Consider the following 57,277-nt stretch of genomic DNA (forward strand, 5'->3'; position numbering starts at 1 on the left):
GACAAACGACCACCCGTGATGACGCGGTGGATCGTATCCTGGACGCCGCCTACGAACTCTTCTCCCGCCGCGGGATCCGCGCGGTGGGGGTCGATCAGCTCATCGAGCGTTCAGGAGTAGCGAAGGCCACCTTCTACCGCCACTTCCCCTCGAAGGACGATCTGGTGCTTGCCTTCCTGGCGCTTCGCGACCAGATCTGGACCGTGGACTTGATCATCTCCGACGCCCGGAACCGGGGAAACACCCCCGAGGAGCAGTTGCTCGCGATCTTCGACGTCTTCGGCGACTGGTTCCAGCGGGAGGATTTTGAGGCGTGCTCGTTCATCAACGTCCTGCTTGAAATGGGGCGTGAACATCCCCTGGGCAAAGCCAGCATCGGCTACCTTGCCAGGATCAGGGGGCACATCCAGGAGTTGGCAGAAGAAGCCGGACTGGAACGCACCGAGGAGTTCGCGCGCTCCTGGCACATCCTGATGAAGGGATCCATCATCTCGGCCACCGAAGGCGACGTCCTGGCGTCGAAGCGAGCCCAACAGATGGCCTCCTGGCTGATCGAACAGCACCGAGGCCCGGAGCGCCCGGTAACCGCCTGAGACGTCCCGAGTCCTGCGCGGCCTGTCAGGTCTTCGCTGTCCGGCCGCGACCGCCGGGAGAAGCGAGATGCCGCGCCTTCCCGCCCCACTTGGCCCATTCGCGGGGCTGGACCGAAGGCCGCCCAAGGTGATACCCCTGTCCAAGGGTGACGCCCAGGCCCGTAAGAGTGTCCAGCTCGTCCTTGGTTTCGATGCGCTGGGCAGTCAAGACCGCCCCGATCTCCCGTGCGAACGCGACCTCCGCTGCGACGAGTTCCTGCCGGAGGGAATCCAGGTTCAGGCCTGCAGTCAGATTCCGCTCCAGCTTGATCATCTCCGGCTTGAGCCGAAGAATATGGCTGGCCCCGGCGAAGAAGGAACCCGTGTTCTCGATGCACAAGCGCACGCCGGCACTGCGCAGCGGAGCCACGGCCGCGTCGAGCGAATCAGCCTGATCCTGGGGGAACTTCCCGGAAACTTCAAGGATCACCCGCCCGGGCGCCAGCGGGGATTGCTCGAAAAGCCCAGGAAGACGCGGGTCCAGGCAGACCTCGTCGGAAAGCTTCAGCGCCACGAAAAGGTGGGGCGGCAGCTTCAGCGCGGCCTCAAGCCCCGATTCCAACGCCGCGAATTCCAGATCCGTCCGGAGCCCCGAGTCCTCGGCCTCGGCGAACCAGAAATCCGCAGGGTCTCCGCTGTCGCTGACGAATCGGGTCAAAGCCTCGGCGCCGACAGCCGTGCCGGTGCTGAGGTCGAAAACGGGCTGGAAGGCGGTCATCAGCATGTGGTCCCTGAGAACGGCTTCGAGCCGCGGGCTGCCTGGGTGCTGAGACTCGGGCTCGCCCTGCGGGGCCGGATCGCCGGGTTGGTCCTGCTCGCCGGGCTCGCTTTGTTCGCGCTGCTGCCCGCCTTGCTGGTCCGGCTGTTCCGACCTGAGCTCAGACAAGTGCTCCAGCAACGCCTCTTCCGGATGCCCGGGGTGGGCGGCAATGTGCTGGCGAAGTTGCTCACGCACAGCGTCCGTCGCCTGCGAAGAGTCCGACAAGACTTCATCGATGATTTCCAGGACCTGGCGGCGCAGCCCACTCAGCTGCTTGAGCGGCCGCTCGACAGTCTTCCCGCTGGCCCGCAACCCGGCGTCGGTCAATGCAAAATGAGACGGTTTTCGCGGCGACATGAAATCATTCCTTTGCCTTTAGCTCCCCCCCGAGCCCGGGACCTGCAAACAAGGGGAATACTACAGGCGAACAATCCAGCAGGCGTGCATTGGAATGAAATCTCAATTGGAAGGAAAGGCGCTCCCGATCCTCCCAGCTCCACGTGGGTAGAATCGAGGCCTGAACACTGCCGGAACGCATCAGACGGAGAAACAATGTCAGCATGGCTCGAAGTCGGCCCTAACAACTACGTGTTGGAGACCGAAGGGTGCCTGCTCAACACGGGCCTCGTTGTAGGAACCGAACGAGCCATGGTGATCGACACCGGTTGCGGCCCCCGCCAGGGCAAGCAGATCCTCGCCGCCGTCCGCGAAAAGACCCAGCTGCCGCTCGTCGTCGTGAACACCCACGCCCACTACGACCACTACTTCGGCAACGCCGTTTTTGCCGACGACGGCGTCACGGAGTTTTGGGGGCACGTCAACTGTGCGGCGACAATCGACGACGACGGCGACCACCAGCGCCGCTTCGTCGCCGCCACGGAACCTGAGATGGCCGCGGGCCAGGGCGACGCCGTCGAGATCGTCATTCCCAACGCGATCGTCAAGGACCAGCCTGTGCTGGTTGACCTCGGCGGCCTCACCGCGACGCTGTTCTACCTCGGCCGTGGCCACACCGACGGCGACCTCCTGGTCGGCACGCCCAGCACCCTTTACGCCGGTGACCTCGTGGAACAAGGTGCGCATCCCTCGTTCGAGGACTCCTACCCGGAGGATTGGGCCGACGCACTGCGGCACATCTCCGCTTTGCGCCACCGCTACGAGTTCCTCATCCCCGGCCACGGCAAGCCGTGCAGCGACCAGTTCGTGAAGACCATGGCCAACACCATGTCCACAGCGGTCCGGCAGGCCAGGCAGTCGATCCGGGACACGCCGTCGGACGCTACCAAAGCGATCCCGGTGCTTCCCTACGGACCCGAGCAATCACGCTGGTTCATCAAGCGGCTCCAGGAGACGCAAGCGCAGCACTAAGCGGTGTGCTTGAAGGCGTGACCGGCCTCCCGGGCTGCGTAATAGATGATCACGGCTCCCGCCAGGGGATCGGCCCACCACCAGCCGAACAGGGCATTCAGTGCTAGCCCGGCCAGCACCGCGCCGGCCAGGTAGGCGTCCACGAGGGTCACTTTTCCTTCCGCGCTGAGCACCGGATTGCCCATGCGGTGCCCCGTGCGGATTTTGCCCCACGCCAGGGCGAGCATGACCACGAAGGTCAGCGCCGTCCAGGCGATCCCCGGAACTGAGGTGGCCGGGCGGACTCCCGTGGCAAACACGACGGCCACCTGGATGAGCAAGTAGGCGCCTAGCACTGCGAAGGCTATCCCGATCAGTCGCATCGCAGGGGCTTCGCGCTCCTTGTGGGAACCTTTGAGCTGCCACACCACCACGATCGAAGCGAAGATCTCGATCAGGGAATCCAGGCCGAAACCCGCCAGTGCCGGGGAACCGGCCTGGATGGCGGCGGCTGCCAGGACGCCGAGGCCCACCACGTTCCAGCCCAGGGTCGCGTATTCCAGCCGCAACCCGCGGCGCAACAAGATCACGCGGTCCTTGGTTCCTTGCTGAGGCAGGGGAGTGGTCATCAGTGCGTTCCGGTTTCGTGGACGGCGTGGCCGGCGGGTTCGAGCTGGAAGGTGGAGTGTTCGACGTCGAAATGCCCGGTGAGGCAGCTTTGCAGTTCATCAAGGATCAGCGGGGCATGTCCGTCGTGGAAGCAGCTCTCGTCCAGGACAACGTGCGCGGAGAGAGCAGGCAGGTCCGAGGTCACTGTCCAGACGTGCAGATCGTGGACATCGTGCACATGCCCGGTTTCGAGCAGGTGTTTCCTGACCTGGTCCAGGTCCACACCTTCGGGTGCGCCTTCCAGGAGGATCCTCCCGGAGTCCCGCAGCAACCCCCACGCGGCGTGCAGCATCAGGGCCACCACGATGAGGGAAGCGATCGCGTCTGCACGGGTAAAACCGGTGGTCAGGACGACGAGCCCGGCGATCGCCGTCGCAATGAATCCGTAGAGGTCGGTCAGGAGGTGCTGGAAGGATCCTTCCACGTTCAGGCGGGACCGGTTGGCTTTGGCCAGCACCCACACCGCCACGAGGTTCACGATCACCCCGAAGATCGCGACGACCAGGACCGGACCGCCCTCGACCGGTGGCGGATCAACGAGGCGGTGGATGGCCTCCACGGCCACGAGGGCGCTGATGACCAGCAAAGTGATTCCGTTGGCCGCGGCGGAGAGGATCTCCGCGCGCTTGAACCCGAACGTCCAGATTCCCCGCGCCGGACGGGCCGCGAGGCTGATCGCCCACAGCGAGGCGGCGATCGCCCCGGCGTCGGTAAGCATGTGCCCGGCGTCCGACAGCAGCGCCAGGGACCCGGAGACGACCGCGACAATCACCTCGACGACCATGAACCCGACAATCAACGCCAACGCGATCACCAGATAGCGCCGGTCCGCGTCCGCCGCTATCGCGTGGCTGTGGCCGTGGTGCTTGGCTGTGTTGCCTGGGGAGTCGTGGGTGTGGTTGGTGCTCATTGGGCACTGTCCTTCTTGGAACGAGCCGTGCGCTCGGGGTGAACGGCGACGGTGTGGCCGGTGTGGGTCAGGCCCAGGTCCAGCAGCATCCGGACGTGGGCATCGTCCAGCCGGTAATAAGCCATCCGGCCGCGCCTCGAAACGGAAACCACCCGGTGGGCGCGCAACAGCCGCAACGCGTGGCTGACCGCGCTCTCGCTCATCGCCGTCGTCGCCGCGAGGTCGCACACGCACAGTTCCCCGCCTTCCAGCAGGGACGTCAACAGACGCAAGCGTCCCGGATCGCCCAATAGCGAGAACACATCAGCAAGCTCGGCAATGTCATGATCCGAGGGCAGGGACGCGCGGACGAGTTCGACCTTGTCCGGGTCGACAAGTTTCACGCCGCATTCATCGACGGCTTCACGGGCAGCCACGGGACCTCCAACGTATGAACAAGTATTCAGATGTCATTATAGGCGAAGGGGCCACAAATCCCGGCCAGAGGCTGCCGTCTGGGAACTTCGTGGGAGTTATCCCGTTTGTTGCCCGAGCGAAACAATTGCGGCGTACTGTTCCCGGTATGGGGAACAAGATGATTGGGCTGTCGGCTCGCGAATCGAAGCGGGAAATTCGGAAGCAGCGCCTTCACGTGCTCGCGTACGTGGGGCTGGGAATCCTCGCTCTGGCGACCGTGGTGGTCGTCGTCATCGCCCTGCGACGCTAGGAACCATAACGCCAATCCGCCACGGCCGTGTCCCGCTTTGCGGTCACCCGGCCGAGGGGTGCGTTCGACCAGGCCCGCAGTCACCATTTGCTGCACCAGGTTGCTGACCGTGTTGGTGGCAATCCCTTCCCCATGCCCCCGGACTCGATGATCCGGTAAAACTCCATCACGAATTGGCAGTAGATGCCCGCAGGGAGCGGGCTGCCAGTTCGCGCGTAAGTTCAGGTTCAGGAACTCGGCGCGGTGGGGGATGGAGTGGAGATCTGGGCTGGGGTCAATTTTGCCCAGGGGGAGTCCGGGGCGCCCTGGACTGCGGCTTCCGGGCTGTCGCCTTGAGTCCACCACTTGGCCTCGAACGCGGATCCTTCAAAGAGAATGCGGTCGCCCTTGTGATAAACGGTTTCCGGCACCCAGGCCGGGAAGGTTCCCGCAGGCACCGTTGCTTTGGGGCTGGGCCTGTCTCCCGGGAGCACCGGACCCACGAGTTTCCACGGGGTGGCACCGCCCTGCAGGACCGGGTTGTCCGGGACATCGGCGCGGGTCCACCACTTTGCCTCATAGACGCTGCCGTGCCACACCACCCTGTCCGCAGCGGCGTAGGCGGCATAGGCGCTCCACACCGGATACGGGCTTGTTGCCGGATCATCGGTGATGGAAGCCGTGGCACCGCTCGAAGGAGTAGCCGTGGACGATGGAACCGCAGTGGACGTAGGCAGCGCCACATCATTGGCAAGGGTGGCCGAAAACAGTTGGGAGCCTTGGACTACTCCGCTGCAGCTGTCAGAAACCTTGCTCAAATCGGGGTAGTTGGGGCTGCACGTCCTGTCCCTGTTCATGGACCACATCGACAACCTGCCGAGGCCCTTGTCCTTGACGAAGCTGTTCATGGTGGCGGCGTCATTGAGGGTGAAAATTTCGCCGGCGATGTCGTTCTGCCCGACCATGACGGTCAAGCCGAGCTTACGCCACAGGGTTTCGCTGCCGAAGTCAGTTCCGGCGTCGCGGTAAAGGGCGGCAAGCTGTCCGTGGGCAGCATCCGCAGCTGATTCAGCGGCGCGGGACATGCTCCAGGCCGCCGGTTTGCTGGCGCCGAAGTCCATCGTCATGATGTTCACGCCCTCGAGTTCCACCCCGCCAGCGAGGGTATGAGCCACGATCCCTTGGCCTTGGCTCGTGAGGCCGTTCGGGTCGGCCGCGAGGGTAAGCCATACGGCGAGGGGCTTGCCGCTGGACGTGCGTTCCTTCTGAAGGGCGGCAATGGCTTGCGCCCGTCGGTCGGCGGCGGCCGTGTCACCCAAGGCGACGCCTTCGACGTCGAGATCTATCGTCGCGACGTCGTAGCGGTCAACAATCTGCCGGTAGGCGTCGGTCAGGGCTTTCGTGTCTTTGCAGGAAACCGCGAGTTCGCTGTTGTTCATTCCGCCGAAGGAAACCGCTGTGGCCCCTCCAAGCTGGCGGAGCCGGGCGATCCTCCGGTCCAGGTCGAGATCGGAGGCTGCCTGGTCCGGGCTGTAAGCGGCACCCCAGGACGGTGCGCAGTCCCGCTTCGGATCGGCGACGACGAAGGACAGCACCACGGCTTTCGCGCTGGGTACCGCCGGGTCCTCGAAGGCGAACCGCGGCGTCGCCGTCACGTCCACGTAGCCGGAGAACACCGAAGGCATGGAGGCCGCGGCACTGACATCCTGAACGTTGCGGAGGCCGAGGTAGCCCGCCGTGACCGCCGCGATCACGATGACGCAAAGGATGCCCAGCCGCAGGACGGACAGCCGGCGGCCGGGAAAGCGCTTCGACACAGAAATACCCCCAGAGGATTCGAATAGGACGTCGCGGATGTCCGGGAAAGACCTCACTCGAGTGGCAGCTCCGCAGCTTGGCGTAGCATTTCCACGAGTCTTATCCCAACTCCACGTCGTTCGCCTATCATAGGGGCGCACTGTAGTGCGGGCCGTCACATTACGCCTGCATTGTGCCGCGTGCCCACTGGGGGCACACGGACCGCGAATGGGGATTCATGTCGGATCAGATCGTGCTGCTTCGGCCCGATGAGCAGGGAACGGCGGACGGGCAGTCCGCAAAAGTCCGAAAGCGTCAATGGGGCGCAGAAAAACGATCTGAACCGCTCTCGATCGTCCATCCGGCACCATCGCGGCGGAAAATAGTCCTCGGCCGGATCGGCGTCCTCACCACCATCCTTGCCTGGCTCGGCTACGTGGTCACGACGGTGCTCAAGCAGTTGGTGGACAACCCCGGCGCCGGCTTCCGCTTCGGCGCCGAAACCTTCTCCTACTTGGTGGTGGTGTCCTTCCTGACGTTCTCGGCGTTGATGTACCTCACCGCCCGCCAAGCCGCCCTGACACGCTTTCGCGCCCACCGCCGCGTACCCCGTGGGGAACTGGACCGGCACTTCTTCGACTACTCCGACGGCATCACCGTGCTGATCCCGTCCTACGCAGAAGAACCGGAAGTAGTCCGCGGCACCATGTGGTCCGCGGTCCTGCAGGAATTCCCGGACCTGAGCGTCGTGCTGCTGCTCGACGACCCGCCCTTCCCGGAAGACCCCGAGGTGCTGGGGCGCCTGGAAGCCACCCGCGCGCTCGCCGGTCAGATCACGGAAACCCTCAAGGAACCAGCGGCGAGGGTCAACGACGCCTACGCGAGGTACCGCCGTCGTCGTGATCAAGAACCCGGCCTGGAAGCGGGGCCAGACGCCAGCACCGAAGTGGAGCGGCTCATCGCCGAATACCAGTACGCTGCCGAGTGGCTCGAAGCAATGGCCGAGACCGAGTCCGTCGAGGACCACGTGGATGAATTCTTCGTGGACCTGGTCCTCATGGGCCTTGCCCGGGAACTACGACTGGTGATTCTGGCCCTTACCTCCGCCAGGGCACAGCAGGCCTCGCCCAGCCCGGAACGCATCGCCGAACTCTACGCACGGCTCACCTGGATCTTCAACGCGAGGGTGTCCACGTTCGAGCGGAAGCGCTTCGCCAGCCTCTCCCACGAGGCCAACAAGGCCATGAACCTGAACGCCTACCTCTCGCTTATGGGCGGGACCTGGCATCCGGAACACACGGCCGACGGTACCGTCCTGCGGCCCGGGGGAATGGACGACGGCGATGCGCTCTCGATCCCCGACACGACGTACGTCCTGACCCTGGACGCGGACTCGATGCTCCTGCGCGACTACTGCCTCCGCCTGGTCCACCTCCTCGAATCCCCGGGCAACGAGCAGGTGGCCGTGACCCAGACGCCCTATTCCTCCTTCCGGGGAGCGCCTACCCGTATCGAACGCATCGCCGGCGCCACCACGGATATCCAGCACATCCAGCACCAGGGGATGACCCAATACGGCGCCACGTTCTGGGTGGGAGCGAACGCCGTGATCCGCAAACGCGCGCTGGAAGACATCGTCGAGATCTCCACGGTGGGTGGCTTTGAAGTCAGGACCTACATCCAGGACCGCACCGTCATCGAGGACACCGAGTCCAGCGTGGACCTCGGCAAGCATGGCTGGACCCTGGTGAACTACCCCGAGAGGCTCAGCTACAGCGCCACCCCGCCCGACTTCGGATCGCTCGTGGTGCAAAGGCGGCGCTGGGCCAACGGTGGCCTGTTGATCCTGCCGAAACTCTGGGAGCAGATCCGCAAGCGCCGAGGCCAAGCCAGGCCGGTCCTCTTCCGCGAAATCCTCCTGCGGGTCAACTACATGGCCTCGATCACCTGGGCGAGCTTCGGGCTGCTGTTCCTCCTCGCGTACCCCTACGACAGCCGCCTCCTCAGCCCCTTGGTCTTCCTTGCCGCGTTGCCCTATTTCCTGGCCATGGGGAGCGACCTGCGGGACTGCGGGCACCGGTTCAGCGACATCTTCCGGATCTATGGTTTCAACCTGGTTCTCCTGCCGGTCAATCTTGCCGGCGTCCTGAAGTCCCTCCAGCAGGCCCTCACGGGGGACAAGATTCCGTTCGTCCGCACCCCTAAGGTCAAGGACCGTACCGCGGCTCCGGCCCTCTACGTCCTGGCCCCCTACTTGATCGTCGCGTTCTCCTTGTTGACGGTTTGGCGCAACTGGGAACTGGGAAACTGGGGCAACGCGGCATTCGCTGCCTTCAACGCCGTCATGGCCGCCGGCGCGATCCGGGCCTACATCGGGCTGGCCAACTCCGGAGTGGACATGTACCTTGGCGTGTTGAACTGGCTGTACGTCGCGCCCAAGAAGGCGAAAGCGCTGCCGCCGGCCATCATTCCCAAAACCCCGGAACAGGTCGACTGGGAGTCGCTGCTCTACCACGGAGACCGCCGCCTGAACCGCGACCTCCGCGGCAAGAACGACCGCCGGAAACGGGCCGGATCGGTGTAGGGCTACGCTGGCATAGGACGCCGGTTTCCGGCTCCAACGCATCGGAAGGGGCACAATGAATCCACTTGCAGTGGTATTGGGATCCACCGGCTATATCGGCGGACGGCTCGTCCCGCGTCTGCTTGACGCCGGTTACGACGTCCGCGTCCTGGTGCGGCACGCGAACAAGCTCAAGGATGTCCCCTGGGCAGCCCGCGTGGACGTGATGATCGGCGACCTGGAGGACGTGGACTCCCTGCGCGAGGCCTTTGCCGGAGCCGGCGCTATCTACTACCTGGTGCACTCGATGGGTCCATCGGGCCAGCGGTCCTTTGAAGAGACCGAAAGGCTCTGCGCTAGCAACGTTGCGCGGGCAGCGGCCGACGCCGGTGCCGGACGGATCATCTACCTGGGCGGGCTGCACCCGGAAGGAACGCTCAGCCGGCACCTCCGATCCCGCAAGGAAGTGGGCGACATTTTCCTCGCGGAACCGCAGGTGCCCGCGATAGTGCTTCAGGCCGGCGTCGTGATCGGTTCCGGTTCGGCGTCCTTCGAAATGATCCGGCAACTGACCGAAGTGCTGCCCCTTATGGTGGCTCCCCGATGGGTGCGGAACAAAGTCCAACCGATCGCGATCCGCGACGTGCTGTACTACCTGGTCGCAGCCGCCGGACTCCCGGCCTCACTCAACCGCAGCTTCGACCTCGGCGGCCCGGACGTCCTCCGCTACGACGAGATGATGAACGGCTACGCCGCGGAAGCCGGCCTGCGGCGCCGGCCGGTGATTGCACTCCCCGTCCTGACCCCATGGTTGGCATCCCAGTGGGTCAACCTCGTCACCCCCATACCCCGCTCCCTGGCCGTGCCGCTGATCGGATCCCTGCAGCAGAACTGCGTGGTCGGAGAACAGGACATCCACCAATACATCGAGCCGCCCGACGCCGTGCTGCTTGGATACCGGGAATCACTTCGCCTGGCGTTGGCGCGCGAGTCGGGCGGAGAAGTCGAAACCAGCTGGCAGAACTCCTCCGTTCGCGGCGCTCCGAGCGATCCGCTTCCCAGCGACCCGCAATGGGCCGGCCACCTGGTGTACCAGGACAACCAACAGCAACTCACGACCGCCACCCCCCAGCAACTGTGGCAAGTCATCGAAGGCATCGGCGGCGACAACGGCTGGTACTCGTTTCCCTTGGCCTGGTCCGTGCGCGGCTGGATGGACAAGATCGCCGGAGGAGTCGGGCTCCGACGCGGCCGGCTCAATCCCACCCGGCTGAACACGGGGGACGCACTGGACTTCTGGCGCGTGGAACAGATCGACCGCGGCTCCCTGCTGCGCCTCCGCGCGGAAATGAAGGTGCCCGGGCGAGCTTGGCTGGAGATGCGCGCCGAAGAAGCCGACGGCGGAGCTCTCTACCGTCAGAGGGCAGTCTTCTTCCCCAAGGGCCTGGGCGGACGGTTGTACTGGCTGGCAGTCCTGCCCTTCCACGGTGTCATCTTCAAGGGAATGGCCAACCGCATCACGGCAGCGGCGGCCGCGATCGCTGACGACGGTCCGGCCTAGCGTTAGACGGCCTTGCATAAAACGGTCTTGCTTTAAACATTGACGAATGTAAATATTTACGTGTGTCTATGTCATTGGAGTTGACGCCCGTCCAGACGGTGGCGTGCTGCTCGCCGCTGTCCAGGGAGCCCTTGTCGGAATCCGAAGCCGAAGGAATCGTGCCGCTGCTGAAAGCGCTGGGTGATCCGGTGCGGCTGCGGCTGATGTCCCTCGTGGCGTCCCATGAGGGCGGCGAAGCCTGCGTCTGCGATCTGAACGACGCCTTCGAGCTGTCGCAGCCGACCATCAGCCACCACCTGAAGGTCCTGCACGAAGCGGGCCTCCTTGAACGCGAAAAGCGCGGTGTCTGGGTCTACTACCGAGCCCGTACCGATGCCCTGTCCGGCCTGGCGGCCTTGATCGGGGGACAGGCCAAGTGAGTGTGCTGGTTCGGCGGGCCGTGGCCGAGTTCGCCGGCACCGCCTTCCTGGTCATGGCCGTAGTGGGCTCCGGCGTCATGGCTTCGCGACTGTCGCCGAACGACGTCGGACTGCAGCTCCTGCAGAACAGCGCCGCCACCGGTGCCGCGCTCGTGGCGTTGATCCTGGCCCTGCAGCCGGTCTCGGCATCATTCAATCCTGTGGTGACTTTGGTGGAACGCGCCTTGGGGATCCTGGACACGCCCACCGCGCTGGCACTGGTCGCTGCCCAGTTCGCCGGCGGCCTGGCGGGGACCGTGCTCGCCAACCTGATGTTCGGCCTCGATGCCGTGACGCTCTCCACGCATGAACGGGCCGGGGGAGGGCTGTGGCTCGGCGAAGTCATCGCCACGGCCGGATTGCTGCTGGTCATTTTCGGCACCATCCGCTCCGGGCGGCCTGACAGGGTTGCCTTCGCTGTCGGCGGCTACATCACGGCCGCCTATTGGTTCACCAGTTCCACCAGCTTCGCCAACCCCGCTGTCACCGTGGCCCGGATGATCACCGACACGTTCGCCGGCATCGCCCCGAGCTCCGCGCCGGCGTTCATCCTCGCCCAGCTGGTGGGCGGCGCCGTCGGGCTTTTCCTTGTCCGTGCCCTTTATCCGAGCGTTGCCTCGTTGCCTTTGCTCGCGCCTGTGCCCACGCCCGCTTCCGCGCCCGCCTCCGCATCCGATCGAAAGGTCCTCTCATGACCGTCAAGAAGCCCTCCGTCCTCTTCGTCTGTGTCCATAACGCCGGCCGTTCCCAGATGGCCGCGGCCTTCCTCACCACCCTGGGCGAGGGCCGGATCGAGGTCCGTTCCGCAGGTTCCCAGCCCGCGGACAAGGTCAACCCGGCCGCCGTCGAAGCCATGGCCGAACTTGGCATCGACATGTCTGCCGAGATCCCCAAGATCCTCACCACCGAGGCGGTGAAGGAATCCGACGTCGTCATCACCATGGGCTGCGGCGACGAATGCCCCTATTTCCCGGGCAAGCGCTACGAGGATTGGGTCCTCGAAGACCCGGCCGGCCAGGGCATCGAAGCCGTCCGCCCGATCCGCGACGAGATCAAGTCCCGCATCGAGGGCCTGATCGAGTCCCTCAGCACTGCCACGTAACGACACGCAGCGAGGCCACGGATCAAACAGAGGACAGGATTGGATTCAATGAAGAAACTACCCATCGCTGTGATCGGCGCCGGACCTGTCGGCCTGGCCGCCGTCGCGCACTTGCTTGAACGCGGCCTGGAACCTGTCGTCTTCGAAGCAGGCCCGACGGCGGGCGCCGCTATCGACCAATGGCGGCACATCCGCCTGTTCTCACCGTGGCGGTTCAACCTCGACGCCGCAGCCGTTCGCCTGCTTGAGCCGTCCGGCTGGAAAGCACCCCGCCTCACGGCACTCCCGTACGGCGGGGAACTGATCGACGACTACCTCGCGCCTTTGGCCGCCCTTCCGGCCATCAGCTCCCGTCTCCAGACAGGTGCGCGCGTCAGAGCGGTCACCCGTGCCGGCCTCGACAAAACCCACGTCCGCGACCGCGACACCACGCCATTCGTTGTGCGGGTCGAACACGAGGACGGCGAAATCCGAGACCACACCGTGGCAGCCGTCATCGACGCCTCGGGGACTTGGTCCACCCGAAACCCGCTCGGCGCCTCGGGCCTGGCGGCCATCGGCGAGAACACCGCCGCAGGCCGGATCTCTGCGCCCCTGCCGGATGTCATGGGCCGGGACCGCTCATCCTTCGCGGGCCGCCGGGTCCTCGTGGTCGGGGCAGGGCACTCCGCGGCGAACACCCTGATCAACCTCGCCGACCTCGCCAAGGACGAACCCGGAACCACGATCCTGTGGGCCGTCCGGGGCGCGTCGGCGGAGAAGGTCTACGGCGGCGGGGATGCCGATGGGCTGCCCGCGCGCGGGCAGCTCGGATCCCGGCTCCGCCGCCTGGTCGAGGCCGGAAAAGTCGAACTGCACGCCGGATTCGGTATCTCTTCGCTCAAGACCTTGGAGACCCATGTGAGCGTCGAAGCCGCTGACGGCCGCACCCTGGACGCCGACGTCGTGGTTCCCTGCACCGGTTTCCGGCCAGACGTGGACATCCTGCGCGAAGTCCGCCTCAACCTGGACCCAGCGGTCGAGGCACCTGTCGAGCTCGGCCCGCTGATCGACCCCGAATTCCACTCCTGCGGCACCGTGCCCCCGCACGGCGCCCGTGTTCTGGCGCACCCGGAGAAGGACTTCTACATCGTGGGCATGAAGTCCTACGGCCGCGCCCCGACGTTCCTGCTGGCCACCGGCTACGAACAAGTCCGTTCCGTGGCAGCGTCCCTTGCAGGCGACCAGGCCGCCGCCGACACGGTCCACTTGGAGCTGCCCGAAACAGGCGTCTGCTCCACGGACGCCGGCACAAGTTGCGATGTCCCCGCCCCGGACACCCTCGCACCCGTGGAAACCGGCACGGGCCCAAAAGCAGGCTCAAAACCGGGGTCCGAACTGCGCGGCATGGCCCATATGTCAGGTTTGAGGCCGTAGCCACCTAGAATTGCTGGTTGAAGCAATCTAAACGAGAGCCGCGGCGCACAACGCTGCGAGTCCTAGGGGACAAGACCATGCCGGATTCTGTGGACAACGAAGCCAGCGCCGCTGCATCAAACGAAGGGCAGCCCGAACTTCGTCGACGCCGCGATCGCCGCCGCGAAGAGGGTGACCCCTGGACGGGAACCATGCCGATCATTACGCCGAACGATTCCGACGCACCTGCATCCACTCCTGCCCCGCTCCAAAGCAGATCCTGGGCTGAAGCGGCAGCGGCCGCCGACGCGTCCGCCGGGGCCGTAACAGACTCGACCAGCGCTGACGCAAGCCCCGCGGAGCCACGCCGCGCGATCCCGACGGCGGCAGCACCGGCGTCGGGCGCTGTTTCCCCGGCTTCCGCACGGGCCGGACGCGCCGCCGCTGCCAATGCTCCGATTTCCGACTTCATCTCTTCGCCGGGTTCCTTCGTGCGGGAACAGAAGCCGCGACCGGTCGGTGGCTTCCGCGGCATGCTCTACAAGCTGACGGGCGGCGCCTGGAATCTCGGGCCCAGCGCCAAGCAGCGCGAGGAAGACGAACTGGCGCGGCGCATTTCCCGCCAGCTCCAAGGCAGCTACAACACGGCCGTCCTGAGCCTCAAGGGCGGCATCGGCAAGACCTCCACCACCGTGGGCGTGGGCCTCACTTTGGCGGAATTCCGCGGCGACCCGCCGTGCGCCATCGACGCCAACCCCGATTCGGGCGACCTTGTCGAGCGCGCCCTGGGCGAGGGTATCTACCAAAAGGCCACGCCGCGCACCATCACGGACTTGCTCAAGAACGTCGACAATGTCGATTCACTCACGGCGCTGGCCCGGTACATGCACCACGCCGGCCGGCTGCACCTGATCGCCGGCGAACAGGACCCGGAAGTTTCGGACTCATTGACCGCCGAAGAATACCTGCGGATTCGCGAGCTGATCTCCGGCTACTACTCCATTGCGCTGACTGACTGCGGCACCGGCGTGACGCACAATGCGATGAGCGGCATCCTGCAATCGGCCGACAACCTCATCATCGCCGCGGGCTATGCCGTGAGCGGTGCCAAGCGTGCCCGCAGCACCCTTCAGTGGCTTGCAAGCCACGGCTACGAAGAACTCGCCCGCAACGCGATCGTGGTGATCACGGACAAGGACGAGGTGTCGTCCCGCGTGGACAAGGACGCCATCGAGGAACACCTCTCCGGGATCTGCCGCCAGCTGATTGCCGTGCCGCACGACAGGGGAGTGGCCGACGGTGACCTGGTCACTCTGGACGTCCTGCGCCCCGACACCCGACGCGCGTACAAAGAGATCGCGGCCGCGATCGTGGACGGGTACGTGTAGCGCCTTCCCTTTTCGGCGGCCCCGCCCAACTGACTCGCATTAGATGTCGTTTAGAAGGCTCAAAACGACATCTACTGCGAGTCAGTTGGGTGGGGCTACTTAGTTATTGCCTGGCGTGACGCCGGCGACACTCTATTCGCTACTTGGTCTTGCGCGGGTAGGTGGCTGCTTTTACTCGACTACTACGTGGATTGCAAATTGTCGGTTCTGCCCTGATTTCCCTAGAGTTGCACCTGGACGTCGTTCGCTTTTGCGTGGCATCCTCGCCATGACCGGGAACTGGGCCCGGGCATGGTGCACCACATCCCGTGCCTTCATGACACCCCGCTGCGCCCGTTTCTGAACCCGAGGCCAGCACCCAGGAGCCTCCTTTGATTCCCAAAAAACTCATGCTCGTGTTCGCTGCCGTGCTTCTCCTCGGACTGACGGGTGCCACCGGCACTCACCCCTCCGCCGACACAGCGCCCGACGCCGCCCCCGCACCGATCGCGAACGCTGCACCCGCCGCTGAGGTAGCGCCGCTCGCCGCACCGACTCCAGCACCTCCCGCCGTTCCGCAGCCTGCCGCCGCGCCGGCGCCCGCCGTCGTCGTGCCCCAAGCTGGTTCCGTGAAGGTGCTCGACACCACCGCAGCCATCACCGACCCCAACTGGTTCCGGCAGGCCTACGCCGAGGGCTTCCGGCTGTACGTCATGCACTCGACCGCCTGGGGCACGTGCACCCCGTGGCAACAGACCCAGGCCCAGTTGAAGATGGCGCTCGACGCCGGACTCAAGATCGCGGTCTACACGCGTGACGCGTCGTGCTGGGAAAACGGGATCAAGGCCGCCGGCCCGTACGTGTCCCAATTGCAGTTCTTCGCCCTGGACATCGAACCCGGCGGATCCCTGGTGACGAGGGCCATGGTGGATGGTGTGCGGAGCCTGGGTGTGCGGCCTGTGATCTACAGCGGCAGCGGCATGTGGCCCGGGCTGATGGGCAACAGCACCGCATTCTCGGATGTGCCCCTCTGGGATACCGACACGAGCAACCTCAACTACGCCCGCTGGACCGCGAACTACCTGGCACCGGCCCCCGTGCAGTACGGCGGCTGGAACACGGCAAGCACCATGCGCGTCGGGATCCAGCAGAAGTTCGAACACACCCTGAACGGCATCAACGTGGACCTGAACTCGTTCAACGCGAGCTTCCTGAAGTAGGCGCTGCGCTAAATTCCTGACGCTGACGGAATTCCGTGGGCGCAGGGACAAAACGGGGTCGTCAGGTACGGGACGCGTCGGGATGATGTCCCGGGACTTGTCCACATGGAGGAATCCGGTGCTGTCGCGGGCCGCGATCCACGTGGCAGCTTCTTAGTCATGAACCAATTGCCCCGCCTGATCCTTAGCCGAGATCACCTTTTTCTCGGAACGAGCCTCAAGGAACTCGCCCGGAGTGCAAAAGCGGGTGCCCTGCACCGCGTCCGCCAAGGTGCGTACGTTGACGGCTCTGCGTGGGCGGCGCTGAAACCGTGGGAACAATACCGTGTCCGGATCAGCGCTGCGGCCGAAACTTCCAGTGCCCGGACCATATTCGCGAGGCACTCGGCGGCGTCTGTTTGGGGGATTCCCACCATAGGCCTGCATCATCCGGTGCAGGCCCTGACCCTCCAGAACGATGGCGGCCGCTCGCGCGCCGGGATAACCCGCCATTATGCGGACCCCGCTGGTCTCAAGGTATATCGCTGCGAGGGACTCCTGGTGACTGACAGGGTGCGCACCGTACTGGACCTGGCGGCTTTTACTCCGTTCGTCGAAGCCATCGCTCCCCTCGATCATGTGCTCAAAGCCGACCGCAAACGGGGATTGCCCGCCATCACGAAAGAGACCCTTCTGGAGCGAGCGGATGCAATTTACACGGCGGCGGCCATCCGGAGAATCCAAGCGGCGGTCGATTTCGCGGATTCCTTGTCCGGATCTGCGGGGGAATCCTACAGCCGGGCGTTGATGCACGTCGCCGGATTCGAGGCCCCGGTTCTTCAACGTGAATTCCGCGACGAAGAGGGCCTCGTGGGCTATTCGGACTTCTATTGGAGGGGTGTGCGGGTGGCCGGGGAGTTCGATGGCATCGACAAGTACCTGAAACCGGAATTCCTCAAGGGACGGACTGCCGCTCAGGCCGTTGTCGAGGAGAAACTGCGCGAGGACCGGATCCGCGCCACCGGGGCCGGCGTCGTTCGTTGGGTGTGGGCAGAACTCACGGCGCCTGGCGTGTTCGAACGGAAGCTGGCGGCGGGAGGCGTGCCCCGGCGCCGTCCGCGAGGAGCCCTATGACGCGCGGAATGCCTGACGCAGCCGGAAATCCCTGCGCGAGAGATATTTGGCGCGTCGGAAAGGAGGCGGCGTCCTAGGATGAAAGGGATGACGACCACCAGCACCCTTCAACCCTTCAATCTCCGCAGCATTGCGTTGCCCGCCTTTGGGCCCGCGTTGCTTTTCTGTATCGGCGAAGGCGCGGTGCTTCCGGTGGTGGCGTTGTCCGCCCGAGACCTTGGCGCCTCAGTGGCCGTGTCCGCGCTGGTGGTCACGTTGATCGGTTTGGGGTCGTGGTTCTTCAACCTGCCCGCATCGCTCATCACTATCAAGTTCGGCGAGCGATGGGCCATCGTTGCAGCAGGCGCCGCCGGAGCATTTGCCCTGTTGGCCGCCGGATTCGCGCCGCTCCTTGCGCACAACGGCATTTGGCTGCTCGCCGCGGCGATGACCGTCGTCGGGATGTCCACGAGCGTCTTCAACCTTGCCCGCCAGAAGTACCTCACCGAAGCGGTCCCGGTCATCTACCGCGCACGCGCACTCTCGACCCTGGGCGGCGTCACCCGGATCGGCGTGTTCATCGGCCCGTTCGTCGGTGCGGCCGTCATGCAGTTCGCCGGGATCAGCGGCGCGTATTGGGTTGGCGTGGCGGGCATGGCAGCCGCCGCGGTGCTGTCCCTCACCATCCCGGACCTCGTGTTGCCGGACGACGTCGACGGCGGGCCCAAGGGTCCCGAGCCCACCCTCCGCGGCGTCGCGGTTTCCCACGCGGGCGTGTTCCTCACTGTCGGGACCGGAATCCTGCTGCTCAGCGCGCTGCGCGCCTCACGCCAAGTGGTCATCCCGTTGTGGGCGGAACACCTGGGATTGGACGCAACGCATGCATCGCTGATCTACGGGCTGTCCGGCGCGATCGACATGTTGGTGTTCTATCCGGCCGGCAAGCTCATGGACCGCAAGGGGCGCATGTGGGTCGCTGTGCCGTCCACCCTCATCATGGGCGCTGCGTTGTTCCTGATGCCGTCGTCCGCCGATTTCGTGGGGCTGCTGCTGGCCTCGCTCCTGATCGGCTTCGGGAACGGCATCAGCTCGGGACTCATCATGACGCTCGGAGCCGATTTTTCCCCGGACAAGGGCCGCGGGCAATTCCTCGGCTTGTGGCGGTTCATTTCCGACGCCGGTGCCACCGGCGGACCCGTGCTGCTCTCCGCCCTCACTGCCGCAGTGTCCCTCGCCGCGGGCGTCTGGGCCACCGGCGTCCTGGGCGTGGCCGCGGCGGCGGTGTTCGCCGTCGCGCTCCCGAAGCTCAAGCACCGCAGGAACTACTAGGGCCCAACTGACTCGCAGTAGATGCCGTTTTGAGGGCTGAAAACGACACCTACTGCGAGTTAGTTGGGTAGGGAGCTCCCAGACTCCGGTCAGGTGCGTCCGGTATGGTGAATTGGATGTTCTCAGTCATCTCGCCTCCGCATCGTGCCCCCACTGCGAATCCGACCGCTGGGAATCCCGATACAGACAGCGCACCCCCGCTTGGTTCCGGGCCGGAGAATCACCTGCCGACGAGCGCTCCGAAGCAGTCCCGGCCTGATCTCGCGACGCTGACCGCACTGCGTTTTGTGGCCGCGCTGTGGGTGGTGTTCTTCCATCTTCAAGCCATGCAGCAGACTTTCCTCGCCCCCGTCTATGAGTTGTTCCGCCCGATCATTGCCAACGGCGACCTTGGCGTGGATGTGTTCTTTGTGCTCAGCGGCTTCATCATCACCTACACATACCTTGACCGGCTGGGCCCACGGTTCCGCTGGCGGGCTGCAGCGGACTTCGTCTGGGCCCGGTTCGCCCGGATGTGGCCCGCGTTCGCACTGGTGGTGGGCGTGTTGGGCCTCTGGTTCGTGTACGGAACCGCGCAGGAATCCGTGCGGGAATGGTCCCTCCAGACCCAGGCCCCGGACCTGTCGCCGTGGGGGTTGGCCAAGCAGCTGCTGATGATGCACCTCTGGTTCCAACCCGGTACCGACGGCGCCAGCTGGTTCGGCCCGGGCTGGACGGTGAGTGCCGAGTGGCTTGCCTACCTGGCGTTCCCGCTGCTCGCACTGGTCCTGTTCCGGCTGCGCCGGCTGCATACGCTCGCAGCAGTGGCCGCCTCCGTGCTCGTCCTCCTGCCGACGGCGGTCTGGGGTCCGGACCTGCCGATCGCCACCACCGAGCATCAACCGTATGAATGGCTGCTGCGGATCGCGTGCTGCTTCGTTGCCGGCGCTTTTGCGTGCATAGCCGCACGGAACGCTGACCGCATGAAGTTCAATCCTGCCCTGGCCGGTCCCGGCGCCCTCCTGACCGGGACCGCCGTCGTCGTCTTCCTGGCGACGGCCGGGAAACCCGGCCCGGGACGGCTGGCCGTGCTTGCCTTCCCGCTGCTCATCGCCCTGCTCAGCCTGACCCGGGGCTGGCTCCGCTCGGCGTTGTCCGCGCGGTGGCTGCAGTACGGTGGCCACAGCTCCTACAGCCTGTACTTGGTCCACATGTTCTTCATCTACCTCTTCTACTGGCTCATCAGGGACTGGCCGCAGGGAGCGAGTCCGCTGGCGGAAAACCTGCTCGCGGCTGCGTGCCTGCTGGGGATTGCCTTGGCCACCCACCTGCTGTTCAAGTACGTCGAGGAACCTGCCCGGCTCCGGTTGCGCGCACTGGTGCCGAGGGCGGCCCCCGCAAGCGGGTGACCCGCTCGTGAACCTCAACCAACGGAACTGAGGAACGCGATGGCGTCCTCCGCTTGTTCTACCAGTGAATAGCCGTGCTCGGGTTTCTCCGCGTCGCCCTGCCCTCGGAGGTCGGGCGCGTAAACCCTGAAGCCCCTCAGCAGGGGCACAAGGCGGTCAAAACTACGATGGGATTCACCCCAGGCATGTAACAGCAACAACGGCTTCGCATCGGCGTCGCCCTGGACAAGACACGGAATCCGGATGCCCGTGGTGAGCCTGAGATCCAGGACTTCGGCACCCATAGCATCAGGGTACGCCTCGACATCGGCACTTGGGCGACTGCCGCCGTCGGGCATTCATGTCCAAAAGCGAAAGTCGGGGAGCCGGGCGATCCGGAGGCGGAATCGTTGACACTTGCGAAGCATTGGCGTTCGATGATCGCAGGGGGAACTGCCTCGGCGGTGAGGAACAGTTCATGCGGGTCATCCGGAATGCGAAACCTGTATCCATCGTGGCAGGCAGCGCCCTGCTGCTTGAAGGCGGCGCCGGGATGTGGCTCGCCGCCACAGCGCCGGCTGGACCACAGAACGGCAGGATCGTTTTCCTGGCCTTCTACATTGGCGTCATTGGCCTGATTCGGGGTGTCGTCATCCTGTCATGGGACCGACGGTCCAAACCGATGGCGCTGATGCGGGCGCAGGCGGCCGATGCCCTTCCTTTCATCCTGCCCGCCACGGTGATGGTGTCCGAGCTTCTCTCCCTCCCCGAAATCACAGACCCCGGTCGCCCATATCTGTGGATGGGCACCCTACTGCTTGGATCGGCTGTCATTTCCGTAGCACCTGCAGAGAAGACGGACCTCTTGGAGATCCCGCCGCTACGCCCCGGACGGTTTCCCGATTGGCTCAGATGGCAGAAATTCGGTGCCGGCTCGCTGTGGATCGCACTAATCTTCACTGCCATGTTCTTCACCTGGCCACGGCAGCTTCAGACTTTTGCGCCATTGATCATTGTGCTGGCGCTCGCCCAGGCGGCCGTGAGCGTTTGGCGAATTATCGAACACCGACAGTTTTCCAAGGTCGGGGTGCACCTCTCCGGACTGCAGATCAATTGGCTACGCGTCATCCATGTCAACCGCGGACATGAGGCTGCGGTGAAGGAACTCCGCACGATGTACCCCAAGATGGGGCCAGCCCAAGCCGACACCATCATCGAAAACCTCTACCGGGCGGAAGCGCTCAACGGGCCGAACCTCTAGATCTGACCACCTTTGAACACCTCAGCAGTCCGGAATCCTCGAAAATTCGGGGATTCCGGACTGGAAGGTTGTTCAAAGGTGGTCGGATATTGCGCCCCTCCCGTCAGGGCCGGGGGAATTTGGCGTTGAGGCGGAACAGGAACGCGGCGGTCGCGTCGCGGTGTACGGGTTGAAGTGGCTGGTAAATCGATCCTCCGGCTACTGGCCATCCGGTGGTGATGCCGGTGGAGGCGAGCCAACTGATCTCCTTGTAGAACGGGTAGCTGACGGGTACGTCGAGGAACGCGGTGGTCGGGGTCACGGCTGGGCTGCCGCTCAAACGGTAGAGGAACACGGCCATCGAATCCCGGTTCACCGAATCCAAGGGGTGGAAGGTTTTCGTGTTGTTCGGCCCGGGATACCCGGTGGTGATGCCGGCGGTGGCCAGCCAGGTGATTTCCTTGTAGAAGGGGTCCGAGGTGGGAACATCAGTGAACGGGGATACCGCCGGGGCATTGAACGCCGGGCTGGCCTCGTAGCGGTAGAGGAACGCGGCCATCGCTTCCCGGCTGATCGACTGCAGCGGTTCGAACAAGGTGGTTCCGTTAGGACCCGGGAATCCGGTGGTGATTCCGTTGGTGGCCAGCCAGGTGATCTCGTTGTAGAACGGATACGTCGAAGGGATGTCGGCGAACGAGACACCGTTGTCGTACATCTCGTAGTCGTCGGTGGTGATGGTGCCATTCGTTTGGATGTTCAGGCCCCAACTGATTCCTGAGGCGCCGGCCGGCAGGGGAGGCGTGGTCCAGGTGGTTTGGGTCCAGTTCGCCGCGGCGGCGACCAGTGGGCTTGCGGTCCAGTATGTCCAGAAGCCGTTGCCGACCCGGTAATAGAGTTCGAATTGGGTTGCCGCGGTGGATTTATACCAGGCTTTCAGCTGATACGTATGTCCGGGTATACCTGTCGGCGAGCAGCCGCCTAGGTCCAGGGCTGGCAGGAGTTTCGCGTCCCCGGACACCCACCCTGTCAGGGTGAGCTGTTCGGCGTTCGTGCCGGTGTGGCCGGGTGTGACGATGGAGAAGGCAGGGGTGTTGGTGCCGTACCCGCCGGCTGCCCAGCACTGCGGGATTGTGTTGACCAAGGTTTCCAGGCTGGGGTTTTGGATCATGTTGACTCCCGGCCCTGGCGGTGGTGGCACAGCAGGGCCAGCAACTGCGGGCTGCTGGGTCCCGCCGACGGTCTGGTCCACGGTCTGAACCGCGACCGTACCGGCCGCCTTTTGCTGTGCCAGCCAGGTGGCGAACTGGTTGAACAGGGTCGGGGTGATGGTCAGCGTCGGGTCCGTGCCGATGGCGATGTGGTGGAAGGTCAGCTGGACCCATCCGCCCGTGGTTGTTTGGGCGTGGGTCACCTGGTTCTCCAGGTTCGCCAGGGTCCAGGTGCTGTCTACCTCATCCGGTGCAGCCGTGACGTAGGGATTGGCCGGGGGGATGGTGTCTGCCGCGGGAAGCGTCGCCGAGGCTGGGTCCTTGCTGGCGGCATCGCCCAAGCCGCGGGCACTGTTGAAACCGCACCCCTTTACCAAGGCTTCGGTGTTCGCGTCTTCGGATGCGAAGGGGTAGGCGAAACTCGTGACTTTAAAGCCCATGTTCATCAGCGCCACGCGCCCGTCACAGATCTGCCGTGTCGCTTCAGCGGGGATCAGGGACACAAGATCCGGGTGGGTCACGGTGTGGCCGCCGATCTCATTGCCGTCGGCGGAGATTTGGTGCAGGTTGGCTGTGGTCAGGTAGGTGGGCTGGTCGATCCACCCGGTGGTGATGAAAAACGTGCCGACCAAGCCCAGGCTCTTCATCGTGGCTTCGGCCGTCAATTGGTCCGCGTTGCCGTCATCGAACGTCAGCGACACTACCGTGTTTGGGGCAGCATGTGCAGGAGCGGCGAATCCCACCGCGGCCAGCAGGCCGGCCACAACCAGCGCCGTGCTGCCGAAAGCGGTCCAGCGTTTGCCAAAGTGCTTACCGGGCCGTAATCGGGTTATCTGGGGCCGTGTGCGGCCCTCGCGCGGCGATTCCGTCGTCCCTTGCTGGTCATTAGTGGTACTCATGGTCAACTCCTCCCCAGGCTAGGTAATGCACAGGCAGCCGGGTGATCCCTCGTTGGTGGGCCAAGAAGGTGCCGCTCGAAAGGGGAGTCCGATCTGGGTTTCCAGCGGTGGCACTCGGTGCCGGTTGTTTATTCACACTCACGTACATGCGAGGCTACGACCCCGGGCAGCCGTTGAAACGAGTGGTCAATACTTGTTCTTGCCATGCTTCCTGACGCTGCCTTAGGTGGTGCTTCCGATGCGTCTAGGTAGCTTGCAAAGTGCTCTACTCGAATCGGTGCCCTGGCCCCGTCCAGGGCTAGTCGCGCAAGCACCCCGCGTGTACAGTCGACTTCGCCAGCCCCTTCCGGTCAGGCCTGCCCGACCGGCCCCATGGAGGAAGGAGTGCCCGTGGCGCTGCCTGCAGTCGACAAACGTAAACAGCCGGAACACGAGCACGGAACCCCGGCCCGGGCTCTCACGTCGAAGTCCGCTGCAGGGCTGGTTGTCGGCCTTGTGCTCGTTGCGCTTTTCGCTGTCGTGCGGGTGCTGGCGCCGTCCACGTCGGAGACCTTCGGGCTTCCCAACGCAGCCCGCGACTTCGCCACGCTGTCGATCAGCGTCGTCGTGGAGTCCCTGCCCTTTGTCTTCCTCGGAATTGTCCTTTCGATCGCTGTCCAGGTCTGGCTACCGGAGGGCATGCTGCTCCGTCGCCTGCCACGGAGTCCGGTACTGCGGAGGCTGGTCCTTTCGCTTCTGGGAATGCTGCTGCCGGTCTGCGAATGCGGAAATGTTCCACTGGCCCGCGGGCTGGTGGTCAAGGGCCTCACCGTCGCGGAATCGATGACTTTCCTGTTCGCCGCGCCCATCCTGAACCCCGTCACCATCGTCACCACCGCGCAGGCGTTCGGCTGGAACAACGGCATCCTGGTTTCCCGCGTCCTGGGCGGCTTCTTCATCGCCAACCTCGTCGGCTGGATCTACAGCCGGCATCCGCGTCCGGGGGAGCTGCTGACCGCCCGGTTCCAGGAAACGTGCAACGTGGCAGACCACGACGGCGGCGCCGCCGGCAGGGTGCGGCGCAGCGTGCAGATGTTCTCGCAGGAGACGCGGGCAATGATGCCGGCCCTGTTCATCGGCGCAGGCATGGCGGGGCTGATCCAGGTGGCCGTTTCCCGCGAAGTGCTGGTCGCCCTGGGCAGCAACCCCGTCTGGTCCGTCCTGGCGTTGATGCTGCTCGCCTTCGTCGTGGCGATCTGCTCAAACGTGGATGCCTTCTTCATCCTGTCTTTCGGTGCGACCTTCATGCCGGGTGGCATCGTGGCTTTCCTCGTTTTCGGGCCCATGATCGACGTGAAAATGCTCGCCCTGATGCGCACCACCTTCACCGCGAAGACCCTCCTTCAGCTCAGCGTGCTCGTGGCACTGTGCGCCGCGGTCCTCGGATTGGCGGTCAACTATGGTCATTAGGCGGCTCGTGGGCCGCTGGCAAGGCATGGTTCTCAGCCTCATCGGTATCGTCGCAACGATCTGGCTGGGCCTGACGGGGCAGCTTGCCTTGTATATCCATCCGCGGTATTTCGTGTTCACGGTCATCATGGCCGTCATCGCAGGGGTGCTTGCCCTGGCGGCCTTCGCCTTGGTCCCCGGCGCCAATGACGCCCCCGACGGCGGGCACACCCACGCCGGCGACGCCCACGCCCACGAGCACGACGGCGACGACGCGCACCGTTCGCGATGGGGCTGGCTGCGGCCGGCCGGAAGCGTGCTGACCATCATCGCCGCCGTCGTCGCCTTGCTGATCCTGCCGCCGTCGACCCTTACCACCGCGACTGTCGCCCAGCGCGACCTCAACGGCTCAGCGTCCGCCCTTACTTTGAAAACTCCCGCGCTGCCGGGCAAAGGAGACTATTCCTCCTTCACCGTGCGGGACTGGGCATCGTTGCTTCGGTCGGGCGCGGGGCAGGACTTTTTTGCCGACAAGACCGCCACGGTCACTGGGTTCATCAGCGCGGACACGACAGATCCAAACCTCTTTTTCGTGACCCGGTTCGTGGTGACGTGCTGCGCGGTCGATGCCCAGCCGATCGGTGTTCCCGTCTATCACCCCGGGTGGCAAAACGAATTCAAGACCGACAGCTGGGTCACGGTCACCAGCAGCTTCCACGCCAACCCCAACGCGGCCAGCCGCGAGGCAATCGTCCTGATGCCGGACTCCATCAAGCCCACCACCCAGCCGGCGCAGCCCTATGTCTACTAAACGCCGCCCCGTCTCGGCCAAACGGGCCGCCGCGATTGCGGCCGCGGCCGAGCTCCTGGCCGGACGCCGTTTCGCGCGCCGCCTCTACGGCACCATCGCGATCCTCGCCCTCCTTGCCGGCGGGTTGACGGCAGCGAACCTTTCGAAGCTGCCGCACGCCAACTCCACCTCGGCACTTGCCCGCACCGCGACACCCGCAGCCTTTGCGTTGTACAGCCTGCAGAGGGATACCGGCAAGGACGACACAGGGCACAAGAAGCCGGACACCATCCTCGGCACGAGCCTGTCCGGCAGCGACCAGGGCACCGTCATCGTCAGCGCCCCCCGCATCCAGGAGTATGCCGCACTTCCCACTGCCCTCGCCGTGGTCACGCTCAACGATGACAACACCAGCTCGCTCGAGATTGTGCCCCTCACCGGCGGGCCGCCAACGCTTGTTCCCTTGCCAAGCCTGGGAACCGTGGCCAACCTCCATGCGGCACCCTCCCAGCACCTCATCGGTTTCACCTTCACCGCGTCCTCGGGCACCGGCCAGTACTGGAAATCGCTCTTCGTGTACGACGTGGGCAGTCCCTCCACGGCTCCGCGCGCCGTCCAGGGGATCAACGGCCCGGTCTCGGTCGCGGACTGGCGCTTTGTCCCCGGTGCAGCCACCTTGGTGGCACAGACCGACGACCAGTCCATGTTCCTCATTGATGCGCTGGAAAGCGGCAAGGTGTCGCCTCTGGGAGCGCATGCCGGGATCCTCGGATTCGTCCCCGGCACCAACGAACTCGCCGTCGCCGACCAGGGACTGAAAAAGGGCATCGACCCGCCACGCTATTCGACCATCAACCTCACCACCGGGACCTCCACGCCGCTCCGCCTCACCGGCGCGTTCGTGCCCGATGTCGCCAACGGGACCACCACCACGGCGAGCCAGCCGATGGTCCTCGGCACGTCCGGCCAGTACGCGCAGGTAGTGAGAAAGTACGACGGCGGAAAGGAAGCCTCCGTGGTGAACCTCGCCGACAAGAACGGCTCGCGCCAGCTTTACCAGCCTGCCGCGGACTGGTCGGCCATCCTTGACACGTGCATCTCACCGGCCGGCGACTACCTCGCGGTCGAAACGGCAGCACCCCAATACACGGGGGACCAGTACCCTGTCCTCCCCGAACCGACCCCCATCCGGACGGACCTCGTGGACGTGAAATCGGGCGCCGTCCTGAAAAGCGTCCCGGGATTTCTCCCGAGCTGGTGCGGCTGAACACGACGGCGACCGGCAGGGACTAAGGCGATTGCCGCCGTCGGGCGCTCACGTCGAATAGCCAGGTGGCGGCGACCGTTGCCAGATAGCCGGTGATAACAATCAGGGAGACGCCGGCCCAGAAGTAATTGGTGGTGCTGCTTTCCCGGCCGACACCGGGGGCGATCTTCAATAGCGAATACACCGAAACCGCGGCAGCAGCGATACCCGCCAGCGCCGCCAGCAAAAGCCATAAACGCGACGACGCCCAGTGCCCACCGCGGCCGTCCTGGACGTTCCAGCGCTTTCCCGTGCGCAGCACCAACCAGCCGGCCGGAAGCATGACCGCCCCCACCACGAGGAACGCGGCCACGACGTCGGCGGGCCGGTGCCACTGGTTGATCAGCGTGGAAACCCCGGCCGCCACCGCGAAAGTGCCACCGAGGAACCCCGCCACAGGCCGCCAGCGCGGCGACACCACCAAGAACACCGCGGCGGCCGCCGAAGCCGCCAAGGTGGTGTGGCCGGAGGGCAACGAGTTCAGTTCAATGGTCTGGACGCCGCGGAACGGCCTGTTCGGAAACCAGTCCTTGAGGAGCTGGGTGGCCAGGTTTGCGGCGACGCAAGCGGCGAGGGCGATCCCGGCGGACTTCCAGCGGCGGCGCATGATCGTGACGAAAAGAACGACGACGGCGGCGATCGCCACCGAAATGACCGGCAACCAATCGAGGAACTGGGTGGTTGCCCGCTCGGTGGGACCGTTGATGGCCGCGGCTTCCACCAAAGCGGATTCGTCGATGTACTGACCCGTCGTGGTGCGCACGAAAAAATAGAACGTGGCGATGAACGCGACCACGCAGGCAAGGGTTGCGAGCACAAAAAGCAAACCCGTGCTGGCGCCCGCCCAGCGCTTGGCAAAGGTCCCACGTATGTCCGGCAGCCGGCTCGTCTTTGGAAAACTCATTGCTTTCAGGGTGTCATACCTGGCTGGGAGGATCACTTTTGCTCGGCGAGGAGTTCCTCATAGAGCGCAAGGTGTTCGGCAACCATCCGCTCGGCGCTGAAGTAGTTTTCCGCGGAACGGCGGCACTCTCGGCGATCCAGCCCGGCGGCGGCCAGGACGGCCTCGGCCAACTCCGGGGGGCTCGAGCGGAGGTAGCCCGTGACCCCCTCGGAAACGATCTCCGGAGCGGATCCCCGGAATGTTGCAACCACCGGTGTCCCGGCGGCGAGGGACTCGATCATGGCCATTCCGAAGGGTTCATCCCACTGAAGCGGATTCAGCAGGGCCACGGACCCGCCCAGGAGGGCGAACTTGTCCGCCGCGTTCAGCTCGCCGAGGTATTCGACGTCGGACCCCAGGAGCGGCGCAATGACCGCGGCGTAGTACTCATGTTCTTCCGCGCTGTACATCTTTGCTGCAATCCGCAGGGGTATCCGGGCCAGGCGGGCGGTCTCTATTGCTTCGGGCAGGCCCTTGCCGGGATGCATCCGGCCGAGGAAGCTGACGTAGCCGCCGTCGCCGGTTCCGAGCGGGACGGATTGGGTGTCGATCCCGTGGTGGATGACCTTACGTACCTTGATCCCGGGGGCAGTTTCCGCTTGATGGTGCGAGATGGCAATGATTGCGGTGTCGGTGGCCATCGCTTGGTAAATGTCGTGGTTTTCGGCCGAAAAGGGGAGGTGGGCCGTTGCGACGATGGGCGTTCCTTTCGGCCGATGCCGGTACAGCGGCCCCGCCAGGGTGTTGTCGTGGATGAGGTCGACGTCGTCCATGGCCGCGAACGCGTACACGCTGTGGCGCAGTTCGTCCGTCCCGTTGCCTATCCTCGAGCCGTCGGCAAGCGGTGGTCCGGGGACTTTGGGCACTGGACATGTGCTTCCGGACGCCGCCGCGAGAAGCACCTCGTGGCCCGCGGCAACCAGGCCGCGGGCCAGGATGTCGATGATCGACTCGGTGCCGCCGTATGCGGGAGGCGGGACCGGAAGCCAAGGCGGGGCAACAAGGCCGATGCGCACCTAGTACCCCTGCCGCAGTCCAGCGGTGACGTGGTGGACATCCAGCAGATCGGCAAGCGGTTTGCGCGCCTCGAGGTGCAGCGCGACGTCTTCGGGCAGGTCCCTGACGTGTGTTTCTCCGTTGGCAACCTCCACCGAGATCCGGGAGCCGGCGAGCGGGATGTTCCGCATGGTGATCCCGCCGAAGCCTTCAGGAACGACGGGCGCCAGCCAGAGGCCGCCGTGGGTGAGACACGGATCGAACCGGAGAAGGACCCGGAGCAGATGGACCGGTGTGGCAGCGGCCCACGCTTGCGGCGAGCAGGACGAAGGGTAGGGGACAGGCGTCCCGTAGCTTTTCCGATCCAGTCCGCAGAACAACTCCGGAAGCCGCCCGCCGAACGCTTCGGCCGCATCGAGGAGGCCCGTGACGAGGCGTTGGGCCTCCTCAATGAAGCCGTAGCGCATCAATCCGCCGGCAATGAGGGCATTGTCATGGGGCCACACCGAGCCGTTGTGGTAGCTCGCCGGGTTGTAGGCTGCCATGTCCGAAGCCAGTGTCCGGACGCCCCAACCCGTGAACATGGTGTCCGACATGAGCCGCGCAGCGACCAGGGGAGCCTTGTCGTCGTCGACGATTCCGCTCCACAGGCAATGGCCCATGTTGGACGCGCACGCGTCCACCGGGCGCTTGTCGCGATCCAGGGCGATCGCGAAATAACCGCGTTCGGGGAGCCAGAATTGCTCGTTGAATTTTCGCTTGAGTTCGGCCGCCCGGGCGCCCCACACAGCGGCCAGCTTCAGATCGCCTTCCTCCTGGGCCATCAGGGCCCGGCTCAGATAGGCGGTGTAGACATAGCCCTGGACTTCGCACAGTGCGATCGGTGGTTCCGCCAGCGTGCCGTCGGCGAAGTTGATGCCGTCCCCGGAATCCTTCCAGCCCTGATTGAGGAGGCCCTGGTCCGTGGCTCGGGAGTATTCAACGAAGCCGTCGCCGTCGGCGTCTCCGTAGTCGCGGATCCAGTCCAGTGCGCGGTCCACCGCGGGCAGAAGGGACTCCGAGACGTCGGCATGGAATCCCCAGCGGGTGAGCTCCCCGGCGAGGGTGACGAACAGCGGTGTGGCGTCCACCGAGCCGTAGTAGGCACTGCCGCCGCCGAGGGCGAGGCCCGTGCTGGCACCGAGACGCACTTCGTGCAGGATCCTCCCCGGCTCCTCCTCGCTGAGCGGGTTGACGGTCCTGCCCTGATGGTCGGCCAGGGTCTTGAGGGTTCCCAGCGCGAGCGAAGGATCCAAGGGAAGGGTCATGAAGGACGTCAGGAGCGAGTCCCGGCCGAAAAGGGCCATGAACCAGGGGGATCCCGCAGCCACCACCGTCCGCCCGGGATGGTCAGCGTCGAAGATCCTGAGGGAGCCGAGGTCTGCCCTGCTCTGGGCCAACGCCTTTTCGAAGGCCTTGTTGGCAAGTTCCGTTGTAGGAACCCTTTCATGCCACTCCTGCTGCCTTTCTTCCGGGACATCGGTGGGGCGTTGGTTCCCCCAAACCTCGGCGTCGGCCTCGGGTCCGACCCCGTCGATGCGGGGGGTGGCCGTCACACCCGTGGACCAATGGCCTTGGGGTTCAAGGGAGATGTCATAGCTGATGACATCTCCGTCAACGGCGCCATTCGGAGCGTCAATGGTGACCAGGACGTGCCGGCCCTGCCTCTGGGACTCAAGGACCAAGGACCCGTTGCCATCCCGCGTCAAATGCACGCTCTCGTGGTGTGCCCTCCCTTCCTTCACTTCGAAGATGTCGGCAAAGTCCGCATTGACCCTGAGTGAAACCGTCGCGTGGGTGGCCTTGTTGGAGAAATTCCTGACCGTGACCTCTTCGCGGACCCCGCCGAACACGCTCCTCCTGCGCTCAATCAGCAGATGGCTGTCTGCCAAGCCGTCGGTGCGAGCCGCACGGCCCACAAAATCAGCGCGGAAAGGCTCCGGGACAGGGGAACCCAAGGCTTCGATGGGGTGGCCGTTCACCGCCAGCACCCAGTTCGAAACGAACCGCGTGTCACGGAAGAACATCCCGTGCGGGCGCAGTTGATCCATATCGCCGTTGGCCGCAGAGACGCAAAACGATGTTCCTGCCAACAACGTCACGGCGCCTGCGCCGGCCGAACCTGCAAGGTTCTCGGCATTCCAACCTGTCATCAATGGGCTCCAAAGCTAGGGACGGGGGAATGGGGCAGCTTGTTTCAGCGTATTCGCCACGTCTTCGGAAGTGAACCCTCGCTCGGATATGTGGGGTTTTCGGCGGACGCTCGCTCACGTATGGCGGGTTGTGGGTGGACGCTCGTGGCGGGTTCTGGCGTGGGTGGGGCGACATTGGTGAGCGAGCGTTCTGGAATGGGCCGCAGGACCTGAGCGGGGGTTTGGGGATTGGGGCGGATATGTGAGCGGGGGTTTGGGGATTGGGGCGGATATGTGAGCGGGCGTCGTGAAGGGGGTCGTGGAGGGGGTGAGGGGGGCGTAACACGAATGTGACGCTTGACACGTGTTAGGTGATGGATTTACGCTACCTAACACGTGTTAGGAAGGAATTGGACATGGCAGGAAGCAATGGGAAGCTGCGTGAGATCTCACGCAGGACAGCCCTTGGTGCCTTGGGTGCGGGAATTGTCGGAGCAACGGTCGCGTCGTGGCCGCGGTTGACCGGCATGGACATCCCGGGCCGCGGGGACAACAGCCTTAGCATCGCCATCTTGGGAACCGCGGCGGACGCAGCCGCCCGCCAGCGGGTCATCGATGCGTTCGCGAAAGTGCACCCGGAAGTCAAGGTGAAGGTCCAGGCCATCCAGGCCGCGGACTGGAAGGACTTCTTCACCAAGATCCTCACGATGGTGGCAGCAGGAACGCCGCCGGATGTGGTCTACGTGGCCACCGAAGGTGCCCAGCTCTTCGCCGAGAAGCTGGCGCACCCCTTGGACGAGTACCTTCGCCGCGATGCCGCGGACATGAAGGAGTACTTCGCGGACGTCCACCCGAGCCTCGTGGAGGCGTTCATGTACAAGGGCAGCCTGTTCCAGCTTCCCATCGACTGGAACGCCGCCAACATGTACTACAACACCTCGGCCCTGCAGCAAGCCGGCCTCGAACGTCCCGCGGACAACTGGACCCAGGTCGATTTCCGCAACAGCCTTGCGGCCATGCGCAAAGCGAGGCCGCAGGACTTTACCCCGTACTACTGGACCAACAGGCTCTTCGGCGGTGTGGTGCCCTGGCTCTACGCCAACGACACCAGCTTCCTCAAGGAATCCAAGTCCACCGGCGGCGAATGGCTCTGGGACAGCTTTTACGCCCAGGATCCGTCCCGCGGACTGCGCTCCGGCGGCTACCAGTGGCTGGAACCCAATGCCGATGACCCGCGGGTGTACGAATCGTTCGACTACCTCCGCGGCCTCGTCAAGGATGGACTCGGTGTCCGACCCGAAGAAGGCGGCGGAAATTCACTCGTCGGACTGTTCGCCTCCAACAGGATCGGCATGACCCCGGCCGGCGGCTACTGGGTGGAAGGCCTCCACGAAGCCGGAATGAAGGAAGACGACTTCGACGTCCAGTTCTTCCCGCGCTGGCGCACCCAACGGCACCAATTCGGCACCGCCGGTTACGCCATCATGAAGACCGCCAAGGACAAGGACGCGGCTTGGGAATGGCTCAAATTCGCCTCCAGCCTGGAAGCCATGCGATTGGTCTTCCCGACGCCGAACACCACCCCGGCGCGCCGCTCCATGGTCAACGAACAGCTGTACGCAGGCCGCGGACCCAAGCATTGGAAAGTCTTCTACGACACCCTCGACAAATTCCCCACCACAGGTCCCATCCCGGCACCGCCCCAGCAGGCCGCCGTCGAGACCGCCCTGATGAAAAACGTATCCCTGGCCGTCAGCGGTGATGAGAACCAGCTCAAGCAGGCCCTCGCCTCCATGCAACGCGACCTTGAGATCGCCTTGAGGAGGCAGGCATGAGCACGGCAACAACGGGCATGTCCACCAAGCGCCGCAACGGCGCGGGTTCCAAACGCCGGAACGGCGCCGCACCGGGGAGCGAAACAACCGGAAGGCAGCGTCAGCGCTGGCTGCCCTGGGCGTTCCTGGCTCCCACCATCCTGGGCATGGGGCTATTCACGCTGGTGCCGATCGTCGCTTCCGTGGTCCTCGCTTTCTTCCGCTGGGACATCATTTCCGCGCCAAGCTTCGTCGGGTTCGACAACTTCGCCGAAGTGGTCCAGGACCCCACGGTGCGTGTCTCGTTCCTGAACACCATCATGTTCGTGGTGGTCGCCGTCGCGCTTCAGCTCGGCCTCGCACTAGCACTGGCGATCATGGTGCAGGAGAAGCTCCCGGCCTGGCTCCGCGTCTTCTTCCGCAGCGCCTTCTTCTTCCCGCTGATCCTGTCCGCGGCGTCGGTCTCCATCTTCATGCGCTACCTGTTCAACGAACAATTCGGCGTGGTCAACTGGCTCTTGTCCTTCGTCGGCATCCCCGCCGTCCCCTGGCTGACGACGCCGGCCGGTTCTGCCGCCGTCGTGATCCTCGTGTACGTGTGGCAGAACTTCGGGTTCTCGTTCCTGCTGTTCATCGGCGGCCTCGCGTCGATCCCGACCGAAACGTATGAGGCCGCGTCGATCGACGGCGCCACCGGCTGGCGCAAGCACCTCCACGTGACGCTGCCCCTCCTGAGCCCCACCACGCTGGTGGCATCCGTCATGGCGATCATCAACGCCCTGCAAGTGTTCGACCAGCCCTACGTCCTGACCCGCGGCGGCCCCGGCGACTCCACGCGCACTGCCGTGATGGTGATCTTCGAGTCCGCATTCCAGCGCCTCGAATTCGGCCAAGCCTCGGCGATCGGCGTCATCCTCACGCTGATCATCATGGCCATCACCGCCGCCCAGTTCCGGCTCAGCAAACGATTCGTCTTCTACCAGTAAGGCCCGCCATGACTACAACCTCAACCCAGCGCGCCGCCGTCGAACGCTTGGCTCCCCAGCGGCCCGCGCCCCGCAAGAAGCGGAACTGGAGCATGGCGGGACGAATCGTTCTGCTCCTGATCGCGTCCGTCTTCATCCTCGGCCCGGTGCTGTGGACCCTGTCCACCTCGCTGCGGCCACCGGCGGAATCGTTCCAGCTGCCGCCGTCGTTCCTTCCGCTCAACCCCGATTTCTCGTCCTATGACCAGGTCTTCAAACAGCTCAACATCATGCTTCTGGTCCTCAACAGCGCCCTCGTGACGGGACTGATCGCCGTCGGGCAAATGTTCACGGCGGCGCTGGCAGGCTACGCGTTCGCGAACCTCAAGTTCCGCGGCCGCGGAGCACTGTTCTCGATTGTGCTGGCCACTATGATGGTGCCGGCGCAGGTGACGATCGTTCCGGTCTTCATGCTGATCCGCGGCATCGGTCTGTCCGACACGCTCCTCGCGCTGATCCTTCCGGCGATCCCGACGGCGTTCGGCACCTTCCTGATGCGGCAATACTTCCTGGGGCTGCCAAGTGATTTGGGCGAGGCCGCGGCGATCGACGGCGCCTCGCCCTGGCGCACGTTCCGTTCCGTCTATGCGCCGCTCGCGATGCCGGGCATGGCGATCGTGGGCATCCTGGCCTTCAATTACCACTGGAACGAGTTCTTCCGCCCGCTCATCCTGACCATCTCCGAGCAGAACTTCACGCTCCCGCTGGGCTTGGTCTCGCTGCAGGGCAACCTCGGCACGGGCAGCATCTCCGTGGTGCTCGCAGGCGTGATCCTCTCCATGATTCCCGCCCTGGTGGTGTTCATGTTCGGCCAGCGCGCCTTGCGTGACGGACTCACCGCCGGCACCGGCAAATAGCCCCTACTTCCCTGAAAGGACATCGATGACGGACGTCATATCTTCCGCCCCTGCTCTAGCCGCGGCGGCCACCCACCCGGACCCCGCTTTCCCGCGCTTCCACCCCCGGCCGGCGCAAGGCTGGATCAACGACCCCAACGGCATCAGCTACATCAACGGCCGCTACCACGTGTTCTTCCAGTTCAACCCGGAATCGGCCCGGCACCACCGGATCCAGTGGGGCCACGTCAGCTCCCCGGACCTGATTCATTGGGATGAGCACCCTGTCGCGCTGCGCCCGCAGGACGGCGGCCCGGACGAGTTCGGCTGCTGGACCGGAGTGCTGACCGACGACGGCGGTGTCCCCACCGCCGCGTACTCGGGCGTGCGGGGCGACGGCGGACACTCGCAAGTGGTGATTTCCCGAGGCTCCGCGGACTTGGTGACGTGGGAACAGGATGGTCACATCGCCGCTTCCATGCCGGACGACGGCCTGGTCACGGCCGTGCGCGACCCCTTCATCTTCCACTTCAACGGCAAGCGCTACGCCATGCAGGGCGCTGGGCTCGCCAATGGACATGCTGCTCTGCTGCTGTACACGGTGGAGGACATGTCCAACTGGAAGTACCAGGGCATTTGGCTGACCACCGAGAACCCCGTGGCGGCTGCGCACGCTCCGGCGGAGATCTGGGAGTGCCCGCAACTTGTCCAGGTGCCCTCGTCTTCCGGCGAGGCCGACACCTGGGTCATGATGTTCTCCCTCTGGCTCTCCGGCGATGATCACGAGCACGCCAACGGGGTGGGCCACCTGATCGGCTCCTTGGCTGAGGACCCGTCGACGGGACTGCCCGTGTTCGTCCCGCGTTCCGGCGGCAGGTCCGACCTTGGCCGGGACTTCTATGCTCCCCAGATTGTTCAGCTGGATTCTGCGTCAGGGTCCGGGGCGGCGCCGCGTGCCCTGCTGTGGGGATGGGCCAACGAAGGCCCCGGCCGTGATGGCCGGCGTGGCCGTTCGCAAGCGGAGATCGACGCCGCGGGCTGGGCGGGCGTCCTAACCCACCCGCGCTTCCTCTCGGTTGAGGGCGGTGCGCTGGTGGTTGCTCCTGCGCCGGAGGTCGAGGCGTATCGGGGCACCCTGACTGCCGGCAGGGCGTCCGGGGTGGATGACTTGCCGCCGTTTGCCGAGGCTGTTGTGACTGGCGGCCCCGGTGCCGGCGAGGTCCGGCTGGTCCTGGCCTCCGGCGCGGAACGGCAGGTCGTGTTTGCGGGGTCTTTGTCCGAGGGCGAAGAACTGCGGATCTTCATAGATGCGTCCTTGGTGGAGGTGTATCGGACCGGTTCCGTGGCCACGACACTCCGCGCCTACCCAGCGACCGGGGAAACGTGGCGCCTTGAGCTTCCCGAAGGTGCGCTAGCGGACGTCTGGGAACTGAAGCTGCCGGCATAGGCGGCAGGCCGCCGTCGGGCACTCGACCTTTTGTCGGATCTAGAGGACCGGTACAGGCCCGGTCGACTCGCGAACCACCAAACGGCACGGAACCATGGTTTCCAGATGGCCGCTGCCGTCCGACGTCGACCGCTTGGCCGGATCCTCGATCTGCTCGAGCAACATGCTCATCGCGGCCGCGCCCATTTCGCGCAGGGGGAGCGCCATGGTGGTGAGCGCCGGGACCATGGTGGCCGCGATGCGGAATTCGTCGTCATAACCAATGATCGAGAGGTCCCGCGGTACGTCGAGGCCCAGCCGCGCCGCGGCCAGGGCGACGCCGACGGCGAGCCGGTCGTTGGCGCACACGATCGCAGTCGGGCGCTGGGTGGCGGAGAGCAGTCCCATGGCGCCCTGGAAACCGTCGTTGATATCCCAACCGGCCATGAACACACGGTCTTCGCGGACGGGGATGCCGGCCTTGGCCATGGCTTCCCGATGCCCCACGATGCGCAACGGCACAGCCGGGGAGGTGGCGGCCCCGGCGAGGAAAGCGATATCGCGATGGCCCAGCCGAAGCAAGTGCTCGGTGGCTTCCCGACCGCCGGAAACCTCGTCCGGGATCACGTGGTGCAGCTGCGGGGCGGGGCTGCTGTCATAGCAATTGGCGAGCACGGAGGGGACGCGCAGCATGCCGTGGGGCACGTCGAGCGGCTTCAAACCGACCGTGACGTACATCAGCCCGTCCACTTGCCGGTCCAACAGGGTCTCGACGGCGCTCTCGTCACGGGAGGCGTCGCGCTCGGTGTCCATGACCACGGTGACAAAGCCGTGGGCGCGGGCAACGTCGTCGGCGCCACCGATGATGTTGCCGTCGAACGGGCTCACCACCACCTCGTCCGAAACGATCCCGATCACGCGAGTTCGTTGGTTCCGCAGGCTCAGGGCGATGGGGTTGGGGGAGTAGTTCAGGTCCGCGGCCGCCTGCCGGATCCGGTCCTGGCTTTCCTTGGCCACGTTGCCGTCCCCGCGGCCGTTGAGCACCAGCGACACCGCACTCCGCGAGACACCCGCGCGTTTCGCGACGTCGAGTGCTGTGGCTTTGCGCTGCATGCGGGCTCCTCCGACTGTTGTTCCGTTTCTTGCTGCATTCTACCTAACGCGTGTGAGGGCGTACCGCCCGTTTCCCAAGGCCGGAACGCTCGCTCACTTATATGGCCGTCCAGCCGAACGCTCGCTCACCTAGTGAGCGAGCGTCCGCCGAAAACGCCCCAAAAGTGAGCGAGCGTCTGAGGGTGCGGCCCGCCCCGGGAACCGGCCTGACGCCGGCCGCACCCCGGGAACCTGCCCAGCCCGCCCCACGCTACAGTGAAACCATGCCTCCACTCCCCGCCCTCGACGAGCTCCTTGCCACCGCGAAGGTGGTCAGCCTGCCGATGCGGGTCAAGTTCCGGGGCATCACCGAGCGCGAGACCCTCCTGTTCCGCGGGCCGGCCGGTTGGGGGGAGTTTTGTCCGTTCCCGGAGTATGGCGACGCCGAGGCTTCCCGCTGGCTCGCCGCCGCCGTCGAAGCCGCATGGCAAGGTTTTCCGCCGCAGCTAAGGGACATCATTCCCGTCAACGCCACCGTCCCCGCTGTGCCTGCCGCCCGGGTGCCCGAGGTCCTGGAGCGCTTTGGCCGGGTGGACGCCGTCAAGGTCAAGGTTGCCGAGCGCGGACAGGAACTTGCCGACGACGTCGCGCGCGTCACCGCAGTCCGGGACGCCCTGCCGGACGCCGCGATCCGCGTGGACGCGAACGCGGGCTGGGACGTGCCGGAGGCGGTTGAGGCACTCGGGCGGCTGTCCGCCGTCGGACTCGAATACGCCGAACAGCCCGTGCCCCACATCGAGGGCCTCGCCGAAGTCCGTCGACGGCTAGCGCAGCAGGGAACGCCGGTGCTCATCGCCGCCGACGAATCCGTGCGGAAGGAAGACGATCCCCTCAAGGTTGCCCGCGCGGGCGCGGCCGACCTGATCGTGGTCAAGGTGGCGCCGCTTGGGGGAGTGCGGCGCGCGCTGGACATCGTGGCGCAAGCCGGGCTTCCCGCCGTCGTCAGCTCGGCGCTGGACACCTCGGTGGGGATCCGCGCGGGGCTCGCGCTCGCCGCCGCGCTGCCGGAGCTGCCGTTCGCGTGCGGGCTGGGGACCGTGCGGCTGTTCGCCTCCGACATCACGCAGGATCCGTTAGTGCCCGACGACGGCGCCATCCGGATCCGCGAAGCCGTCGCCGACGAGGGGCTGCTGGAGCAGTATGCGGCTCCCGCTGAACGTCGCGACTGGTGGTTGGACCGGCTCCGTCGCGTGCACGCGCTCCTGAATGCATAGAATGCTGGGAAAAGTCTGGGAATTCACCGGAATTTTACCGGGGCGTCCTCTCGGATTCCGCTAGCGCTGTAAGGGTGGGGAAATCACTCAATCCCCGGAGGTATTTCCCATGTCTGAATCAACCAAGCGCAAGTTCGACTTGCTCCCGATGCTCGGCCATACGAAGGGCAAGCGCAGCCCCGTGACGTGCGCCCTGAAGTGCGACAACGCTTGCTCGGGCGAGGTGTGCAACACGAGCTCCAACGCCTACTTCCGCGACATCGCTTCCGCAGCTGTGTCCCGCCGCGCCGCCCTGGGCTTCGGCGCCGTGGGCGCGCTCGCCGTCGTGCTGGGCGGCAACCTGCCTGGCAACGTTCCCGAAGGTACTGGCCTGTCCGCGGCGGCAAAGACGGGCTTCGACAAGGCCAAGCTCAAGTTCGCGCCGATCAAGCCTGTCGACTACACGGTTGACGCGTTCACCGTGCCGGATGGCTTCGCGTGGCAGCCGATCATCCGTTGGGGCGATCCGCTCTTTGCCGACTCGCCGGCCTTCGAGCTGAACGGCCAGACCGCGGCAGCGCAGGCCCGCCAGTTCGGCTACAACAACGACTACACGGACATCCTGCCCATCCCGGATTCCAAGGACCGCCGTGCCGTGCTCTTCACGAACCACGAGTACACCAACGAGAACATCATGTTCCCGGCCACTTTGGCGGCTGCGGAGGCGCGCGCGATCGGACGTGCCGCACACGGGCTCACGGTTGTTGAACTCGAGCGCAAGAACAAGAACAAGCCGTGGAGCTACGTCAAGGGCGCGCCGCTCAACCGCCGCTTCCTGACCGACACGACATATGAGCTCACCGGTCCCGCCGCGGGCACGGACCTCGTCAAGACCATCGACGATCCGTCCGGCCGGAAGATCAAGGGCACCCTGGGCAACTGCTCCGGCGGGACGACTCCCTGGGGCACCATCCTCTCCGGGGAGGAAAACTTCAACGGCTATTTCGTAGCTCCCGGTACCTCGGCGGCCGACAAGCGCTACGGCCTTAGTTCCAAGGCCACCGCCCGCAAGTGGGAACTGGATGAGCCGCGTTTCAACACCAACAACGCCGGTTACGCCAACGAGACCAACCGCTTTGGCTGGATCGTGGAAGTCGACCCGTTCGACCCCTCCTCCACACCGAAAAAGCACTCCGCGATGGGCCGCTTCAAGCACGAAGGCGCCAACGTGATCGTTGCCGCCTCCGGCCGTGTGGTGGCTTACATGGGCGACGACGAGCGCTTCGACTACCTCTACAAGTTCGTCTCCAAAGGCAAGTACATGGCCGGCGGCTCGGCCGCGGCCCGCCGGAACAACATGAACCTTCTCTCCGAAGGGGACCTCTACGTCGCCAAGTTCACGGGTGACTCTCCCGCAGCTGAGATCGACGGCACCGGAAAGCTGCCGTCCGACGGCGCGTTCGACGGTTCCGGCGAGTGGCTTCCCTTGGTGGTCGACGGCGCTTCCGCTGTTCCGGGCATGTCCGTCCCCGAGGTCCTGGTCTACACCCGCCTCGCCGCGGACAAGGTCGGCCCCACGAAGATGGACCGTTGCGAAGACGTCGAGCCGAACCTGGCCACCGGCAAGGTCTACGTGGTCTGCACGAACAACTCGGACCGCGGCAAGCCCGGCAAGGAAGGCGCCACCGAGGTCAACCCGCGCACCCTCAACCGGGACGGCCACATCGTGGAAATCACGGAAACCGGGGACCAGGCGTCCACGCGTTTCAACTGGACCCTGCTGATGGTTTGCGGAGATCCGGCCAAGAACTCCTCCACGTATTTCTCCGGTTTCCCAGCCGACAAGGTCTCGCCCATTTCCTGCCCGGACAACGTCGCTTTCGACTCGGCAGGCTACATGTGGATCGCCACTGACGGCGCGCCGTCGTCCATCGGGTATGCGGACGGGCTGTTCAAAGTCACCCTGGATGGCAGCGATCGCGGCAAGGTTGAGCAGTTCCTCGCCGTACCGCGCGACGCCGAGACCTGTGGGCCGATCGTGCACGACGACGAGCGGACTGTCTTCGTCGCCGTGCAGCACCCGGGCGAGGAAGGTTCCTTCGACGCTCCGCACTCGTACTTCCCGGACTACGTCGGCGCCGGAGCCACCCCGGCCGCCGGCCAGGTCCGTGCCCCGCGTCCGTCGATTGTGCAGGTGTTCCGCAAGGACGGCTAAGGGCTTCCCGTTCCCCCTTTTCCCAACGCTCGCTCACCTATGTGGGTCTTTCGCCTGACGCTCGCTCACTCTCTTCAAGGGAGTGAGCGGGCGTTTGGGTTTGGGGCCCGATATGTGAGCGAGCGTTTGGGGGGAGGCGCCGCTAATAGACTGGTGCGGTGACTTCGCAAGGCTCCCTGAGCTCCCTCGCCGCTGCCCGGATCGCTGTCAAGGCCCTGCTCGACGGCGGTGTGCGGCACGTGGTGGTCTCTCCCGGTTCGCGCTCGGCACCCATGGCGTACGCGCTGGCCGAGGCTGAAGCAGGCGGGAACATCAGGCTCCTGGTGAGGATCGACGAACGCTCGGCCGGTTTCACGGCCCTCGGTTTGGCTCTGTCGACGGGAGCCCCGGCGGCCGTCCTGACCACCTCGGGCACCGCCGTGGGGAATCTGTTGCCCGCGGTCATGGAGGCCAACCACGCCGCCGTGCCGCTCGTGGTCCTTTCGGCCGATCGCCCCGCCGAGCTCCACGGAACCGGCGCCAACCAGACCACCATCCAACTGGACCTTTTCGGCGAACACGTTCGCTTCGCCGTCGACATCGCGGCGGGCAGCAACCCGCAGAGGGCCGTCGAGACTGCCATTTACGCGGCAACCGGCGCGCTTGAGGACACCCCTCCCGGGCCGGTGCAGCTCAACCTGGCGTTCCGCGAGCCGCTGGTTCCGGAACCGGGCGAGGCGCTTCCCCCCACCAAGGGCCACGGAGTCTTCCACTACGATTCCGGTCCCCAACCATTGAGCATGCCCCCCGCTCCCGCCGAGCTGGCCGAGCGGCGGACGGTGGTTTTGGCGGGGCACGACGCCGGACCGGTCGCCGAGGCGTTCGCCCGCGCCCACGGCCTTCCCCTGCTCGCCGAGCCCTCCTCCAATGCGCGCTTCGGTCCCAACGCCGTCGGGCCGTACCGCCTCATGCTGGACAACTTCGGTCCCGGCTCGGCGATGCCGATCGAGCGGGTGGTGGTCTTCGGTCGGCCTACGCTGTCCAGGCCTGTCGCCGCCCTCCTGGCCCGGAACGACCTCCCCGCAGCCATGTACGAGCCCGTTCCGGTGGCTTGGTACGAGCACGGCCGGCGTCGCGAGGAACGCTTCGAGTCTTTGACTGAACTGGCAGGGTTCGCTGGCAGGGGCTCGGATGAGTGGCTCGACGCCTGGCTCCTGGCCGGTGCCGCGGCCCAACACGCGCTCGACGGCGTCCTCGAGGCCGAGCAGGCAGCCAACGGACCCGCAGTGGGAGCCACCGTCTGGAAACACGCCCGCGGGCAGTTGGTCCTGGGCTCCTCCAACGGCATCCGCGACGTCGACCTCGCCGGACAGCCAAGCCCCGAACCGTTGGCCACAGTATTCGCGAACCGTGGCCTGGCCGGCATCGACGGCACGATTTCCACGGCTACAGGAATCGCCCTCGGGGGTGGCCGCGAAACCACCCTCCTCCTGGGCGACGTCACCTTCCTGCACGATGCCGGCGGCCTCCTCCTCGGAGCCGGAGAGCCAGCATCGGACCTGCGCATCGTGGTCCTCAACGACGCCGGCGGGGGCATCTTCGGCCTCCTTGAGCACGGCAAGGTGGAGGACGACGGCGGCTACGGCACCGCCGTCGAGCGTCTCTTCGGCACCCCGCACAGCGTGGACATTTCAGCGCTGGCCGCGGCATACGGCGTCGGGCACACTTCGGTGCGTACGACGGCGGAGCTCGCCGCCGTGCTTGCCTCGCCTTTGAAGGGGCGCAGCATTGTGGAAGTAGGCACGGACCGTTCAGACTTGCGTCCCTTGCACGCGCGGATCAAGGCCGCGGTGGCTTCGGCTGTGTCCCAGTAGTTCCAGTTCCTTGCGATGCGCAAAATGCCCTGCGCAGCTGGAATTCCAGCCGCGCAGGGCATTTTGCGTATCGGGCGTCGCCGGAACCTACAGCACGCGGCTGAGGAATTCCTTGGTGCGGGCGTGCTGGGGGTTGGCGATGATTTCACGGGGGTCACCGGATTCCACCACCACACCTCCGTCCATGAAGGTCAGGCGGTCGCCGACTTCGCGGGCAAAGCCGATCTCGTGGGTCACCACGATCATGGTCATGCCGGACTTGGCCAGGTCCTTCATCACGTTAAGCACATCGCCCACGAGTTCGGGGTCAAGGGCGGAGGTGGGCTCGTCGAAGAGCATCAGCTCTGGTTCCATGGCCAGGGCCCGGGCGATCGCGACGCGTTGCTGCTGCCCGCCGGAAAGCTGTGCCGGGTAGTGGTTGGCTCGGTCGGCCAGGCCCACTCGGTCCAACAATTCGAGGGCAGCCTTCTTGGCATCGCTCTTGGATTTGCCCTTGACCTGCACGGGCGCTTCCATGACGTTGTACAGGGCGGTCTTGTGCGGGAACAGGTTGAAGCGTTGGAAGACCATGCCGATTTCCCGGCGCTGCGCGGCGATTTCTTTGACCTTCAGGTCGTGGAGGCGGCCGTTGACTTCACGGTAGCCGATCAGCTGGTCGCCGACGGAGATGCGGCCGGCGCTGATGGTTTCCAGCAGGTTCACGCAGCGGAGCATCGTGGACTTGCCGGAACCGGACGGGCCGATGACAACGGACACTTCGCCCTGGTTAACTGTCAGGTCGATGCCGCGAAGGACGTGGTGGGGACCGAAGTACTTGTGGAGGCCTTCGATCCGTACCAGCGGTTTCTGGGTGGTGATCGTCATTTTGCCTCCTCCTCGGGGAATTCCATCTTCAACGACGGCTCTGCTTCTGCGCTCGGTGCGACTGCCGCGGCAGCCTTGGCGGCTGCAGGGTTGATGACCGCCGGCGCGAGGTTGGTGTCAACGCCCTTGCCGTAGTAGGCCTCGATGTAGTGCTGGCCTACCATGAGCAGGCTGGTGATGACGAGGTACCAGATGGCTGCCACGATCAGCAGCGGCACCGGAAGGTAGATCCGGTTGGCCAGGGCGTTGGTCGCGAAGGTCAGGTCCAAGGTGAACGGGACGGCCAGGACCAAGGAAGTGGTCTTGAGCATGCCGATGGTTTCGTTGCCCGTCGGCGGGACGATGATGCGCATGGCCTGGGGCAGGATGATCCGCCACATGATCTTCCCCTTGCCCATTCCCAGGGCCTCGGCGGCTTCGGTCTGTCCCTTGTCCACGGACTTCAGGCCGGCCCGGAAGATCTCTGCGAGATAGGCCGATTCATTAAGGCCGAGCCCCAGAATCGCCGCAACAAGAGCCGTAATGACTGTGCTGGTGTCCACGCTGAACAGTTCGGGGCCGAACGGCACCCCTGCGCTGATCTTTGGGTAGAGGACAGCGATCAGGCCCCAGAAGACCAACTGGGTGTAGACCGGGGTGCCGCGGAAGAACCAGACCCATACCCAGGAGGTGTAGCGCAGAACCGGGTTGTCTGACTGGCGCATCACGGCCAGCAGGATGGCCAGGACAATCGCAATGACCATCGAAGCTACGGTCAGGAGCAGCGTCCAGCCGACTCCCTGGACGACCTTCACGTCCAGGATGTAGGTGCCCACGACGTCCCAACGGAAGTTGTGGTTCGTGATCACGCTCTGCACCATCAGCGCGAGTACGCCGACAATGATGATGGCGCTGATCCAACGGCCAGGATGCCGGACCGGCACCGCATCGTTCAGCACGGGCGCGGCGTGGCCTGCTTGATGATGATCCATCTGTGCACCTGATTTGTTATCGGTGGCGGGAATACTCAAGACTTGACCGCCGGGTTGACCTCGGACTTGGTGATGGCGCCTTCGGCGTTGCCCCAGCCAGTGAGGATCTTGTTGTATGAACCGTCAGACATGAGCTTGGTCAGTGTCTTCTGGATGACATCGGCGAGGGCGGTGTCAGACTTTGCAACAGCGATGCCCTGGGGAGCGGCGTCGTAGACGTCGCCGAGCTTCTCAAGCTGGCCGTTGGTCTGGGTCAGGGCGTAACCGATGATGGGGGAGTCGGCGGCCATGGCGTCGATGCTGCCGTTGACGAGCCGGGTGGTGACGTCGGTCTGGTTCTTGAGCGTGACGATGTTGATCGGCTGCTTGCCGTCAGCTGCGCACTTCTTGTTGCGGCCCGAGAGGTCCGGGTCTTCCTGGACGGTACCGGTCTGCACGCCAATGGACTTGCCGCAGATGTCATCCAGGGAGAACTTCTTCGGGTTGCCCTTCTGCACGGCCCATGCGGTTCCGGCGTTGAAGTAGCTGACCATGTTGACGGCGCCGAGACGCTCGGGGTTGATGGTGAAGGACGAGATACCCAGATCGTACTTGGGGCCGAGGGCAGGAAGGATGCCCGTGAATTCGGCGGTCTGCACCTGGACCTTCAGGCCAAGTGTGGCGCCGATCGCCTTGGCGATGTCGACGTCGTAACCGACAGGAGTCTGGCCGTCGGGTCCGAGGAACTCAGCGGGAGCGTAGGTCGTGTCCGAGCCAACGGTCAGCGTGCCCTTGGACTTGATCGCCGCGGGGACCATTGCGGCCAGAGTGTCGTCCTTGGCGATGGTGCTGGGGTCAAAGCTTGCATTGGCACTGCCGGAAGGCGAAGCGGCACTCGACGGGCCAGCCTCGGAGGCATTGGTGCAGGCAGTCAGTGCCAAGGCGCCGATTGCGATGATGGTTGCAGCCTTGAGCGTCGAACTGACCGGAAGCGAACGGAATTTCTGCATTTTCTTACCTTTTTTTGCAGTGGATGCGAAACTAATCGGTTCATAGTGTAGCGCCGAACATGAGATGTGCGTCACAGAAAACTAAGTTTTACTATTGGATAACCTACCAAGTAAAAAATCAAGACCCCCAACGTGGCTATTGTCTCGCACCCCAGACATCCATGGAGGCCGGCTGCGAACCGAATCCTGAAGCAGGAGGCCTAGCTGCTGATGCCCAGCGACTCGAGCATGGGCCGGAATTTGGCCCACGTCTCGGCCAGCTCGGCGTCGGGAACGGAGCCTTCGACGATCCCGCAGCCTGCATAGAGGCGCACGGTTGTAGGACTTTCGATGATCGCGCCACGCAGTGCGATGCCCCACTCGCCGTTGCCGGCGGCGTCGAGCCACCCGACCGGGCCGGCGTACGGTCCGCGATCCATGTGCTCAAGCTGCCGGATCAACTCCCCGGCAACCAACGTGGGCGTTCCGCACACGGCGGCCGTGGGGTGGAGTGCGTTGATGAGGGCCAGGCACGTAGGGACATGTCCCTCAATATCGGCGAGCTCGGCCTTCACGTCCGACGCCAGATGCCACACATTGGGCAGTTCCAGGATGAACGGTTCGCTGTGGGCGTTCATTGCCTCGGAAAAGGGTGCGAGCTGCGTGGTCAGTGATTGGATGGCGATCTCGTGCTCGTGCCGTTGTTTCTCGGAACCGGCCAGCACGCGTTCGGCGTATTCCATGGGGGAGCCGTCCAACCCCTCGGCGTCGCGACGGTCCAGCGTGCCGGCCAGGACCCGCGCTTGTGCAGTGCGGCCCTCCACCTGGATGAGCATTTCCGGCGTCGCGCCGACCAAGCCGTCGACGCCGTACGTCCAGCATTCGCGGTAACGGCCAGCCAACTGCCGCAGCACGTTCGCGGCGTTGACGCCGTCGGGCAGTGTCGCCACGACGTCGCGCGCGAGGACCAGCTTCTCGAGCTTCCCGGTCCGGATTTCCTCAACGCCGTCGGCCACGGCCTGCTTCCAGGCAGTTTCGCTCAGCGAACCGCTCTCGAGCGTCACTTTCCCATCACCCAACTGGCTCGCACTTGTTGTCGTTTTGGGCGGTCTAAACGACAACAACTGCGAGTTAGTTGGGTGCCCGACGGCGGGGCTAAGCCAGCCTGCCAGGGCGGCTAGGGCACCCGCTTCGGTGAGTTCGACGTCGTCGAGCGTCAACTGGGTGAGCCAGGACCGCCCGTCCCGGATCCCGACAACTATTTCCGGAAGAATCAAGCGGGAATCAAAGGCGGACGTCTTGGAGAAGGCAAAGGACCCAAAGGCGACAGGGCCGGTACCGGGGAGCTCAACGGGATCTGTGACGTCGGCTTCGATGACGAGGTGCCGCCACCAAATGTCGGCCTCGAGAAAGCGATCGGGCCCGGAAGCGGTGAATCGCGCGAGTTCGCCAAAGCCCACCAGTCCGTTCTCGCGGCGGGACCAGCACAGGACGTCGTCCCGGACCAGAAATGACGGCAGTCCCCCGGAGGATGAATCAACATCGAGGGGGACTGTCAAGGTGCGGAGCGTACTCGTCATGATGGAACAACATTACTCCCGCGCGCAACGCGAACCCTGCCCGGACCGGAGTGCCCCGAAAGTTCTTCCTATATTTGTCTGAGACAATTGCAGGGTGAACCGAGCATCCTTGGAAAAGCGTCCGGACGAAGTTGCGACGATGTTTGACGATGTCGCCCCCAAATACGACGTCGTCAACGATGTCCTGTCCATGGGGCAGACCCGGCGTTGGCGCCGCGTCGTCGTCGATGCGATGGACGTTCGCGTAGGCCAGCGGGTCCTGGACCTTGCGGCCGGTACCGGCACGTCCAGCGAACCGTACGCCGACGCCGGAGTGGACGTCGTGGCGTGCGACTTCTCGTTGGGAATGCTGAAGGTCGGCAAGCGCCGTCGCCCGGACATCAACTTCGTTGCCGGGGACGCCACCAAGCTGCCCTTCGCGGACGCTTCCTTCGATGCCTGCACCATTTCCTTCGGCCTGCGCAATGTCAACGAACCGCACAAGGCCCTCGCGGAGATGTTCCGCGTCACCAAGCCGGGCGGACGCCTGGTTATCGCCGAATTCTCGGCCCCTGTGGTGCCCCTTTGGCGGACCATGTACACCGAATACCTCATGCGCGCGCTGCCCGCCATCGCCACGAAGGTCTCCTCCAACCCGGACGCCTATGTGTACCTTGCCGAGTCCATCCGCGCGTGGCCGGACCAGGATCACCTGGCCGCCTGGCTGCAGGAAGCCGGCTGGACCGACGTCACCTACCGCAACCTGAGCGGCGGCATCGTGGCAGTGCACCGCGCCCAGAAGCCCGGTGCCGAACACCGTGAAAGCGTTCCCGTGGCCAAGCTGCGCCGCCAGATCAAGCCGCGCCGCCAAGCCGGCGATCAGTCCCGCTAACCGGCCCTATTAACAAGGACGCTGTGAACGTACTGATAGTCGGCGCAGGGCCAGCCGGGTCCACCGCTGCGTACTACCTTGCCCAGGCGGGCATTTCCGTGACGGTGCTGGAAAAGACCAGCTTCCCGCGCGAGAAGGTTTGCGGCGACGGCCTGACTCCCCGCGCCGTCCGCGAGATCCAGAAGCTCGGCCTCCCGCACGCCGAGGACGCCGGGTGGCGCCGCAACAAGGGGCTCAGGCTCATTGCGGGCGGCCGGACGATTGAATTGCCGTGGCCCGAGGTCGCCGACTTTCCCACGTACGGGCTCATCCGCACGCGCCTCGGATTCGACGAGGAGCTGGCCCGGCACGCCCAGTCGGCGGGCGCCGTCGTGCTTGAACGGCACAGCGTCACCGAAGCCCTGCGCGACGACGCCGGACGAGTGATCGGCGCACGCGCCGCGCTGCTCGACGAGTCCGGACGCAAGACGGGCGAGACGCGCGATTTTCATGCCGACGTCGTGCTCGCCGCGGACGGCAACTCGACGCGGACCGCCGTGTCGCTCGGCATGCACAAACGCGACGACCGCCCTCTCGGCGTCGCCGTCCGCACCTACTTCACCTCGCCCCGCCACGAGGACGACTGGATGGAAGGCTGGCTGGAGCTCCCGGGCAAGTCCGGCAAACCGCTGCCCGGTTACGGCTGGGTGTTCGGCGTCGGCGACGGCACGTCCAACGTCGGCCTCGGGATCCTGAACTCCTCCAAGGAATTCGGCAAGCTCGACTACAAGCAGGTCTTGCGCGAATGGACCGCCGGCATGCCGTCCGAGTGGGGATTCACGCCCGAAAACCAGGTGGGGGAGATCCGCGGCGCGGCCCTGCCCATGGGCTTCAACCGTACCCCGCACTACTCTCCGGGGCTCATGCTCCTGGGCGACGCCGGCGGCATGGTTTCACCGTTCAACGGCGAGGGTATTTCCTATGCCATGGAGTCCGCCCGCTTTGCGGCCGAGTTCATCATTGACGCGTCATCGCGTTCACGTTCGGCCGGGTGGACAGCCGACGACGCCGACGCGCACCTTCCGCGGTACGCGGACTATGTGCGGGACCAGTGGGGTTCACACTTCACCCTGGGCCGCGTCTTTGCCGCCCTCATCGGCAAGCCCGCCGTCATGAAACTCGCGCTGCGGACCGGCATGCCCATCCCGGTGCTCATGCGCTTTGTGGTCCGGATGCTCGCGAACCTCACGGATACGTCGGCCAAGGGTTTCGAGGACCGCGCGATCCGCGTCCTCGAGATGCTGGTCCCGGCCACGTCCAACACCACGTCCACCGCCGCTTCCACCCGCGCCGGCACCGAATCAACGCTTTCCTCCGTGAAAAGTTAGGGTTAACCCGTGACTCACTCTGCCGAACACAGCTGGACGCACGCCGGGCACGGCTTGCCGGACGCTGTCGAACCCGCTCCCACCACCACCGCGATCGCCACTGGCCTGCAGCTTCCTGCCGGTTTTGCCGCCATCGCCAAGGACGTGGAGCTGGGTCCTGCCATCACCACGAACCTTGCGCGCGTGGAAAAGAAGCTCCGCGAAGCAATCGCCAACTCGGACCCCCTGGCTGACGCAACGTCGCGTCACTTGGTGGAAGCCGGCGGCAAGCGCATCCGCCCGCTCTTGACTCTGCTGTGTGCCCACCTCGGGGACGCGTCCCGGCCGGAAGTGGTCCAGGCCGCCGTCGTGGTTGAACTGACCCACCTCGCAACCCTCTATCACGACGACGTGATGGACTCCGCGCCCTACCGCCGTGGCGCCCCCACGGCGCACGAAGTCTGGGGCAACTCGGTGGCCATCCTCACGGGCGACCTGATCTTCGCCCGCGCGTCGATCCTGGTCTCCGAACTCGGGTCGCGTGCCCTGGGAATCCAGGCCCGCACGTTCGAACGCCTGTGCCTCGGCCAGCTGCATGAGACCGTCGGTCCGCGTGAAGGCGAGGATGCCGTGGAGCACTACCTGTCCGTCATCGCCGACAAGACCGGTTCCCTCGTTGCGGCCTCGGGCCAGCTCGGTGCCATCTTCGCCGGCGCCGACGAAGCCTTCGAGGACGTGCTGGTGGAATACGGCGAAAAGGTCGGCGTGGCCTTCCAGCTGGCTGACGACGTCATCGACGTAACTGGCGTCAAGGTCAAGTCCGGCAAGTCCCCGGGGACCGACCTCCGTGAAGGCGTTCCCACGCTTCCCGTCCTTCTGCTCCGCAAGGCCGCCGACAACGGTGACCACTCCGCCGTCGAACTTTTGAAGCTGGTTGACGGCGACCTGTCCTCGGATGAGGCGCTGGCCCTGGCCGTTGCCGGACTGCGCGAGCATCCTGTCACCGCCGAATCCTGGGTGATTGCGCGCCAGTGGTCCGCCGAGGCCATCGAGGCTTTGAAGCCGTTGCCCGAAGGCGTGGTCAAGGAGTCGCTCACGAACTTCGCCCACGCCGTGGTGGAGCGCGCCAGCTAGTTTCTTCGCCCGGACCCAACTGACTCGCAGTTGTTGTCGTTTTGACGCTTCATAACGACAACAACTGCGAGTCAGTTGGGCGGGCCGGACGGGTTGGGATCCGGGTTGGGCAGGGACGGGCTTAAATGCAATGGCCCCGGTTCCTTGCAACGCTACGAGTCACGCGCTGCAACGAACCGGGACCATAATCTCCGTTCGCATCAGACTCACCGGAGGCATTTAGTGAATCCGGTTACAGCTTATGACAACTTTGTCACGGATGCAACTTTCCCCGTCAAAGGGTTTTCTTGAGTTTGTCGGCGAATTCGCGTTGCAAATTCCCCACGTTTGAGTGACCCCAGGACCGCGGAGGCCCGGATTCTCGGCGTCGGAATCACTGGAGTTCCCTAAAAGCCGGGGATTTTCGGCGCTGACCCGCTTATCCACATAGGGAAGATTTCGCCTTTCGGTGTCAACGCCACACTGCTGGAGTGGCCTTTTGGACCTCGTTGGCTTCCTGAAATACGCGGGCTCCGCTGCGAGAACCTCCACGGTGAAGCAGGCCAGCTTCTCCGACTGTGCCATCCGGGCAGCGGTTGCCGGAGGCGAAATCGTTCGTCGACGCCGGGCTGTGCTGGCGTTGCCCGTCGCCCATGAGGACATCGTCGAGACGCAGGTCGAATTGCCCGGAATAGGCATTGTGGATTTCTTGCTGGAAGGCAGGCTGATCGTGGAGGTTGACGGGGAGAGCCACCTGCAGCCTCGGCAGGTCAAGAAGGATCGGCGACGCAATAACGCAGGAACGGTGAAAGGCTTTCTGGTTCTTAGATACGACTATTCGCAGATTGTGTATCAGCCAGAAACCGTGCTTGCCGAGGTTCTCCAGGTCCTACGCCAAAAGAGCCGCTGAAACTCCCCGGTTTTGGCCACGCTCAGGCCAGACCGACAGAGAACAGCCCCGGAAACAAAGGACTTGGGAGCTAAATACAGCCTAAAGGTGGGGAGAAGGCTCCGCCCCCGCGAAATCCCCAGCAAACCCCTAGTCTTCGTCGCTGAAAGCCCAGTCGAACATGTCGAACACGAACTCGGAGAACGTGCCTTCCTCGGATTTCCACTGGCCGCGGGCGTTGTTGCGGCGCCAGACGATGGGATCGGGGACGCCGAGGTCGCCTACGCGGAAGCCCCAGGTGAATTGCTCCTCTTCGTCCTCCAGGAACATAAGGAAGCCTTCGTCGTCCACTTCGAGCTCTTCGGGGTCCCAGAAGTAGTGGTAGGCCTCCATGAGGTCCTCGCAACCACCCAGGGCGAGGTAGAACTCGCGCAGCACCATGGGAATGGTGAACGAGTGGGCGGACAGGGCCTCGTCCAGCTCAGAGGTGGACAGCCCATCTTCTTCCTGCCATTCGTCCTCGAGATACTTCGGTACAAGCGCGCGGAATTTCTCGAGGAACATGTCAGTCATGCTCCCATCCTAGCTAATCCCGGCCGCGTGAATCGGCGCCCGGGGAGACCCCGGCGCGGTGCCATCCCCGGACCGCCAAAGGCACCCGCCAACCCCAACGCCAAGCCACCACCCGGAAGGCGAAAACCCAGGCCGCAATGACCCCGGCTGTTACGCCGTTGAAAGCTCCGATGTTCCAGAGCAGGGCGGTCAAGGCGGCTCCCGTGAAGGCCGGCAGGGCGTAGAGATCCCGCGCATTGAAAAGGGTGGGAATTTCGTTGGCCGTGATGTCGCGGAGCAAGCCGCCGCCCACCGCCGTCGTGACTCCCAGCAGGATCGCAGCCACCGGATTCATCCCGGCAGCCAGTGCCTTGAGCGTCCCCGTGATGCAGAACAACGCCAGCCCGCCGGCGTCGAACAGGGTCAAAAGGGACGTGAAGCGCTGGATGCTCGAAAACAGGAAGTACACCAGAACCGCGGCCAACAAGGGTGGCAGCAGATAGACCGGGTTGGTGAACGCCGCGGGTGGGCCGGCGTTGATGACGATGTCGCGGATGACACCGCCGCCCAGGCCGACGAGCGAAGCCAAGAGCAGTGAGCCGATGATGTCGAACTGCTTCTTGGCGGCGAGCAAGGATCCGGACACGGCAAAGAAGAAGACGCCGGCCAGATCCAGCCATACCAGCGCAAGGTCAAAAGTGAACAAATGCAGCTCCATTCTTCGTTCACAGACGGGCGATCATGCTCGCCCAACGTTACGCTTGCACGCATGAACAGCCCCGTCTTGATCGCGTGCGCCCACGGAACCCGGAACGTCGAAGGGCAAGCCGCTATCCGCCAGGTCATGGCCGAGATCGAGGCGCTCCGGCCCGGCCTGACCGTCGTTGAGGCCTACGTGGACGTCCAGGAGCCCGAGTTGGGCGGCGTGGTGGCCAGCCTCCCGGAGGGCACGCCCGCCGTCGTCGTTCCCTTGTTGCTCAGCACCGGCTACCACGTCAAGGTGGACATCCCGAAGGCGATCACGTCCCGCCCGGAGGTGTCCGCGGCGCCGCCGCTGGGGCCGGACCCGCGGCTCGCGGAGCTGCTCGCCGCCCGGTTGCGCGACGCCGGCCTGGGCGACGACGACGGCGTCCTGCTGGCCGCCGCGGGCTCATCGCTGCCGGACGGTTCCGTCGATTCGGAAGAGCAGGCGCGCCAGCTCGCCGAGCTGCTGCCCAACAAAGTGCGCGTCGCTTACGGTGCCAGCGCCGAGCCGAACGTGCCCGACGGCGTCGCGGCCCTTCGCGCGGAACTCACCGGCACGGAGGTCACCGAAGGCGGCGGCCGGGTGGTGGTCTCCTCGTATCTGCTGGCCACGGGCTACTTCCACGACCAGCTGTCCAAGGCCGGGGCCGACGTCGTGACGGCGCCGTTGCTTCCCTCTCCCGTGCTCGCGGAGATCGCCCTGGAACGCTACGACGCGGTGGTTGCCGCTCGCTCCTGAGCGGGCATGGCGAATGCACAGCGCGGCCGGGTGAACAAGGCCCGACGGCGGTTCGTGACGAAATGTTTCCCTAGGTGACTCTTCGTTTCTGCGTCGTTGTTGGAGAAATCTGGCCAGCCCTACAGTCGATGCATGACTGATACAGCTCTAGCCGGAGCGTCCGCGGACGAGGCTGCACCCAAGCGCCCGGCCCGCACCGCCCGTCCTGCCGCTAAACCCCACGGCCAGTGGAAGGTTGACGGCACCGCGCCGCTCAACGCCAACGAAACCTGGAAGCAGGAAGACAACGGACTCAACGTCCGTGAGCGTATCGAGTCTGTCTATTCCAAGCACGGCTTCGACTCGATCGACGGAACGGACCTGCACGGCCGTTTCCGCTGGTGGGGCCTGTACACGCAGCGCAAGCCCGGGATCGACGGCGGCAAGACCGCCACGCTTGAGCCGCACGAGCTCGAGGATAAGTACTTCATGCTCCGCGTGAGGATCGACGGCGGTGCGCTCACCACCGAGCAGTTGCGCGTCATCGGCCAGATCTCCGTGGACTTCGCCCGTGGCAGCGCCGACTTGACCGACCGCCAGAACATCCAGCTGCACTGGATCCGCGTGGAGGACGTGCCGGAGATCTGGCGCCGCCTCGAATCCGTCGGCCTGTCCACCACCGAGGCGTGCGGCGACGTCCCGCGCGTCATCCTGGGCTCCCCGGTTGCCGGGATCGCCAAGGACGAGATCATCGATCCCACGCCGCTGATCCACGAACTCGCGGAGCGCTTCATCGGCGACCCCGAGCTCGCCAACCTGCCGCGCAAATACAAGACCGCCATCACCGGCCACCCCTCGCAGGACGTGGTCCACGAGATCAACGACTTCGGCCTGGTCGGCATGGTCCACCCCGAACTCGGCGTCGGCTATGACCTCTGGGTGGGCGGCGCGCTGTCCACCAACCCGATGCTCGCCAAGCGGCTCGGTGCGTTCGTGAAGCCCGAGGAAGCCGCCGAGGTATGGCTCGGCGTCACCAGCATCTTCCGCGACTACGGTTACCGCCGCATGCGCACCAAAGCTCGCCTGAAGTTCCTCCTGGCCGACTGGGGTCCCGAGAAGTTCCGCCAGATCCTCGAGGACGAATACCTCGGCTTCAAGCTTTCCGACGGCCCCGCTGCCCCGAAGCCTTCAACTCCGGGCGACCACGTCGGCATCCACGAGCAGAAGGACGGCAAGTTCTTCATCGGCGCCACACCCTTGGCCGGACGCCTCTCGGGAAGCCAGCTCGTGAAGCTCGCGGACACCCTCGAAGCCCGCGGCTCGTTCCGCCTGCGCACCACGCCGCACCAGAAGATCGTCGTGTTGGACGTCGCCAAGGAGCAGGTGGAAGCGCTCGTGGCCGAACTGGACACCCTGGGCCTCTCCGCCCGCCCGTCCGTCTTCCGCCGCGGCACCATCGCCTGCACCGGCATCGAGTTCTGCAAGCTCGCCATCGTGGAAACCAAGGTCACGGCAGCCACCGCCGTCGCCGAACTGGAACGCCGCCTGGCCGACCTCGCGGACAGCGGCCAGTTGCCGCAGGCCCTGTCCCTGCACATCAACGGCTGCCCCAACTCCTGCGCCCGCATCCAGACCGCGGACATCGGGCTCAAGGGCATGATGTTGCCGACGCCCGACGGCGACCCCACCCCGGGCTTCCAGGTCCACTTGGGCGGCGGGCTGGCTTCCTCCAGCCGCGAAGAAGCAGGCCTCGGACGCACCGTGCGCGGCCTCAAGGTCTACGTCGAGGACCTGCCCGATTACGTAGAGCGGGTAGTCCGGAAGTTCGTGGCCGACCGTGCCGAAGGCCAGACCTTCGCCGAATGGGCACACTCCGCAGATGAAGGAGATCTCCAGTGACCACCACCACCTCCCTCCGCTCCCACGACGAACTCAAGGCCCTGGCGGAATCCGGTGCCGCAGAGCTCGGCTGGAACGCGCCCGCCCGCGACGTCATCGCCTGGGTGGCCCGCAACTTCGAACTGCCCGCCGTCGCCGTGGCCTGCTCCATGGCCGACGCCGTGCTCCCGGCCCTCGTCGCGGACCAGTTTCCCGGCGTCGACGTCCTGTTCCTGGAGACCGGCTACCACTTTCCCGAAACCCACGCCACGCGGGACGAAGTGGCCGCGAACCTTCGCGTGAACATCGTGGACGTGCTCCCGGAAAACACCGTGGAGCAGCAGGACCGCCTTCTCGGCAAGGACCTGTTCGCCCGCGACGCCGCCCAGTGCTGCGCGCTCCGCAAGGTCCAGCCGCTGCGCCGGACCCTCGCCGGCTATGAAGTCTGGTTCACCGGTGTCCGCCGCGACGAGGCCCCCACGCGGACCAACACGCCGCTGATCACCTGGGACGAGACCAACGGCCTGGTCAAGGTCAACCCGATGGCCGACTGGAGCTTCGACCAGCTGGTCCAGTACTCCGAAGACAACATCCTTCCCGTCAACCCCCTCCTGAGCCAGGGCTACCCGTCCATCGGATGCCAGCCCTGCACCCGCAAAGTAGCCCCGGGAGCGGACCCCCGCTCCGGCCGCTGGGCAGGAACCGACAAGACAGAATGCGGACTACACGTATGAGTACCCAAATCACCAACGAGGACCTGGAGTTGTCTGTGCTGGAAACCGACGCAGCTGAGACGCCGACTGCCGCCCAGGGAGTGGCATCGGGCCTGTCGGAGCCGCGCGCTGGGCTGATCGAAGATCAGCCGCGCGGCGAAGGGGCGGGGGCGGCAGTCGGCGTCGAAACCTCTGAGCGCCTTTCCTCACTCGACACCCTCGAGTCCGAGGCCATCCACATCATCCGTGAGGTTGTTGCCGAGTTCGAGAAGCCTGCGCTGTTGTTCTCCGGCGGCAAGGATTCCGTGGTGATGCTGCACCTGGCCACCAAGGCGTTCTGGCCTGGCAAGGTTCCGTTCCCGGTGCTTCACGTGGACACGGGCCACAACTTCCCCGAGGTCATCGACTTCCGTGACCGCACGGTGGAGCGCCTGGGCCTCAAGCTGGTGGTGGGTTCCGTGCAGGAGTTCATCGACCGTGGCGAACTTGCCGAGCGTGCCGACGGCACCCGCAACCCGCTGCAGACCGTGCCGCTGTTGGATGCCATCCAGCGCAACAAGTTCGACGCCGTCTTCGGCGGCGGCCGCCGCGACGAGGACAAGGCCCGCGCCAAGGAACGCATCCTGAGCCTGCGCGACGAATTCGGCCAGTGGGATCCCCGCAACCAGCGCCCGGAACTGTGGAACCTGTACAACGGCCGCCACACCGTGGGCCAGCACGTCCGCGCGTTCCCCATCAGCAACTGGACCGAACTGGACGTCTGGCGCTACATCGAACGCGAAGGCATTGAACTGCCCGGCCTGTACTACGCCCACGAACGCGAAGTCTACGAACGCGACGGCATGTGGCGCGCAGTCGGCGAGGTTTCCATGCCGCTTCCGCACGAGGAAGTCGTGACCAAGCTCGTCCGCTACCGCACTGTGGGCGACATGTCCTGCACCGGCGCTGTCGTTTCCGACGCCCGCACGGTTGCCGACGTCGTTGTTGAAGTTGCCGCATCCACACTCACCGAACGTGGCGCCACCCGTGCAGATGACCGCATCTCCGAGGCAGCCATGGAAGACCGCAAGAAGGACGGCTACTTCTAATGAGCACTGAAACCGCACTCCTGGAGACCGGCCTGCGCAAATCGACGCTGTTCCGCTTCGCCACGGCTGGATCCGTCGACGACGGCAAGTCCACCCTCGTGGGCCGCTTGCTGCACGATTCCAAGGCGATCCTCGCGGACCAGCTCGACGCCGTCGCCCGCACCTCGGCGGACCGTGGCTTCGGCGGAGCCGGCGCCACCGGCAGCCAGGCGATCGACCTTGCCCTCCTGACC

The 57,277-nt window shown here is 65.1% G+C and carries 51 protein-coding genes (2 of these 51 cut by a window edge); 34 read left to right on the plus strand and 17 right to left on the minus strand.

Translation table 11 applies throughout. The features are described 5' to 3' along the window. Positions 1-593: the 3' portion of a TetR/AcrR family transcriptional regulator gene (locus tag KNN17_RS00265; protein ID WP_241706974.1), read on the plus strand. It extends 52 nt beyond the left edge of the window; the window shows 593 of its 645 coding nt (coding positions 53-645); its start codon lies off the left edge, out of view; it ends in the stop codon at positions 591-593. A gap of 25 nt (positions 594-618) precedes the next feature. Here KNN17_RS00265 and KNN17_RS00270 read toward each other — a convergent pair whose 3' ends face one another. Next, the gene (locus KNN17_RS00270) at positions 619-1,749 is read right to left on the minus strand and encodes an EAL domain-containing protein (RefSeq protein ID WP_241706975.1); all 1,131 of its coding nucleotides are present in this window, start codon (positions 1,747-1,749) and stop codon (positions 619-621) included. 195 nt (positions 1,750-1,944) lie between these two features. On the opposite strand from KNN17_RS00270, the gene KNN17_RS00275 reads away from it, so the two are divergent. Next, positions 1,945-2,760 carry an MBL fold metallo-hydrolase gene (locus KNN17_RS00275; RefSeq protein WP_241706980.1) on the plus strand — a complete coding sequence of 272 codons (816 nt, stop codon included), beginning with the start codon at positions 1,945-1,947 and terminating at the stop codon, positions 2,758-2,760. On the opposite strand, the gene KNN17_RS00280 is transcribed toward KNN17_RS00275, so the two are convergent. The 3 genes from KNN17_RS00280 to KNN17_RS00290 are packed head-to-tail and all read right to left on the minus strand — an operon-like array spanning position 2,757 to position 4,734. Further along, positions 2,757-3,368, minus strand: coding sequence for a cation transporter (locus tag KNN17_RS00280; RefSeq protein ID WP_241706984.1), 612 nt, complete (start codon positions 3,366-3,368; stop codon positions 2,757-2,759). The two genes, KNN17_RS00275 and KNN17_RS00280, sit on opposite strands and share 4 nt — an antisense overlap. Then, on the minus strand, positions 3,368-4,318 hold the full coding sequence (locus KNN17_RS00285; protein ID WP_241706988.1) for a cation diffusion facilitator family transporter: 951 nt from the start codon (positions 4,316-4,318) through the stop codon (positions 3,368-3,370). The genes KNN17_RS00280 and KNN17_RS00285 overlap by 1 nt, the downstream gene beginning before the upstream one ends. Continuing rightward, positions 4,315-4,734 (minus strand): ArsR/SmtB family transcription factor, encoded by a 420-nt coding sequence (locus tag KNN17_RS00290; protein ID WP_139359675.1) that lies wholly within the window; start codon positions 4,732-4,734, stop codon positions 4,315-4,317. Before KNN17_RS00290 ends, KNN17_RS00285 begins: the two co-directional genes overlap by 4 nt. A gap of 146 nt (positions 4,735-4,880) precedes the next feature. Here KNN17_RS00290 and KNN17_RS00295 point away from each other — a divergent pair, with 146 nt between their 5' ends. Next, a complete protein-coding gene (locus KNN17_RS00295) occupies positions 4,881-5,024 on the plus strand; it encodes a hypothetical protein (RefSeq protein ID WP_241706989.1) in 144 nt (47 codons plus the stop codon). Between the two features lie 227 nt (positions 5,025-5,251). Here KNN17_RS00295 and KNN17_RS00300 read toward each other — a convergent pair whose 3' ends face one another. Further along, on the minus strand, positions 5,252-6,820 hold the full coding sequence (locus tag KNN17_RS00300) for a chitinase (protein WP_241706990.1): 1,569 nt from the start codon (positions 6,818-6,820) through the stop codon (positions 5,252-5,254). Between the two features lie 218 nt (positions 6,821-7,038). Here KNN17_RS00300 and KNN17_RS00305 point away from each other — a divergent pair, with 218 nt between their 5' ends. The 11 genes from KNN17_RS00305 (at position 7,039) to KNN17_RS00355 (ending at position 20,275) form a co-directional block, all read left to right on the plus strand. Next, positions 7,039-9,384 carry a glycosyltransferase family 2 protein gene (locus tag KNN17_RS00305; RefSeq protein ID WP_241706991.1) on the plus strand — a complete coding sequence of 782 codons (2,346 nt, stop codon included), beginning with the start codon at positions 7,039-7,041 and terminating at the stop codon, positions 9,382-9,384. A 55-nt stretch (positions 9,385-9,439) separates the two neighbouring features. Continuing rightward, positions 9,440-10,924, plus strand: coding sequence for an SDR family oxidoreductase (locus KNN17_RS00310; RefSeq protein WP_241706992.1), 1,485 nt, complete (start codon positions 9,440-9,442; stop codon positions 10,922-10,924). Between the two features lie 68 nt (positions 10,925-10,992). Next, complete coding sequence (locus tag KNN17_RS00315) at positions 10,993-11,343, plus strand: ArsR/SmtB family transcription factor (protein WP_241707149.1); 351 nt, start codon at positions 10,993-10,995, stop codon at positions 11,341-11,343. Next, complete coding sequence (locus tag KNN17_RS00320; protein WP_241706993.1) at positions 11,340-12,077, plus strand: aquaporin; 738 nt, start codon at positions 11,340-11,342, stop codon at positions 12,075-12,077. Before KNN17_RS00315 ends, KNN17_RS00320 begins: the two co-directional genes overlap by 4 nt. After that, positions 12,074-12,484, plus strand: coding sequence for an arsenate reductase ArsC (locus KNN17_RS00325; RefSeq protein ID WP_241706994.1), 411 nt, complete (start codon positions 12,074-12,076; stop codon positions 12,482-12,484). The genes KNN17_RS00320 and KNN17_RS00325 overlap by 4 nt, the downstream gene beginning before the upstream one ends. A gap of 48 nt (positions 12,485-12,532) precedes the next feature. Further along, positions 12,533-13,900: an NAD(P)-binding domain-containing protein gene (locus KNN17_RS00330; protein ID WP_241706995.1), complete on the plus strand. Its 1,368-nt coding sequence runs from the start codon at positions 12,533-12,535 to the stop codon at positions 13,898-13,900. Between the two features lie 77 nt (positions 13,901-13,977). Continuing rightward, on the plus strand, positions 13,978-15,267 hold the full coding sequence (locus KNN17_RS00335) for a MinD/ParA family ATP-binding protein (protein ID WP_241706996.1): 1,290 nt from the start codon (positions 13,978-13,980) through the stop codon (positions 15,265-15,267). A 371-nt stretch (positions 15,268-15,638) separates the two neighbouring features. Further along, positions 15,639-16,466, plus strand: coding sequence for a hypothetical protein (locus tag KNN17_RS00340; protein WP_241706997.1), 828 nt, complete (start codon positions 15,639-15,641; stop codon positions 16,464-16,466). A gap of 159 nt (positions 16,467-16,625) precedes the next feature. Continuing rightward, a complete protein-coding gene (locus tag KNN17_RS00345) occupies positions 16,626-17,579 on the plus strand; it encodes a hypothetical protein (protein WP_241706998.1) in 954 nt (317 codons plus the stop codon). 87 nt (positions 17,580-17,666) lie between these two features. Beyond that, positions 17,667-18,887: an MFS transporter gene (locus KNN17_RS00350; RefSeq protein ID WP_241706999.1), complete on the plus strand. Its 1,221-nt coding sequence runs from the start codon at positions 17,667-17,669 to the stop codon at positions 18,885-18,887. Positions 18,888-19,003: 116 nt separating this feature from the next. Continuing rightward, complete coding sequence (locus KNN17_RS00355) at positions 19,004-20,275, plus strand: acyltransferase family protein (protein ID WP_241707000.1); 1,272 nt, start codon at positions 19,004-19,006, stop codon at positions 20,273-20,275. Between the two features lie 14 nt (positions 20,276-20,289). On the opposite strand, the gene KNN17_RS00360 is transcribed toward KNN17_RS00355, so the two are convergent. Further along, positions 20,290-20,559, minus strand: coding sequence for an alpha/beta fold hydrolase (locus KNN17_RS00360; RefSeq protein WP_241707001.1), 270 nt, complete (start codon positions 20,557-20,559; stop codon positions 20,290-20,292). Between the two features lie 173 nt (positions 20,560-20,732). Here KNN17_RS00360 and KNN17_RS00365 point away from each other — a divergent pair, with 173 nt between their 5' ends. Further along, the gene (locus KNN17_RS00365; RefSeq protein ID WP_241707002.1) at positions 20,733-21,515 is read left to right on the plus strand and encodes a hypothetical protein; all 783 of its coding nucleotides are present in this window, start codon (positions 20,733-20,735) and stop codon (positions 21,513-21,515) included. Between the two features lie 103 nt (positions 21,516-21,618). Here KNN17_RS00365 and KNN17_RS00370 read toward each other — a convergent pair whose 3' ends face one another. Beyond that, the gene (locus tag KNN17_RS00370) at positions 21,619-23,601 is read right to left on the minus strand and encodes an S-layer homology domain-containing protein (RefSeq protein WP_241707003.1); all 1,983 of its coding nucleotides are present in this window, start codon (positions 23,599-23,601) and stop codon (positions 21,619-21,621) included. Between the two features lie 396 nt (positions 23,602-23,997). On the opposite strand from KNN17_RS00370, the gene KNN17_RS00375 reads away from it, so the two are divergent. The 3 genes from KNN17_RS00375 to KNN17_RS00385 are packed head-to-tail and all read left to right on the plus strand — an operon-like array spanning position 23,998 to position 27,086. Continuing rightward, positions 23,998-25,050, plus strand: coding sequence for a permease (locus tag KNN17_RS00375; RefSeq protein ID WP_241707150.1), 1,053 nt, complete (start codon positions 23,998-24,000; stop codon positions 25,048-25,050). Next, complete coding sequence (locus KNN17_RS00380) at positions 25,040-25,840, plus strand: TIGR03943 family putative permease subunit (protein ID WP_241707004.1); 801 nt, start codon at positions 25,040-25,042, stop codon at positions 25,838-25,840. The genes KNN17_RS00375 and KNN17_RS00380 overlap by 11 nt, the downstream gene beginning before the upstream one ends. Next, positions 25,830-27,086 (plus strand): hypothetical protein, encoded by a 1,257-nt coding sequence (locus tag KNN17_RS00385; RefSeq protein ID WP_241707005.1) that lies wholly within the window; start codon positions 25,830-25,832, stop codon positions 27,084-27,086. Before KNN17_RS00380 ends, KNN17_RS00385 begins: the two co-directional genes overlap by 11 nt. Positions 27,087-27,108: 22 nt before the next feature. Here KNN17_RS00385 and KNN17_RS00390 read toward each other — a convergent pair whose 3' ends face one another. From KNN17_RS00390 to KNN17_RS00400, 3 genes are read right to left on the minus strand one after another with little or no spacing between them, the layout of a single operon-like run. Next, complete coding sequence (locus KNN17_RS00390; RefSeq protein ID WP_241707006.1) at positions 27,109-28,029, minus strand: phosphatase PAP2 family protein; 921 nt, start codon at positions 28,027-28,029, stop codon at positions 27,109-27,111. Positions 28,030-28,061: 32 nt separating this feature from the next. Then, a complete protein-coding gene (locus KNN17_RS00395) occupies positions 28,062-29,084 on the minus strand; it encodes a glycosyltransferase (protein WP_241707007.1) in 1,023 nt (340 codons plus the stop codon). Continuing rightward, positions 29,085-31,256 carry an amylo-alpha-1,6-glucosidase gene (locus tag KNN17_RS00400; protein WP_241707008.1) on the minus strand — a complete coding sequence of 724 codons (2,172 nt, stop codon included), beginning with the start codon at positions 31,254-31,256 and terminating at the stop codon, positions 29,085-29,087. It lies immediately after the preceding gene. Between the two features lie 395 nt (positions 31,257-31,651). Here KNN17_RS00400 and KNN17_RS00405 point away from each other — a divergent pair, with 395 nt between their 5' ends. From KNN17_RS00405 to KNN17_RS00420, 4 genes are read left to right on the plus strand one after another with little or no spacing between them, the layout of a single operon-like run. Then, a complete protein-coding gene (locus KNN17_RS00405; RefSeq protein ID WP_241707009.1) occupies positions 31,652-33,070 on the plus strand; it encodes an extracellular solute-binding protein in 1,419 nt (472 codons plus the stop codon). After that, complete coding sequence (locus tag KNN17_RS00410; RefSeq protein WP_241707010.1) at positions 33,067-34,035, plus strand: carbohydrate ABC transporter permease; 969 nt, start codon at positions 33,067-33,069, stop codon at positions 34,033-34,035. The genes KNN17_RS00405 and KNN17_RS00410 overlap by 4 nt, the downstream gene beginning before the upstream one ends. 8 nt (positions 34,036-34,043) lie before the next feature. After that, entirely contained in the window at positions 34,044-34,931 is an 888-nt protein-coding gene (locus tag KNN17_RS00415; protein ID WP_078107826.1) for a carbohydrate ABC transporter permease, read from the plus strand. A gap of 25 nt (positions 34,932-34,956) precedes the next feature. Then, positions 34,957-36,357, plus strand: coding sequence for a glycoside hydrolase family 32 protein (locus KNN17_RS00420; RefSeq protein ID WP_241707011.1), 1,401 nt, complete (start codon positions 34,957-34,959; stop codon positions 36,355-36,357). Between the two features lie 39 nt (positions 36,358-36,396). Here KNN17_RS00420 and KNN17_RS00425 read toward each other — a convergent pair whose 3' ends face one another. After that, the gene (locus tag KNN17_RS00425; RefSeq protein ID WP_241707012.1) at positions 36,397-37,449 is read right to left on the minus strand and encodes a LacI family DNA-binding transcriptional regulator; all 1,053 of its coding nucleotides are present in this window, start codon (positions 37,447-37,449) and stop codon (positions 36,397-36,399) included. 263 nt (positions 37,450-37,712) lie between these two features. Here KNN17_RS00425 and KNN17_RS00430 point away from each other — a divergent pair, with 263 nt between their 5' ends. From KNN17_RS00430 to menD, 3 genes are all read left to right on the plus strand, one after another. Next, complete coding sequence (locus KNN17_RS00430; protein ID WP_241707013.1) at positions 37,713-38,702, plus strand: o-succinylbenzoate synthase; 990 nt, start codon at positions 37,713-37,715, stop codon at positions 38,700-38,702. A gap of 109 nt (positions 38,703-38,811) precedes the next feature. After that, positions 38,812-40,896 carry a PhoX family protein gene (locus KNN17_RS00435; protein ID WP_241707014.1) on the plus strand — a complete coding sequence of 695 codons (2,085 nt, stop codon included), beginning with the start codon at positions 38,812-38,814 and terminating at the stop codon, positions 40,894-40,896. A 158-nt stretch (positions 40,897-41,054) separates the two neighbouring features. Then, on the plus strand, positions 41,055-42,749 hold the full coding sequence (gene menD, locus KNN17_RS00440) for a 2-succinyl-5-enolpyruvyl-6-hydroxy-3-cyclohexene-1-carboxylic-acid synthase (protein WP_241707015.1): 1,695 nt from the start codon (positions 41,055-41,057) through the stop codon (positions 42,747-42,749). Between the two features lie 87 nt (positions 42,750-42,836). On the opposite strand, the gene KNN17_RS00445 is transcribed toward menD, so the two are convergent. The 4 genes from KNN17_RS00445 to KNN17_RS00460 form a co-directional block, all read right to left on the minus strand. Beyond that, complete coding sequence (locus tag KNN17_RS00445; RefSeq protein ID WP_274619627.1) at positions 42,837-43,613, minus strand: amino acid ABC transporter ATP-binding protein; 777 nt, start codon at positions 43,611-43,613, stop codon at positions 42,837-42,839. After that, a complete protein-coding gene (locus KNN17_RS00450; RefSeq protein ID WP_241707016.1) occupies positions 43,610-44,584 on the minus strand; it encodes an amino acid ABC transporter permease in 975 nt (324 codons plus the stop codon). The genes KNN17_RS00445 and KNN17_RS00450 overlap by 4 nt, the downstream gene beginning before the upstream one ends. Positions 44,585-44,619: 35 nt before the next feature. Next, entirely contained in the window at positions 44,620-45,573 is a 954-nt protein-coding gene (locus tag KNN17_RS00455) for an ABC transporter substrate-binding protein (RefSeq protein ID WP_241707017.1), read from the minus strand. A 200-nt stretch (positions 45,574-45,773) separates the two neighbouring features. Next, on the minus strand, positions 45,774-47,132 hold the full coding sequence (locus KNN17_RS00460; RefSeq protein ID WP_241707018.1) for an isochorismate synthase: 1,359 nt from the start codon (positions 47,130-47,132) through the stop codon (positions 45,774-45,776). Positions 47,133-47,226: 94 nt separating this feature from the next. Between KNN17_RS00460 and KNN17_RS00465 the strand changes: the two genes are divergently transcribed. The 4 genes from KNN17_RS00465 to KNN17_RS22495 all read left to right on the plus strand — a co-directional run bounded on the left by KNN17_RS00465 (position 47,227) and on the right by KNN17_RS22495 (position 51,372). After that, positions 47,227-48,003, plus strand: coding sequence for a demethylmenaquinone methyltransferase (locus KNN17_RS00465; RefSeq protein ID WP_078107836.1), 777 nt, complete (start codon positions 47,227-47,229; stop codon positions 48,001-48,003). A 23-nt stretch (positions 48,004-48,026) separates the two neighbouring features. Next, positions 48,027-49,370 carry a geranylgeranyl reductase family protein gene (locus tag KNN17_RS00470; RefSeq protein ID WP_241707019.1) on the plus strand — a complete coding sequence of 448 codons (1,344 nt, stop codon included), beginning with the start codon at positions 48,027-48,029 and terminating at the stop codon, positions 49,368-49,370. Positions 49,371-49,379: 9 nt separating this feature from the next. After that, positions 49,380-50,483 (plus strand): polyprenyl synthetase family protein, encoded by a 1,104-nt coding sequence (locus tag KNN17_RS00475; protein WP_059387239.1) that lies wholly within the window; start codon positions 49,380-49,382, stop codon positions 50,481-50,483. 532 nt (positions 50,484-51,015) lie between these two features. Further along, positions 51,016-51,372, plus strand: coding sequence for an endonuclease domain-containing protein (locus tag KNN17_RS22495; protein WP_241707020.1), 357 nt, complete (start codon positions 51,016-51,018; stop codon positions 51,370-51,372). A gap of 129 nt (positions 51,373-51,501) precedes the next feature. Here KNN17_RS22495 and KNN17_RS00485 read toward each other — a convergent pair whose 3' ends face one another. Together KNN17_RS00485 and KNN17_RS00490 are read right to left on the minus strand one after the other, a co-directional pair. Then, positions 51,502-51,924, minus strand: coding sequence for a hypothetical protein (locus KNN17_RS00485; protein WP_241707021.1), 423 nt, complete (start codon positions 51,922-51,924; stop codon positions 51,502-51,504). A 13-nt stretch (positions 51,925-51,937) separates the two neighbouring features. Continuing rightward, positions 51,938-52,609, minus strand: a complete 672-nt coding sequence (locus KNN17_RS00490) for a trimeric intracellular cation channel family protein (RefSeq protein WP_241707022.1) — start codon at positions 52,607-52,609, stop codon at positions 51,938-51,940. A 63-nt stretch (positions 52,610-52,672) separates the two neighbouring features. Here KNN17_RS00490 and KNN17_RS00495 point away from each other — a divergent pair, with 63 nt between their 5' ends. The 5 genes from KNN17_RS00495 to KNN17_RS00515 all read left to right on the plus strand — a co-directional run. Beyond that, positions 52,673-53,386 carry a sirohydrochlorin chelatase gene (locus KNN17_RS00495; protein WP_241707023.1) on the plus strand — a complete coding sequence of 238 codons (714 nt, stop codon included), beginning with the start codon at positions 52,673-52,675 and terminating at the stop codon, positions 53,384-53,386. A 132-nt stretch (positions 53,387-53,518) separates the two neighbouring features. Next, the gene (locus KNN17_RS00500) at positions 53,519-55,264 is read left to right on the plus strand and encodes a nitrite/sulfite reductase (protein ID WP_078107985.1); all 1,746 of its coding nucleotides are present in this window, start codon (positions 53,519-53,521) and stop codon (positions 55,262-55,264) included. Then, entirely contained in the window at positions 55,261-55,977 is a 717-nt protein-coding gene (locus KNN17_RS00505) for a phosphoadenylyl-sulfate reductase (RefSeq protein WP_241707024.1), read from the plus strand. The genes KNN17_RS00500 and KNN17_RS00505 overlap by 4 nt, the downstream gene beginning before the upstream one ends. Beyond that, positions 55,974-57,044, plus strand: coding sequence for a sulfate adenylyltransferase subunit CysD (gene cysD, locus KNN17_RS00510; protein ID WP_241707025.1), 1,071 nt, complete (start codon positions 55,974-55,976; stop codon positions 57,042-57,044). Before KNN17_RS00505 ends, cysD begins: the two co-directional genes overlap by 4 nt. After that, positions 57,044-57,277: the 5' portion of a sulfate adenylyltransferase subunit 1 gene (locus tag KNN17_RS00515; protein WP_241707026.1), read on the plus strand. Its footprint extends 1,179 nt past the window's final position; only the first 234 of its 1,413 coding nucleotides appear in the window; the start codon lies at positions 57,044-57,046; its stop codon lies off the right edge, out of view. The genes cysD and KNN17_RS00515 overlap by 1 nt, the downstream gene beginning before the upstream one ends.

The sequence above is a fragment of the Arthrobacter bambusae genome (genome assembly GCF_022606295.1).
In the GTDB taxonomy this organism is placed as follows: domain Bacteria; phylum Actinomycetota; class Actinomycetes; order Actinomycetales; family Micrococcaceae; genus Arthrobacter; species Arthrobacter bambusae_A.

Excerpts from the sequence above, each read along its gene's own strand:
- KNN17_RS00270 (WP_241706975.1), bottom strand. The coding sequence starts at position 1,749 with ATGTCGCCGCGAAAACCGTCTCATTTTGCATTGACCGACGCCGGGTTG.
- KNN17_RS00275 (WP_241706980.1), top strand. The coding sequence starts at position 1,945 with ATGTCAGCATGGCTCGAAGTCGGCCCTAACAACTACGTGTTGGAGACC.
- KNN17_RS00280 (WP_241706984.1), bottom strand. The coding sequence starts at position 3,368 with ATGACCACTCCCCTGCCTCAGCAAGGAACCAAGGACCGCGTGATCTTG.
- KNN17_RS00285 (WP_241706988.1), bottom strand. The coding sequence starts at position 4,318 with ATGAGCACCAACCACACCCACGACTCCCCAGGCAACACAGCCAAGCAC.
- KNN17_RS00295 (WP_241706989.1), top strand. The coding sequence starts at position 4,881 with ATGGGGAACAAGATGATTGGGCTGTCGGCTCGCGAATCGAAGCGGGAA.
- KNN17_RS00305 (WP_241706991.1), top strand. The coding sequence starts at position 7,039 with ATGTCGGATCAGATCGTGCTGCTTCGGCCCGATGAGCAGGGAACGGCG.
- KNN17_RS00310 (WP_241706992.1), top strand. The coding sequence starts at position 9,440 with ATGAATCCACTTGCAGTGGTATTGGGATCCACCGGCTATATCGGCGGA.
- KNN17_RS00315 (WP_241707149.1), top strand. The coding sequence starts at position 10,993 with ATGTCATTGGAGTTGACGCCCGTCCAGACGGTGGCGTGCTGCTCGCCG.
- KNN17_RS00325 (WP_241706994.1), top strand. The coding sequence starts at position 12,074 with ATGACCGTCAAGAAGCCCTCCGTCCTCTTCGTCTGTGTCCATAACGCC.
- KNN17_RS00330 (WP_241706995.1), top strand. The coding sequence starts at position 12,533 with ATGAAGAAACTACCCATCGCTGTGATCGGCGCCGGACCTGTCGGCCTG.
- KNN17_RS00335 (WP_241706996.1), top strand. The coding sequence starts at position 13,978 with ATGCCGGATTCTGTGGACAACGAAGCCAGCGCCGCTGCATCAAACGAA.
- KNN17_RS00345 (WP_241706998.1), top strand. The coding sequence starts at position 16,626 with ATGAACCAATTGCCCCGCCTGATCCTTAGCCGAGATCACCTTTTTCTC.
- KNN17_RS00350 (WP_241706999.1), top strand. The coding sequence starts at position 17,667 with ATGACGACCACCAGCACCCTTCAACCCTTCAATCTCCGCAGCATTGCG.
- KNN17_RS00355 (WP_241707000.1), top strand. The coding sequence starts at position 19,004 with ATGTTCTCAGTCATCTCGCCTCCGCATCGTGCCCCCACTGCGAATCCG.
- KNN17_RS00360 (WP_241707001.1), bottom strand. The coding sequence starts at position 20,559 with ATGGGTGCCGAAGTCCTGGATCTCAGGCTCACCACGGGCATCCGGATT.
- KNN17_RS00365 (WP_241707002.1), top strand. The coding sequence starts at position 20,733 with ATGCGGGTCATCCGGAATGCGAAACCTGTATCCATCGTGGCAGGCAGC.
- KNN17_RS00370 (WP_241707003.1), bottom strand. The coding sequence starts at position 23,601 with ATGAGTACCACTAATGACCAGCAAGGGACGACGGAATCGCCGCGCGAG.
- KNN17_RS00380 (WP_241707004.1), top strand. The coding sequence starts at position 25,040 with ATGGTCATTAGGCGGCTCGTGGGCCGCTGGCAAGGCATGGTTCTCAGC.
- KNN17_RS00385 (WP_241707005.1), top strand. The coding sequence starts at position 25,830 with ATGTCTACTAAACGCCGCCCCGTCTCGGCCAAACGGGCCGCCGCGATT.
- KNN17_RS00390 (WP_241707006.1), bottom strand. The coding sequence starts at position 28,029 with ATGAGTTTTCCAAAGACGAGCCGGCTGCCGGACATACGTGGGACCTTT.
- KNN17_RS00400 (WP_241707008.1), bottom strand. The coding sequence starts at position 31,256 with ATGACAGGTTGGAATGCCGAGAACCTTGCAGGTTCGGCCGGCGCAGGC.
- KNN17_RS00405 (WP_241707009.1), top strand. The coding sequence starts at position 31,652 with ATGGCAGGAAGCAATGGGAAGCTGCGTGAGATCTCACGCAGGACAGCC.
- KNN17_RS00410 (WP_241707010.1), top strand. The coding sequence starts at position 33,067 with ATGAGCACGGCAACAACGGGCATGTCCACCAAGCGCCGCAACGGCGCG.
- KNN17_RS00415 (WP_078107826.1), top strand. The coding sequence starts at position 34,044 with ATGACTACAACCTCAACCCAGCGCGCCGCCGTCGAACGCTTGGCTCCC.
- KNN17_RS00420 (WP_241707011.1), top strand. The coding sequence starts at position 34,957 with ATGACGGACGTCATATCTTCCGCCCCTGCTCTAGCCGCGGCGGCCACC.
- KNN17_RS00425 (WP_241707012.1), bottom strand. The coding sequence starts at position 37,449 with ATGCAGCGCAAAGCCACAGCACTCGACGTCGCGAAACGCGCGGGTGTC.
- KNN17_RS00430 (WP_241707013.1), top strand. The coding sequence starts at position 37,713 with ATGCCTCCACTCCCCGCCCTCGACGAGCTCCTTGCCACCGCGAAGGTG.
- KNN17_RS00435 (WP_241707014.1), top strand. The coding sequence starts at position 38,812 with ATGTCTGAATCAACCAAGCGCAAGTTCGACTTGCTCCCGATGCTCGGC.
- KNN17_RS00445 (WP_274619627.1), bottom strand. The coding sequence starts at position 43,613 with ATGACGATCACCACCCAGAAACCGCTGGTACGGATCGAAGGCCTCCAC.
- KNN17_RS00450 (WP_241707016.1), bottom strand. The coding sequence starts at position 44,584 with ATGGATCATCATCAAGCAGGCCACGCCGCGCCCGTGCTGAACGATGCG.
- KNN17_RS00455 (WP_241707017.1), bottom strand. The coding sequence starts at position 45,573 with ATGCAGAAATTCCGTTCGCTTCCGGTCAGTTCGACGCTCAAGGCTGCA.
- KNN17_RS00460 (WP_241707018.1), bottom strand. The coding sequence starts at position 47,132 with ATGACGAGTACGCTCCGCACCTTGACAGTCCCCCTCGATGTTGATTCA.
- KNN17_RS00485 (WP_241707021.1), bottom strand. The coding sequence starts at position 51,924 with ATGACTGACATGTTCCTCGAGAAATTCCGCGCGCTTGTACCGAAGTAT.
- KNN17_RS00495 (WP_241707023.1), top strand. The coding sequence starts at position 52,673 with ATGAACAGCCCCGTCTTGATCGCGTGCGCCCACGGAACCCGGAACGTC.
- KNN17_RS00500 (WP_078107985.1), top strand. The coding sequence starts at position 53,519 with ATGACTGATACAGCTCTAGCCGGAGCGTCCGCGGACGAGGCTGCACCC.
- cysD (WP_241707025.1), top strand. The coding sequence starts at position 55,974 with ATGAGTACCCAAATCACCAACGAGGACCTGGAGTTGTCTGTGCTGGAA.